The following is a 54,586-nucleotide window of genomic DNA, read 5'->3' on the forward strand; positions in this document are numbered from 1 at the left end:
CGATCCGAAGCTGGAGGCGATCTTCAAGGCGAAGAGCGTCAACGGCCGCATCGTCTCGACGCGCGCAATGGACGAGGTCTGGATGCGCGATGCAGGCGCCGCGCGCGAACTGCAGCTGCTCAAGGCCCGGATCGACCTGACGCTGAAACCGGACGGCGGCCTCTCCGGCTACATCGGCGGCTACCGGCCGTGGCGGCCCGTCTACGACGGCTACGTCCGCGCCCGCGGACCGGTGATCGAGGCGCTGACCTGGGTGAAGCTGCCGGACGTCTACTACGCGCTCCGCCGCAACGCCGACTACAGTCCGGCCGGAGCCAAGGGCGAGAAGACCCACATCTCCTTCGCCTACCGCCTCGACGCGATCCCGGCGTTCGTGGTGTCTCCCGACGCGACGCGGCTCGCGACGGCGACCTCCTACAAGGCGCTGGCGAAGTCCGGCGAGACGCAGATGGCCGACCGCGCGCCCTTCAACGTCGTGGATGGCATCGTCGTCGCCAAGGGCGCCAAGGCGGAGTCGCAGCCGGAAAGCGCCCTGCTGCCGCCGGCGTCCAGAACCGGAAGCGGGGCCGGAGGCGCGCCATGAACCTGCTGCGCGTCCTCTGGGCCGCCGCCGCCCTCCTCCTGCCGCCGACGGCCGCCTGGGCCGAGGGCCTCCCGGCCCTTCCCGAGCCTCTGAAGCTCACGCGCATGTCCGGCGTCGGCCTGGTCGTGTCCGATCTGGAGCGCTCCAGACAGTTCTACACCGAGGTCCTTGGCTTCAAGGTCGCAGCCAGGGTTCCCGCCCAGGGCCCGGCTCAGGAATACCTCCTGGGACTCTCGGGCGACGTTCGCGCCGACACTCTGGTGGTGATCCGGCAGGGCCAGGTCCCGGCGGGCGCGACGGGGTTCGGCCGGGTCATCGTCGTGGCGCCGAACGCCCGTGGTCTTGCGGAGCGCGCGGCTGCGGCGGGCTACAAGCCGGCGCGGATCGTCGACGGGACCAATGTCGTCCGCGACCCGGACGGCTACGCCATAGAGCTCTATCAGCGACCCGCGACCCGCTAGGCCCCTCTGGCGGCGAGCGACCCGCGCGTCTACCGTCGCTGGGATGCACGACGTTGCGCAGACGCAGACGACGACGCTGAGCCGGCGGGCCCTCTACGAGCGGGTCTGGAGCCGCCCCCTCAGCACGGTCGCGCAGGAGCTGTCGCTCAGCAGCAACGGCCTGTCGAAGATATGCGATCGCCTGATGATTCCCTATCCGGGTCGCGGCCATTGGTCGAAGGCCGCGGCGGGCCGCGCCCCGGAACGGCCGCCCCTTCCGCCCACGCCGGAGGGGGTCGAGGAGCAGATCGTCATCGGCGGCGCCCGCCCCGCGTCGCGGCGGCAGCGCACCCGCTTCTCGACGGAGCAGCGCCGGGAGCAATTGGTCGATGCGGCCGCCGAGATCATCACGGCGGAGGGCCTGCCGGCCTTGACGATGAAACGGGTCGCCCGCCACGTGGGCATCAGCGAGGCCCAGGCCCACAACTACTTCGCCCAGCGCAAGGACCTGCTCGTCGCCCTGGCGCGCCGGGAGTTGTCGGCCATGGAAGCCCGGCGGCGCTCCGAGATCGATCGCGGACACGACCGCTACACGAAGATCGCGTTGTCCACGATGGCCTACCTGCGCGAAGCGGCCGGCCGCGGTGCGCTGATCCAGGTGCTGACGCAGTCTCCGGAGGTGCGGGAAGCGCTCCGCCAGGAACGTGAGATCACACAGCAAGCCGACCGGCGTCAGGTGATGTCGAACCTCACCGACACCTACGGCGTGCCCTCGGACACGGCCCGGGTCATGACGAGCGTCCTCACCGCGGTCTGCCTCCGGGCCGGCCGCCTCGTGGCCCGCGGCAAGCTCGACCTCGCCGCCGCCGAGCGCCTGACCCTGGCGATCACCATGACGGGCAACCGGGATCTGATGCGAGCCTATCGCACGCGGCCGGCGCAGGACGGGGATTGATCGCGGCGCAGCCCTAGCGCGGCCGCAGCGCCGCCAGAGACGAATCGACGAGCCGGGCGGTCATCTCACGGGCGCGGTCGAGCTGCAGCTCCCCCTGCCACGCCAGCCGGCCCATCTCCTCCGGGATCGCCGCGACCATGAAGACCACGGCGACGGCTTCCGTCGCCGGCAGGCGAAGCTCCCGCCTCAGCAGGCGTGCGAAGCCGCGCAACAGGCGGTCCCGGAGCCGTGCGGCATCGGGTGCGATCCGCCCCGCCATGAAGCTGTCGCGCAGGATGTAGTGGACGAGCGGCCCCCGCGCGGCGACGTGCTGCAGATACAGGTCCGCGCAGCCCCGGGCCCGCGCCGACAGCTCCGGCGCCTCCGCCGCCTGGTCGAAGCCCGACGACCTGAGGACGTCCAGTTCCTCGAGGAGCACCGCATTGAAGAGGTCCCACTGGGTGGGGAAGTAGCCGTACACCAACCCCTTGGAGACGCCCGCCGCGGCCGCCAGCCCCTCCATCGGCAGCGGCAGATGGCCCCGCTCCAGAAGCAGTCCGGCGGCGGCCTCGACGATCTGCCGACGGCGCACTTCCGGTGTTAGGCGCTGCCTCGCGGCCACCCTCGTCCTCCTGTTCGAGGACCTTCTTAGTCGGCTTCGACGTACGGCGCGATGGTCGCCGAAAAGGCGGGCGGCGGCGCCGGCCGCCGCCCGAGGGGGGGAACGTCGTCAGAAGCCCTTGGTGATCGAGACCCCGTAGGTGCGGGGCTCGAGCAGGATGACATTGCGCAGCGCGCCGAGGTTCTCGTCGGCGATGTCGAAGCCCACGATGGTGTCGTCATCGAGCAGGTTCTTGGCGAACAGCTGAACCCTCAGGTTCGCCTCGGCGCGCTCGAAGTTGAGCGTCGCGTTGACGTTCTCCCAGGACCGGATGCGGTCGAAAGGATTGTTGTTGTAGCGCATGAAGCTCTCGGACTGACGGTAGTAGTCGCCGCGCAGCGTCGCGCCCCAGCCACCGGGCAACTCCCAGCTGTACTGGGGCCCAGGGCGACGGTCCATTTCGGCGCGCCGGGCAGCTTGTTGCCCTCCAGATCCTGGATCACACCCTCGCCCGCCCCGGTGGAATAGCGGGTCACGTTCGGATCGTAGGCGTAGACCCCGTTAGTCAATGCGCTGGCCGTGGCCGGCGCCACGCCCGCCGCCGTCAGCCGGGCCAGCATCGTCGCCGGGCCGCTGCAGGCCACGCCGGCCAGCACGGCCGCCCCGGCCGGATTGCGCAACAGGTTGGCCACGCCCTCGGCGTTGAGGATGCAGCCGCCGGTCGTGGCGTTGGCGTAGATGTACCGGGTGTCGCCGCGGGTCCGGTTGAAGGTGTCGACCACCCGGCCTTCGTCGATCCGGGTGTCGAGGTAGCCGATGTTGGCGTTCAGGCGCAGGTTTCTCACCGGCTCCCAGACGCTCTCCAGCTCGACGCCCTTGATCGTGGCGTCGATGTTCTCGTTGTAGATCGAGCGGTTCACGCTCCGGGCGATCTGATAGCCCTTGTAGTCATAGTAGAAGCCCGTGAGATTCAGGATCAGCGTTCCGTCCAGCAGGGTGTTCTTGGTGCCGATCTCGTAAGCGTTGACGAACTCCGGCTGGAAAGACTCGCGCAGTCCGAGCGCAACGACGCCGGGCGGGTTGAAGCCGCCGCCCTTGTAGCCCTTCGAATACGACGCATAGACGAGCGTGCTGTCGGTGAATGACAGGTCGGGCGACCAGTCGATGTTGAGCCGGCCGGTCGTCTCCTTGAAGCGCACGCGCTGCTCGGCTCCGAAGATCGGTCCTCGGCCGGGCGCCAGCAGCGTCGCGCCGGAGCCCCGGGTCTTCTTCTTGTCGTCCGTGTAGCGAAGGCCGCCGGTCACCCGCAGGGTCTCGGTGGCCTGCCAGTACAGTTCGCCGAACAGCGCCTTCGAGGTCAGGTCATACTCGGTGAGGCTGATGAAGTAGTTGTGGCCGGTGAAGTCGGGGTCGGCCAGCGGGTCGACGTAGGCGGTGGGGGCCAGAGTGCGGGCGGCGAGCGTCGTGACGTTCGACGCCGAATAGGTCGTGCTGCTTGAGCTGTAGTCGATATAGATGCCGCCCACGTTGAAGTTGATCGGGCCGTCGAAATCGGACTGCACCCGCAGTTCCTGGGTCCACTGCTCGTTGTGCCCGGCGCCGCCCGAGGCCGCTTCGAAGCGATCGGTGACGCCGAACTGCCCGTCGGTCAGGGTTCCGGTGGGCGTGAACCGCGTGACGCCGAACGGCGTCGGCGTGCGCAAGCCGCTTGAGTCGCCGCGCGAGTAGTTCTCGTTCTCCGTGTAGCTCGTGAGCGACGTCAGCGTCAGACCGGGCGTCGCGTCCCACGCGAGCTCCAGTTGGTAGATGTCGGTGCGGGGCCGATAGATCGGCCGGCCCGTCACCTCGACCTCACGAAGATTGCGCGACACCGACCCCCCGGCGTTGGGATCGGCGCTCCAGAGGCCGATCTGCCGGCCGAGGATGCCCGGGAAGGTCGCCAGCAGATTGGTCGCGTCATAGACGTCGTCGTCATAGACGGACGCCGGCAGGCAGCCCTGGCTGAGCGCCGCCTGGGCCACGCCTGTGGCGACGCCGCCAACGCTGGCCAGGCCGGGGTCACGCTTGCAGAGCGCCTTGCGCGCCCCGCGGGTGTCGTCCTCGGCGAACCCTTCCCACATCGCGGTGGCTCGGAAGGTCGAGCTCGGCTCGAAGGCGACCGTCGCTCGCCCGGCCCAGATCTGACGGCCATCCAGGCGCTGATCGTTGAGGGTGTTCTTCGTGTAGCCGGCGCGATCCAGGCCGAAGGCCGCCAGCCGCACGGCGAACATGTCGCCGATCGGGAGGTTGACGAAGCCCTGCGCGCGGATCGTGTCGTAGTTGGCCACCTCCGCGGTCACCGAAGCGGCGAAGTCATGGCCGGGCTTGTTGGTGATGACATTGACCACCCCGCCCGTCGCGTTGCGCCCGTACAGGGTCCCCTGCGGCCCGCGAAGCACCTCCACCCGCTGCACGTCGAAGAATTCCGCGTCTGCGATGCGGTTCGCCGTCAGTGGCGCGTTGTTCAGGTGCACGCCGACGCCATCGTCGCCGGTGCTCGCAATCAACTGGGCGCCGACCCCGCGGATCTGGAAGTTGGTCCGCAGCGATCGCCGCTGAAACGTCAGGTTCGGCACCGAATTCACCAGGTTGCCGACCCCGTCGATCCGCTGCGCCCGCAGCGCGTCCTCGCCGTAGGCCGAGACGGCGATCGGCACGTCCTGGATTGATTCCTCTCGCTTCTGGGCGGTGACGATCAGCTCGTCGACCAGACCGCCTGCCGCCTCCTGGGCGAAGGCCGGCGCGGCCAGCGCCAGAACGAAGAAAGACGCCGACGCCATGAGCGTGCGCTGCATTGAATCCCCCTATCGGTCCTTGTTGTTTCAGCGGCCGAAATGAGGTCATATTGGTTTGATCGTCAATACGGCTTGGCCAGAGCTCTCGTTCATATGGCGAGGCAGCCGACGTGCGATCCACTCAAGCTCCGGAAAATGGAGTGATTTCGGCTGGTGCTCATGTCAGCAACAATCCGGGAGGTCGAAATGCCATATGCCCACGGTCGGGTCGTCCACGACGCAGACAGCCACATCATGGAACCGCCAGGCTGGCTCACCCCCCCACGCCGATCCTCTGCTCGCCGAGCGCCTCACAGACCGGGCGACGCCGGAACGGATCCGTAGCCAGGTTGAGAAGGCCCGCGCGAGGCGGCTCGACCCCGACGCGGCGCGCGCGGCGGCCGAAGCGCCTATCGCCGGTCCGAAGGGATGGATCGCCTACGGGGCGTTCGATCCTGACGAACGGGCGGCCGTCCTCGACCAACTCGGATTCAACCGGCAACTGGTCTTCGCCACGAGCTCGCTCGGCGTCTTCCGCACCTCAAGCGACCCGGACGTCCTGTACGGGGGCGCACGCGCGCACAATCGCGCCATGGCCGCCTTCTGCCGCGACCCGCGTCTCGTGGGGGTCGCCTACACGCCGCTGGACGATCCGCAAAGGGCGCTGGAAACGGCGGCGGAGGCCATCGACCTGGGCTGCGGTGCGATCTGGGTGCCCTCCACCCCGGCGGGTCCACGCTCGCCCGGCCACCCCGACCTCGACCCCCTTCTGGCATCTGCTGGCCGACACCCGAACGCCTTTCATGTTGCACATCGGCCCGGGGTCCCGGGTGCTGCCGGCCGAGTACACGAACAACGGCAAGCCGCGCTCCCCCGACCTGCACGGGGGCGGCGAGAACCTCAGGTTCAAGGACTTCGTCGTGCTGCCGTTCTCCGCCCAGATGTTTCTCGCCGCCCTGATCTATGACGGCCTCTTCGACCGTGTTCCCGAACTGCGCGGCGGCGTCATCGAGTTCGGCGCGGCCTGGGTGCCCGGCTTCCTGCGCCAGCTCGATCACGGCCACCGCAGCTTCAGCCGCACCGACCCCCTGCTCCAGGCCATGGTCATGAAGCCGTCGGACTACATTCGCCGGCACGTGAAGTTCACACCGTTCCCGGGCGAGGACGCGGGCTGGCTGATACGCGAGGCAGGCAAGGAGCTGTTCCTGTTCTCCAGCGATTACCCGCACCCCGAGGGGACCAACGATCCGATCGGCCGGTTCGAGCGGACCTTCACAGGACTCGACGAGGACGCCAGGGACAGGTTCTATCGCCGCAACTTCGAAGAGATGATGGGCGCGCCGGCCGGCTGAGCCGCCCGCGCGGGGGATTGTTCAAGGGGGGAGCGGCGGGCGACCGGCAGGGGTCCGCCGCCAGTGTGTTCCATGCGTCAACGTCACGTCTTCGCCGCGCTTTCCGCGGTCCTTCTGGCCGCGTCCGCGGCCGCCTCGCAGGGCGTCGACGACCGTCGGCTCAGGGGCGCCGACCGAACCTCCGAATGGCTGGCCGCGGGCCGGACCTATTCCGAGCAGCGCTTCAGCCCGCTCGCGCAGGTCAACCGCGACACGGTGCAAGGGCTGGGCCTCGCCTGGTACGGCGACCTCGACACTGAGCGGGGCCAGGAGGCGACACCGATCGTCGTCGACGGCGTGCTCTATGTGACGACCGCCTGGAGCAAGGTGAAGGCCTTCGACGCGGCGACGGGCGAACCGCTCTGGACCTACGACCCCAAGGTGGACCCCCGCCGTAGCGCAGATCGCCTGCTGCGACGTGGTCAACCGGGGCGTCGCGGCCTGGAAGGGACGGCTCTACCTCGGCGCCCTCGACGGCCGTCTGATCGCCCTGGACGCCAGGACCGGGGCAGAGGTCTGGTCCGTTGCGACCGCGGACCCGACCAGGGCCTATACGATCACCGGCGCCCCCAGGATCGTGCGCGGCAAGGTGATCATCGGCAACGGCGGCGCCGAGTACGACGCCCGAGGCTATGTCACGGCCTACGACGCCGAGAGCGGCAAGCAGCTCTGGCGGTTCTATACGGTGCCGGGGAACCCTGCGGACGGCTTCGAGACACCCGAACTCGCGCGGGCGGCGAGGACCTGGAACGGAGAATGGTGGCGGCTGGGCGGCGGCGGCACCGTCTGGGACGGCATGGCCTACGACGTGGAAACCGGGCTCTTCTACATCGGCGTGGGAAACGGCACGCCCTGGAACCAGAGGTTCCGCAGCCCCGGCGGCGGCGACAACCTGTTCCTGTCCTCCATCGTGGCGCTTGATCCCGACACCGGCAGGTACCGCTGGCACTACCAGACCACGCCCGGCGAGACCTGGGACTACACGGCCGCCCAGCCGCTCATGGTGGCCACCATCCCCTGGCAGGGCCGCCCACGCCGGGTGGTCATGCAGGCGCCGAAGAACGGCTTCTTCTACGTCCTGGACGCCAGAACCGGGACGCTGCTCTCGGCGGAGAAGTTCGCGCCGGTCGACTGGGCCGAGCGGGTCGACATGAAGACCGGCCGGCCGGTCGAACGCGCGGCGGCGCGATACGACAAGACGGGCCAGCCCGTGATCATCTCGCCCGGGCCGCTCGGCGCCCATAACTGGCATCCGTGGTCCTACAGCCCGGTGACCGGCCTGGTCTATCTGCCGGTGACGGAGAACACCGGGCCCTACGGCAACACCACCGAACTCAAGGTCAACGCCCGCGGCTACAACACCGGCGTCGACGCCGCGGCCGCCCTGCCCCTTTACCGGGCGCCGGGCGCGCCCAAGGGGGCTATCACAAGCTATCTTCAGGCTTGGGACCCCGTGCGAGCCAAGGAAGCGTGGCGGGTCGAGAACGAGGTCTACGGCTCGAGCGGCCTGATGGCCACGGCGGGCGGGCTGGTCTTTTCCGGCGACCACGCCGGCGCCTTCTCCGCCTTCGACGCGGCGACTGGCCGGAAGCTGTGGTCGACGCCCGCGCAGGCGAAGATCGTCGCCGCGCCGATGTCGTACGAAGTCGCCGGAGAGCAGTACGTCGCGGTCCTGGCGGGCGCGCGCGGGCTGCCGGACGGCCAGGTCCGGACCAGCGCCCTCAGCGCCAACAACTCCCGCCTTCTCGTCTACAAGCTGGGCGCCCGCGCGCAGTTGCCGACGGCGCCGGTGACGGTGGCGCAGGAGAGCACCATCCTCAGCCGGCTCAATCCGCCGCTGCTGACCGGCACGAACGAGCAGGTGATCGACGGCCAGGCCAGCTACGCCCGCGTCTGCTCCGGCTGCCACGGCGCGGGCGGCGTCGCGGACAAGTCGATCCCCGACCTCCGCTATTCCACGACCTTGAACAGCCTGGCCGCCTGGAACGCAGTGGTGATCGATGGCGCGCGGGCGCCCCAGGGCATGGCGTCCTTCCGGAACGCGCTCGCGCCAGGCGAGGCGGAAAGCATCTGGCACTATGTGATCAGCGAAGCGAACAAGGCGAAGGCGGCGCAACGGCCGTGACGCGCGTCTGGAAAAGGACGCTGGTGGGCCCGGCAGGACTCGAACCTGCAACCAGACCGTTATGAGCGGCCGGCTCTAACCATTGAGCTACAGGCCCCAGCAGCGGAGGCGCCGGTTACCACGGGCTGCACGGACCTTAAAGCTTGCGTTCAGCTTCAGCTTGGGAGTTTCAGAGCCAAGGTCCGCTCCCCAGGACCAAGGAGACCCCGATGAAGACCCTGATGCGTGCGTCCGGCCTGGCTCTCGCGCTGGCCGCCTCGGCAGCGGCCCCCGCGGCCCTCGCCCAGACAGTCGCCCCCGCCGCGCCGCCGGCCGCCGACACCATGTTCCGCGCCACGACCCTCAACCTCTCCGCCTATGGCGAGACCAAGATCGCCCCCGACATGGCGATGATCACCCTGGGGGTCATGACCGAGGGCAAGACCGCCGCCGAGGCCATGCAGGCCAACGCCGCGCGGATGAACGCCGTCGTCGCCAGCCTCCGCAAGGCCGGCATTCCGGACCGTGACATCCAGACCTCGAACCTGAACCTGAGCCCGCAGTATCGCTATCAGGAGAACCAGCCCCCGCTGCTCATCGGCTACCAGGCGTCCAACAACGTCACCGTGACGGTCAACGACCTGAAGCGGCTCGGCCCCGCCGTCGACGCCACCGTCACCGCGGGCGCCAACCAGGTGCACGGCGTCAGCTTCGGGCTGAAGGATCCCACCACCGCCGAGAACGCCGCGCGTGAGGCGGCCGTGAAGGCGCTGGCCTCCAAGGCGGATCTCTACGCCCGGGCCACCGGTCATCGCGTGATGCGCCTCGTCAGCCTGAGCGAAGGCGGCGGCTACAGCGTTCCCCCGCCGATGCCGATGGCGGCCTATGCGGCCAAGCGCGAGATGGACGTCTCCGGCACCTCGATCTCGGGCGGCGAACTGAAGGTCCGCGTCGACATCAGTGGCCTCTACGAGCTTACTCGCTAGAGACCTTCGCGCGGCGGAAGGCGGCCTCCAGCCGATCGGCCATCATCCGGCCCGGGAAGCTGCGGTCGCCTTCCATCACCGCCGCATACACCTGGTCCTTGCCCGGGATCGGCGCTGCGGCCCAGCCGACGCCGCGAGATCGGTCGGCCAGGGTCGGACAGCTCAGGTAGCGGGGCCGCCCGTCCTTGCCGACGGCGTCGAGCAGGTCGCCGACGGTCATCTCGCCCGCGCCGTCGCAAGAGGTGTATCGCTTCGCGCACGTCGTGGCGGTGTTGTAGCGGTAAAGTGTGCGGCCGCCCGTCTCGGCGATCACCACGCAGGTGTTGGGATCGCCGATGGCCCGCGAGATGGCGGCGTCGAGCGCGTCCTTGTCCACGCCGGGCGGCGCGTCGGGCGCGCAACCGGAGAGAAGGCCGCCGACGAGCGCAGCGGCCGCGAGGGCCTTAAGCGGCTTTCTTGATCTCGTTGCCATCATCCAGGAGCACGACCGTCGGCGCATAGTTCCGAGCCTCCTCGGCCGGCAGCATGCCATAGGTCACGACGATGACCTTGTCGCCCTTCTGCACCAGGCGCGCGGCTGCGCCGTTCACGCCGATCACCTTGGACCCGCGCGGGGCCTCGATGGCGTAGGTGGTGAAGCGGGCGCCGGTCGTGATGTTCAGCACGTCGACCTGCTCGTGCGGGAGGATGCCCGAGGCGTCCAGCAGATCGCGGTCGATGGCGATGGAGCCTTCATAGTCCAGGTCGGCCTGGGTGACCGTGGCCCGGTGCAGCTTGGACTTCATCAAGGTGAGCAGCATGCGGTGATCGTCCTCGTCGAACGCTGTGAGCCGCGGGAGGCACACACAAAGCCCAAACCCGAACTGGGGCCCGCACTGAAGGCGACGCGCATATACGCACGAAGGCTCCGCCATTCAATGCCGCAATGCAGCGATAATGCCGCAGCGGAATGCAAGGACCGGAGCCCTTGCCCGGTAAGGCCTTGCCGGTAGCGCTCTCCTCGGCTGTTCGGCGTCGGCGCCGCGATTTCGGTGCGCTGCAGCACGGGCGCGGCCCTTCCGCAGGAGGCGCCCCCAGCGGTGCGCCTTGACGGACCCCGCGTCATCCGGGCGCTATGCCGGGTCGGCGAACAGGGAGGTCCGAATGGACGGCGCGCAGGTTCCGGGCGGCTTCGACCGCGAAGCTCTGGGGCAGGTCCCCACCGCCATGCAGGCGATGCTCGATCAGGGGGCGCTTTCGGGCATGGTCACCCTGGTGTGGCGTCGCGGCGAGGTCGTGCAGGTCAACGCGCTGGGGTATCGCGACCTGGCGGCCAAGGCGCCCATGCAGCGCGACACGCTCTTCCGCATCGCCTCCATGACCAAACCCGTCACCTCGGTGGCGACGATGATGCTGGTCGAAGAAGGCAAGCTGAAGCTCGACGATCCGATCACCCGCTGGATCCCCGAGTTGTCCCACATGCAGGTGCTGAAGGACGCCGCCGGTCCGCTGGACCAGACCTATCCCGCCCCGCGAGACATCACCGTCGAGGATCTTCTGACCCACCGCGCCGGGCTCGCCTACGCCTTCACGTCCGTCGGTCCGATCGCGCACGCTCACGAAAAGACCCTCGGTCCGCCGCTGGGCTATGGCGTCACCCCCGACTGGTGGCTGCAGAAGCTGGGCACGCTGCCGCTCAGCTACCCGCCGGGCGAGCGTTTCCACTACAGCCATGCCACGGAGGTGCTGGGCTTCCTCCTCGCCCGCCTCGAGGGCAAGACGCTTGGCGAGGTGCTGCGCGATCGCATCTTCGCCCCGCTGGGCATGCACGATACCGACTTCTGGATGCCGGCCGAGAAGGCCGACCGCATGGCCAAGCTGTACAAGGCGCCGGTCGACGGAGGCCCGCTGGAGGACGTGTCCTGGCCTGAGCCGCCTCAGCGGTTCGACTTCGAAGCCGGGGGCGGCGGCCTGATCTCCACCGCAGACGACTACCTCAAGTTCGCCCGCATGATGCTCGGCGGCGGCGAGGTCGACGGCGTGCGCCTGCTGAAGCCTGAGACCGTCGAACGGATGCGCGCGAACCGCCTTACCGAGGAACAGCGCAGCCACGGCTTCCTGGGCATGCCGTTCTGGCTCAGCCAGGGCTTCGGCCTTGGCGTGTCCATGATCCTGGACTCCGAGAAGCACCAGTGGATGGGCGCCGGCGGCGAAGGCGCTTTCGGCTGGCCCGGCGCCTTCGGCACCTGGTGGCAGGCGGATCCGACCGAGGACATGATCCTGATCTTCCTGATCCAGGATTCGATGCCGCTCGGTCCGGAGGCGGTCACCGCCATGCAGGGCCAGCGTCCCAGCGGCCGCCTGGCCCTGCCGGTGTTCCAGAAGGCGGTCTACGCGGCGCTGGGGAAGTAGAGCCTCAGGACCGGCGGGGCGCCACGCAGATCTGCCGCCCGGCCACCTTGTCGCCTTCGAGCGTGCCGTCGCGATAGCCATCCCGCCGCACGCGGTTCAGCGCGAGGTTCTCCGGCGGCGGCTTCTCGCCGGGGCCGCAGATCGGCACGCGCGTGCGCATGCCGCCCGCCGGGCAGCTGCAGATGAACTCGCTTTGGTCGACCCGGCTTGCCGGGACGTTGCAGCGGGCGGGGACCACGTCGCCGCTGACGTCGACGCACTGGATCGTCCAGCTGGGCTGGCGTTCGCTGGCGGGCTGGGCCTGTCCCGGCGCCTCCGCCGCGCCCCAAATGAGGACGGCCAGCGCGGCGATCGTGGGTACGCGCATGTCGGGGCTCCTTACCTATTCGGCGGATGATACGCGCAGCCGCCGCGTTCACCATGTCCTTCAGCAGGCGCTTAACGGCGTCTGCGGCAGTCTTGCGGCCATGGACGTGTTTTCCATCGCCAAGGGCGGTCTGGCCGCCGCGGAGCGCCGCTTCGAGACGGCGGCGTCCCGCGTCGCGCAGGCGGCGACCGACGAGCGCATCGACCTCGGCCATGAGATGGTCGAGATGATCCAGGCGAAACACCATGTCTCGGCCAACCTGAAGGTCATCCGGTTCGCCGACGAGATGTGGAAGTCGCTTCTCGAAATCCAGGTACGCTGAACCACGCCGGACGGTGGACGAACGGCCGCGCCGTGGCGCACAATGGCGCGTTCGCGCGGCGTCCAGGATCGCGCGCATCTCGGGGGAAATGCCGTGTTTCGTCTGTCCGCCATGGCCGCCGCGGCCCTGTTGCTCGCGGCCTGCCAGCCCAAGCCCGAGGCCCAGTACACTGGCCTCGACATGCAGGAGCTCATGGTTCACGTCGTGGATCCGGCGGCCTTCCAGTTCTGGCGCGGCTCGGGCTTCGAGCTCACGGAAGACGGCGAGCGCGACCTGTCGCCGACGACCGAGGAGGGCTGGAAGGTCGTCGAGGACGGCGCCGCCACCGTCGCCGAGGCCGGCAATCTGCTGATGCTCCCCCGGCCGCGCCCGCGAACCGCAGGCCGAGTGGAACAGGTACGCCAAGCTGATGACCCAGCGGGCGCTCGAGGCGAAGGCCGCCGCCGAGGCCAAGGACAGGCAGAAGGTGTTCGACACCGGCGGCCGCCTCTACGAGGTCTGCGTCGCCTGCCACGAAAAATACGTCATCGATCCGATGCTCGAAGCCGAGAAGAAGGCCGGCAAGTAGCCCGTACGAAAAAGGGGAGCCTCGCGGCTCCCCTCTCCGTATCCGGCCCAGATCGACGCCTAGCGCTCGCTGGCGTCGGCCCCGTCCTTCGGCGCGCCGGTGCCCGACGAGCCCATGAAGATCTTGCGGCCATCCGGGAAGGTCACGTCACGGCCATTGGCCTTGCACGCCGGCTTGCACAGCTTGTCCTTCGACTGATAGCCGCGGACCACGATCTCGGTGCCCGGCTTCAGCGAGTTGCGGTCAATGCCGGCGCGCAGCAGCGTGTTCGGCGTGCCGCCTTCCACCATCCAGGCGCCTTCGGCGTACTGGGCGTTGGTGTTGTTGATGTGCACCCAGGCGTGGGGATTGATCCACTCCACGCGGGTCACCTTGCCCCGCAGCAGGACGGGCGCCTTGCCGTCGAATTCCGCCGCGAAGGCGTGGTGCGCCACGGCCGCGCCGCCGGCGATCGCCCCGCCCATGACGGCGCCGACCACGGCCCCGATGATCCAGTTTTTCTTATCCATCTTGCGCCTCCAACGCCGGATGATCCTGTCGTCTCTTCCCTGACGGCTGCATGAACGGCCGCCCGGATATCTCTCTCGCCTACTTCAGCGGCTCTTTCCGCAGGTGGCCGTACATGAGCTCTTCCACGAACTCGACGCACTTGAACTGGTTCAGCCGCGCGTCCTCGCCGACCCGCTTGTAGAGGTTCATGCTCATCTTCCACGGACGGGTGAAAGTGTCCGGGTCGGTGATCGTCGCCTCGTAGCGCATGGTGTTCGGGCCGGTGGGCGTATAACGCTCAACCACCGTCATGTTGGCCGAGTGATGGTTGCCAGCGCGGTCGAACCATGTGCGGTCGTTCTGGCCGGTGACGGTGATGACGAGCGTGTCGCCTTCCCACTTGGCCACCGACTGGCCCATCCAGCTGTCCACCGGCGGCGGGCCCGGATCGTCGAACATCACGTTGCGCACCGCACCCGCATATTCGTAGGCGATCATCAGCGACTTGTCGGACTGGAAGATCTGGAACGGCAGGTGCATGTAGTTCGCCCGCGGCACGCCCGGCAGGTAGCACTTCACCTCGGGGTCGCGGTCCAGGTAGTTCGCGCGGTTCTCGTCCCGGATCTTCTTGGCGTCCGGCGTGTAGGGGATCTCGCCGCCTTCCACGACCCCCAGGCCGCCCGGCACGGCGCCGACGGCGCCGAGCGCCAGAACTTCCTTCGCCGGCACAGGGATGATCGGACCCGGCCGCATCTGCAGCGCGGCGCGGGCGGCATGCGGCTCGACGTCCCAGCCGGCCGAATTCATCACCTGCCACACGCCGTTCAGGTCCGGCAGCTTCGCGCCCGGCAGCCGCGGGGCCTTGTACGTGGCGGCCGCCTTCGCCTTCGGCTGGGCCATCGCGGCCGGGCCGCCCATCACCAGACCGGCCACTGCCAGCGCTGCTGCAATCCTGATCATGCTCTCGTTTCCCCCGTCGCCCGCTCGGTGACCCGGCGAAGCCTTCTTTGAATCAAGCCTAATCAACGTTCAGTCGCCGCGCCAGCTTACGCCTGCGCTTTGACACGATCGGCGGCGGCGAGTAGCGGACGGCATGGCCCTGCGAACGCTCTTCGTGACCCCGATCTACGAAGCCAGCCTTACAACAGACCGAAGCTTCGAAAATTTCAATGCCGAGATTTTCGACGCCTGTCAGATGCTGGCTCAAGAGGACGCCGCCGGGCGCGCCTGGTGCCGCGACCACGGCTATGGCGGCTACACGTCCTACGCCTCGCTCAACGATCTGCCCCAGCGTGTCAGCGCTTTCGCGGACCTGAAGACCAAGCTCGACCGCCACGCCAAGGCCTTCGCCCAGTCGCTGCACTTCGACCTCGGGAACGGCCGCCTGAAGCTCGACAGCCTGTGGGTCAATGTCCTGAAGCCGGGCGCCGCGCACAGCGGCCACATCCACCCGCACAGCGTGATTTCCGGCACCTACTATGTGGCGACCCCGCCGGGCGCGAGCGCGCTGAAGATCGAGGACCCCCGGCTGCCGCTGATGATGGCCGCGCCGCCTCGCCGGAGCGATGCGCCCGAGGGCGCGCAGCCCTTCGTCTATCTGCAGCCGGAGCCCGGCACGATCTACATGTGGGAGAGCTGGCTGCGGCACGAGGTGCCCGCCAACCGCGCGAAGAGCCCGCGGGTCTCGGTGAGTTTCAACTATGGTTGGCGCTGAGGTCACGCGGCCAGCTTAGCCGGCCGCCTCCCGCCTTCCATGTCCGCGGGCGCCAAAGCCATGACCGGCCGTCTCAGCGGTCGGCGACGTGGGTCCGTCCGCCGAACTTGCCGCCGAAAAAGTCGCCCCTGTTCCAGGCCGGACGCTCTGCGCCGTCGGACAGCTCGCGCGCGATCTCGTAGTTGATCTTGGCGAACTTGGCGCCTGCCGCATAGTCGATCGGCTGGCTGAGGTCGTCGCAGACCTTGTGGTAGCACTCCTTGAGGAAGCCGGTGAACTTGGCCTCTCCGCCGTTCTGGAAACCGGTCATCAGGAACACCGACGGCACGCCCACCTCGACGAACCGGTAGTGGTCCGAACGGGTGAACAGGCCCTCGTCCGGCAGCGGATCCCCGGACAAGGCGACGCCCACCCGCTCCGCCGCGCGCCGCACGGCCGGCCCGATGCTGGAGCGGTCCGCGCCGAACGCCACCACGTCGGTGAAGTCGTAGGTCAGGATCGGCATGTCGAGGTTGACGTTGGCCACGACGTTGCGGCCGCCCATGTTGCGGGCAAAGTATTCCGCGCCGACCAGCCCCTTCTCCTCCGCCGTCACGAGCAGGAACAGCACCGACCGCTTCGGACGTCGTCCGCTCTCAACGAAGGCGCGGGCCACCTCGAAGGTGGTCGCCACGCCGCCCGCATTGTCCAGCGCGCCGTTGTAGACGCGGTCTTCCCCGGGTTTGGCGTCCTCGCGCAGGCCCTCGTGGTCCAGGTGGGCCGACAGCACCACGGTCTCGGTCCGAAGCGTCGGGTCCGAGCCTTCCAGCAGCGCGGCGACGTTGCTGCTTTCACTATCGGTCATCTCCGTGCGCGCCCCGACGGCCAGGCGGCCAGGCAGGGCGAACCGTGGCGTCACGCCCTCGGGCTTGGCGGCGTCGGCGTAGATCTTGTCCAGCGGCGCCTTGGCGCCCTCGAACAGCTTCTGCGCGCCCTGCACGCTGAGCGTGCCCAGACCCGGCGTCTTCGGGGCCACCACGAACGGACCGCCGCCTGGCGCCCTCCAGGTCATGTTCCAGCTGCGCCAGTGCTTCGCCGACTCGGCGAACGGACGCATCTTCTCGGTTGTGGGCGTGTAGAGCGAGATGAACCCCACCGCCCCGCGCTTCTCGGCCTCCAGCCGCTTGGTTCGGGCGCTGCGATAGTAGGCGCGTTCCTCCGACTGGAACGCGCGTGGCGCGCCGTCCAGGACGACGACGATCTTGCCCTTCACGTTCAGGCCCTTGTAGTCGTCGCGCCCACGCTCCGGAGCGACCACCCCGTAGCCCACGAAGACCAGCGGCGCCGAGACGGCCAGCTCGGCCTGGGCAGGATTGCTGGCGACGATGAAGTCCTCGCCCGCCACCAGGGGCGTTTCCACGCCCTTGGCGTTCTGAAACACCATCCGGCCCTGGTCCGCCGAACGGTACGAGACCATCGGCGTCTTCTGGAAATAAGTGCCGTCGTCGCCGGCCGGCGTCAGGCCCAGTTGGGCGAACTGCGAGGCGGCGTAGAGGGCGGCCACATCGTAGCCTCGGGCGCCCGCCTCGCGGCCCTCTAGGAGATCGCTCGCCAGGAACGCCATGTGCGCCCGGATGCGCTCGGCCGAGCTCGCGCCGGCGGCCGGTTGTGCGAGCGCGGCCGAGCCGAGCGAGAGCACCGCCACAGCGGCGGCGACGAACATCTTGGAACGCATGGAGACCTCCCGGACTGTCGCGGCGGTTCTAGGCGGCGCGCAGTGGCGCCTGCAAGCTTGGCCCTTGCGCCGAAGCAGGTTGCCGGGCAGCTTCCGGCGGTGGCGAGCGCATCCGACACCTTGGCCGGGCTGATGCCGCGGATCGCCGCCGGCGACCGCGACGCCCTGCGACAATTGTACGACGCCACCTCGGCGAAACTCTTCGGCGTTTGCCTACGTATCCTTGCTGACCGCGAGGAGGCGGAAGACGTGCTGCAGGAGGTCTATGTCACGATCTGGCGACGCGCCGACCGCTTCGATGCGGCGCGGGCCTCCGTCATGACGTGGATCGCGACCATCGCCCGCAACCGCGCCATCGATCGCCTGAGGGCCCGCGGCCCCATGGCTCGCGCCGAGCCGGTCGAGGAGCTGGAGATCGCCGACGAGAACCAGGTCTCCGCCGAAACCTCGCTGTTCGCCGCCGACGACCGCGCCCAGTTGGCCGCCTGCATGGGCGAGCTCGACGAGCGGACGCGCGGCGTGATCCGGACCGCCTTCTTCGACGGCGTGACCTACGACGCCCTGGCGCAGCGCCTGGGCGCGCCGCTTGGCACGGTGAAGAGCTGGATCCGCCGGGGGCTCGCCAAGCTCCGGGGGTGCCTCGAGCGATGAGCGAGGGTCCCGAACTGGACGGGCTCGAAGCCCTGGCCGCCGAGCATGCGCTGGGCGTGCTCACCGGTCCCGAACGCGCCGAGGCCGAATCGCGCACGGCGCGCGATCCCGTATTCGCGGCGCAGGTCGACGCTTGGCGCATCCGGCTCGCGCCGCTGGTCGATGAGATCGCGTCCGTTGCGGCGCCGGCCGGGCTTTGGGCGCGGATCGCTGCCCGTCTGCCCGCCAACGACAACGGCGCGATCGGCCGGCGTCTGCGGTTCTGGCGGGGGGCGGCTGTGGGCGGCTTCGCCCTCGCCGCAGCCAGCCTCGGCGGCGTGCTTTTCCTGGCCAACCGCCCGGCGGTGGTCATCCAACCGCCGCCCGCACAGCCGGGCCCGCTGCTGAACGCCAGCCTGATGCCGAACGCCGGCGGGGTGCAGCCGCTGTTCGTCGCCGCCTACGATCCGCAGCGAAAGGCCCTGATCGTCACCTCGCTGGTCCCGCCCGGGACCGACCCGCTGCATGTGCACCAGCTCTGGCTGATCCCGCAGGACGGAAAGCCGCGGTCGCTCGGCATGGTCGAGCCGGGCCGCTCGGCGGCCATGCCCATGCCGCAGCCGATGGCGCAGCTGGTGGCGGAAGGCGCCGAACTGGCGGTGTCCGTCGAGCCGCCGGGCGGTTCCACCAATCCGGAGGGCCCGAGCGGCCCGATCGCAGCCCAGGGCCGCCTCGCGCCCATCTAACGCATCCGCGGAGGCGCTCGTCCCGTATCCCTCAGCGTCGCCGGGATTTCCTGCCGTAACGGTCCCGGGGCGATAGAGGGAGCCGGGCCTTCCACCCCCCGGTCCGCGCTCCCTCGACCCGCCGTCAGGCCTTGGCGCGGTCCATGTTCTCGGCGAAGCGCTCGAACAGGTAGAGGCTGTCGGTCGGTCCCGGAGACGCCTCCGGGTGGTGTTGCACCGAGAACACCGGCTTGTCCTTCAGCTGGATGCCCGCGTTGGTGCCGTCGAACAGGCTCACGTGGGTCTCGACCACCGGAGCCGGCAGGCTGTCGCGGTCGACGGTGAAGCCGTGGTTCATCGAAACGATCTCGACCTTGCCGGTCGTGAGGTCCTTCACCGGATGGTTCGCGCCGTGGTGGCCCTGCTCCATCTTCACCGTCTTGGCGCCCAGCGCCAGCGCCAGCATCTGGTGGCCGAGGCAGATGCCGAACACCGGCTTGCCGCTTTCCACCAGCTTGCGGATCTCGGGCACCGCGTACTCACCGGTGGCCGCCGGGTCGCCTGGGCCATTCGACAGCAGCACGCCGCCGGGATTGCGCTTCAGGATCTCTTCGGCCGGGGTGTCGGCCGGGACCACCGTCGCCCGCGCGCCCACCGACGTCAGCGCCCGAAGGATGTTCCGCTTCACCCCATAGTCGAGAACCACGACCTCGTACTTCGGCCTGTCCAGCGGCTTGGCGTAGCCGTCCTCCCAGCTCCACAGGCCCTCGTCATAGACGAACGGCTGCAGGGTCGTGGCGTCCTTGGCGAGGTCGAGACCCACCAGCCCGTTCCACTCGCGCGCCTTGGCCGTGAGGGCCTCGAGGTCGAACCTGCCCTCCGGGTGATGGGCGATCACCGCATGCGGCATGCCGTGCTCGCGGATCTTGCGGGTCAGCGCGCGCGTGTCGACGCCGGCCAGGCCCACCACGCCCCGGCGGCTCATCCAGGTCTCCAGGTCGCTGTCGGCGCGCCAGTTGGCCGGTTTGGTCGGCACGTCGCGGAAGATCGCGCCGCGCGCGGCCGTCTCCGCCGAGCCCGACATCTGTTCGATGTCCTCGACATTCGTGCCGACGTTGCCCACGTGCGGGAAGGTGAAGGCCACGATCTGGGCCATGTACGACGGGTCCGTCAGGATCTCCTGGTAGCCCGTCATGGCGGTGTTGAAGCAGACTTCGCCCACCGCCTCACCGACCGCGCCGACGCCGATCCCCTGCAGGACGGTCCCGTCGGCCAGGACCAGGACTCCGGTGACGCCAGGCAGCAGGTCGCGGGTCGTCATCGGCAGGCTCCTTTAGAGGGGCGGCTTGTGGGCAAACGGCCGCGTAGGTAGTGACTCGCGCTCACGCGGTCAATCAGCGGGGACCCTATGGCGCACATCGATCCCGAACGCGAGGCCTGGGAGGTGTTCAAGACCTTGCCGCGCGACCAACCGATCCACATGCTGAACCTGATCAGGCTGAAGCCCGCGGCCGAGTACCCCCCCCGGCCATCCGAACCACGGCGAGCCGCTGACGGGTCTCGACGCCTACCGGGCCTACGGCCGCACCACCGCCCACATCTTCAAGCGACTGGGCGGACGTCAGGTCTGGGCGGGCAAGCCTCAGGTGACGCTGACGGGCCCGGGCTCCGAGACTTGGGACCTCGCGTTCATCGCCGAATATCCGAACGCCGACGCCTTCATCGCCATGGTCCGCGACCCCGAGTACCGCGAACTGGTGCAGCACCGCACCGCCGGCGTCGCCGACAGCCGCCTGATCCGGATGAGTCCGGTCGAGCCCGGCGAGGGCTTCGGCGAATAGGCGGGAATGGTGGGAAGCTTGGCCTGTCGCCTCCCGCGCTTCTGCGGCACCTTGCGGCCATGCTGGCGCTCAGACCCAATTGCGAATGCTGCGACCGCGACCTCCCGCCTGAAGCGCAGGAGGCCCGCATCTGCACCTTCGAATGCACGTTTTGCGCGGATTGTGCGGACACCCGCCTCGGGGGCGTCTGTCCGAACTGCGGCGGCGAATTGGTCCGGCGCCCTGTTCGCCCCCCGGCGGCGCTTGCCCGCTTTCCCGCCGCGACCGAGCGCGTCCTGAAAGCCCACGAGGCCTGCGCAGCCTAGGCGGACTCACCGGGCTCGCTTAAGAGCCCGCCCATGCGCATCACCACGGTCGGCCTGGATGCCGACGACACGCTTTGGCACAACGAAGGCATCTTCCGCCTGACCCAGGACCGCTTCCTGGCGCTGATGGCCGACCATGCCGACAGCGAGGCCCTGCAGGCCCGCCTGCGCGAGGTCGAGAAGCGGAACCTCCGCCTCTACGGTTACGGCGTGAAAGGCTTCACGCTCTCGATGATCGAGACGGCGATGGAACTCACAGACAACAATGCGCCCGGCCGCCTGATCGCCGAGATCCTCGCCGCCGGTCGCGAGATGCTGGACCACCCGGTCGAGACCCTGCCGGGCGTGGACCAGGCGCTGGGCGAGCTCGCCGACGAGTACCGCCTCGTGCTCGTCACCAAGGGCGACCTGCTGCATCAGGAGACCAAGCTCGCCGCCTCGGGCCTGGGCGAGCTGTTCGTCGCCGCCGAGATCGTCTCCGAAAAGGACGCCTCCACCTACGAGCGCGTTTTCGCCCGCCACGGCACGGGCGCGGCCCAGGCCGTCATGTGCGGCAACTCCATGCGCTCGGACATTCTCCCGGCGCTCGAAGCCGGCGCCTACGCCGCCCACGTGCCCTATCCGTTGATCTGGGAGCACGAGATGGCCGACGCGCCTCAGAACCACCCGCGCTTCGCCGAACTCCCCGCCATCACCGACCTCCCGGCCTGGGTCCGCAGCCTCAGCTGAAAATTTCCGGCTGGCTGTCACAGCCGACCACCGCCGTCCGTCCTTGGGGCGAACGACGGAGGGCGACAGATGCTACGGACCTGGGATCGGTGGGCGGCGGCGCTTCTGGCGCTGGTGTTGGCCGGCAATGCGCTGGCCATGCTGTTCAACGGCCTGGCCTGGTACGGCGCCGTGCCGGGCGTCACCTCGACCGGTCCTTACAACGCCCACTTCGTCCGCGACATCGGCGCGGCCTATCTGGTCGCGGCCCTGGGCCTGGCGTGGTTCGGGTGGCGCCCGCGGGAAGGCTGGCCTGCGATGGCGGCCGGCGCGGCATTCCTGACCTTCCATGCGGCTATTCACGTCTACGACGCGACCTGCGGCGGCAGCAGCCCCTGGGCCGACGTGCGCCGTGACCTCGTGGGCGTCTACCTCTTCGCCGCCCTGCCCCTGACCCTCGCCCTCTTCCGGAAACCGGTGAATGACTGAGGAGAACACGCTCATGCTCCGCGCCTACCTGTCCCGCTGGATCGACGGCTTTGAGAAGCGCTACGGCTATGACGCGGGCTACATGCGGCACGTGCTGCGCGTCAGCCCGCCCAGCCTGATGAAGTTCGCCTTCGGCACGCGCGCCGCCGACGTGAACGCCGCCCCGCACGAGGCCCTGATCGCCGCGGGCCTCGTCGGAACGATGTCCGAGGACTGCGGTCCCTGCACCCAGGTCGCCTGTGACATCGCCCTGGAGAACGGCGTCGATCCCGCCGTCCTTCGGGCTGTCTTGGCCGGCGACGAGGCAGGCATGGGCGAGACGGCGGCGCTCGCCTACCGGTTCGCCCGCGCCAGCCTCGCTCGCGACATCGAGGCCTGCGATCCGCTGCGCGACGAGATCGTCCGACGCTGGGGCGACAAGGCGCTCGTCGCGGTCGGCCTCGCGATCACAGCCTCCCGCATGTACCCGACGCTCAAGTACGCCCTGGGCTACGGCAAAGCCTGCACGAAGGTGACGGTCGGCGGCGAAGCGGTCGCACCGCTTCGGCTGGCGGCGTAGGGTGACGCTCATGAACGCCGCCCTCGTCGACGCCTTCGAGGTCCAGCGGCCGCGGCTGCGCCGGCTGGCCTACCGGATGCTGGGCTCCGTCTCCGAAGCGGAGGACGCGGTGCAGGACGCCTGGCTCCGCTGGACCCGAGCCGCGGAGAAGGTCGACGATCCCGCCGCCTGGCTGGTGCGCGCCACGACCCGCCTCTGCATCGACCGCCTGCGTCGCGCCAAGGCCGAGCGCGAAGCCTACCGCGGGCCCTGGCTGCCCGAGCCGCTGATCGAGCCTCTGACCGACGACCCGGTCGAGAAGGCGGAGGAGGTGTCTGTGGCGTTCCTGCTCGCCCTGGAACGGCTGTCACCGCTGGAGCGCGCCGTCTTCCTGCTGCACGACGTCTTCGACCAGGATTACGCGCAGGTGGCCCAAACCCTGGATCGGACCGAGGCCGCCGTGCGCCAGCTGGCCAGCCGCGCCCGCGCCCATGTCCAGGACGCCCGCCCCCGCTTCACTGTCGACGAGCACCGCGCCAAGGAGCTGGCCGAGGCTTTCATGATCGCCGCCGCCGAGGCCGATTACGGCCGCCTCGCCTCGTTGCTCACCGAGGACGCCATCATGGTCACCGACGGCGGCGGCAAGCGGAAGGCGGCCCTGCGGGTCATGGTCGGCCGCGACGACATCATCGGCCTTTTCCAGGGCATTCGCTGGCGCGCCGGCTTCCCGGAGCAGGGATCGTTCGAGGCCGTGCGCGTCAACGGCTATCCGGGCCTGCTGCTGCACCTTCCGGACGGGCCGGAGACGATCGCCTTCGAGCCCGGAGAGGACGGCCGCATCGCCGCCATCTACGCCATGCGTAACCCGGAGAAGCTGGGACACGTGGTCTAGCTGCGTCCGAATCGGTCGTATTCTGCGCCGAAACTTATCCACACGTCGCCAACACCTCCGGCCGCTCACTCCACACGAGTCTGCAGGCTGCGGCGGAACGCCGGGTGTCCGCGACGGATGGTTGATGTGATGGCTGCCGGATGGTCGGGCGCTTCGACGAACGCTTCATCGACGAGTTGAAAGGTCGCCTTCGTCCCTCGGACGTGATCGGCAAGAGCGTGAAGCTGCGCAAGCAGGGCCGCGAGTACGTCGGCCTGTCGCCGTTCAACAAGGAGAAGACGCCCTCGTTCTACGTGAACGACGAGAAGGGCCAGTTCTTCGATTTCTCGTCGGGCAAGACCGGCGACATCATCAGCTTCGTCCAGGAGACCGAGCGGCTGACCTTCGCCGAGGCCGTCGAGAAGCTCGCGGCCGAGGCGGGCATGGCGCTGCCGTCCGTAGACCCGCGCGGCGCCGAGCAGGAGAAGAAGCGCCAGGGTCTGGCGGACTGGCTGGAGCTCGCCGCCCAGTGGTTCGAGGGCGAGCTGAAGCGCCCGCCGGGCCGCGACGCCCGCGCCTACCTCGAGAAGCGCGGGCTGCCCGAGAAGGAGTGGGCCCGTTTCCGCATCGGCTTCTCGCCGGCCGGTCGCACCGCGCTGAAGGACTACCTTGTCGCCAAGGGGGCCAAGCCCGGCGAGCTGATCGACGCCGGCCTGCTCATCGCGCCCGAGGACGGCGGCGCGCCGTACGACCGATTCCGTGACCGCATCATCTTCCCGATCCTCGATGTCCGCGGCCGGGTGGTTTCCTTCGGCGGCCGGGCGATGGACCCCGAGGCGCGGGCCAAGTACCTGAACGGCCCTGAGACTGTCGTCTTCCACAAGGGGAACAACCTCTATGGCCTCTCCGAGGCCCGGAAGATCCTCGCCGCCGCGCGCGGGGACGAAGCGCCGCCGCTTGTGGTGGTCGAGGGCTACATGGACGTCATCGCCTGCCAGCGGGCCGGCGTTCCGGCCGTGGGGCCCATGGGCACCGCGCTGACCGAGGAGCAGATGGAGGTGCTGTGGCGCCACCATCCCGAGCCCACCCTCTGCTTCGACGGAGACCGCGCGGGTCGCCAGGCCGCCGGCCGCGCCATCGACCGCGCCCTCCCGCTGCTCAAGCCGGGGAAGAGCTTCAAGTTCGCCATCGTCGAGGGCGGCAAGGATCCCGACGATGTCCTCCGGGAGCAGGGGCCGGCCGCCCTGAAGGCCCAACTCGAGAAGACTACGCCCTTCGCCGAGGCGTTGTTCATCCGCGAGCGTGACCTCGAGCCGCTCGACACGCCCGAGCGGAAGACCGCCTTCAAGGTGCGCCTGCGGAAGCTCGCCGCCACGATCGCCGACGCTGACCTCGCCCAGGCCTACAAGGACGATCTGCTGGGGCGCTTCGAGCAGCTCTGGCCACGCGGCGCCCCACCCGTCTATGAGCCCGGCGCCGCCGGCCGCGCGCTGGCCAAGCACGGCTGGTCCAAGCGCAAGGCGGCGGTCGCCGGCGCCAGCGACGAAGGCAAGCGGGCGGCCCACGCGATGCTGAGAAGCTCGCCTCGGCCGCTGGCCGCCGCCCTCGCCGTAGCCGCCCTCCACGATCCGTCGCTGATCGACGACTCGATCGAGCTGGTCGGCGCGCGGGGGTTCGGCGACGAGAAGCTGGACGCCATCGCCCGGGAGCTGGTCAGCCTGCGCTATGAGGCCGACGAGGCCGAGTTCGACACCGTCGTGCGTCGCCTCCGCAGCCGCGGCGTCCCCGACGAGGACCTCGCCCGGTTGGAACGGGACGCCCGTCTGGCCGGGGTCGCCGCTCCGTTCCTGGACGCAGGAGCCGCCCGCGACCGGGTCCGGGCCCTCTGGCGCGAGGCCTTCGACCTGCTGATGAAGCTGGAATCCCTCGAGCGCGCCGTGGAGTCGGCGGTGGGCGACATGGCCCGTGACCCGAGCGCCCACCAGGCCCTGGTCAACCTGAAGGCGGAGCGCGACCACCTCCGCCGGCTGGTCAACTCGGACTGGGCCAATGAGAGCGACAGCAAGCCCGTTCTGCCCCACTGACGCATGGGGTCACCACGGTCCGGCAGTAGGACTGTCGGAAATAGCCGAGCGAATTCATTCCCCTTGTGATGGTAGGGGCATCTTGACTTGGGCGAGTCAGCACGCCATCTGGCGGCGTGCGGATTTAGCGCGCTGTCGACAGGCATCCACCGGGCCGCTGCGACCTTCTCGGGCGCGCCCACTTTTGAAGCCGGTGCCTCCCTCGATGCGTGGTGATCCCAGGGCTTGCGCTGCGGGGGGCGACCTTCGCGGTCGCTCAGACGTGGCCAGGCCATGTCGGGTGGAGCAAGGCCCTGCACACGCACGATCAGAACGGAACGAATTGGACGGGAAGCGGGTCGTAACGTCGCGCCCCCTCAGTATTTTGACCGTCGCCCATTATCTGGGGCCCGCCTCTTGCACGACGCGGGACCCACGCCGGAGAACTCGATGAGCTCGAACACAGCTGAAGCCGAAACGCCCGAAACCACCACTGGCGACGGCCCGCTGCTCGACCTGACCGACGCCGCGGTCAAGAAGTTCATCAAGCAGGCCAAGGCCCGCGGCTACGTCACGATGGATGAGCTGAACAAGGTGATGCCTTCGGAAGAGGTCACCTCGGAAGCCATCGAAGACACCCTGGCGATGCTCAGCGAGATGGGCGTCAACGTCGTGGAGTCCGGAAGAGGACGCCGAAGGCGGCGAGGTCGCGGTCCGCGAGGAAAGCGCCGCCGTCGAGACGACCAAGGAGCCGGCCTACGATCGCACCGACGACCCGGTGCGGATGTACCTGCGCGAGATGGGCTCGGTGGAGCTGCTGTCTCGCGAGGGCGAAATCGCCATCGCCAAGCGCATCGAAGCCGGCCGCGACACGATGATCCGCGGCCTGTGCGAAAGCGCCCTGACCTTCGAAGCCATCATGGTGTGGCGCGAGGAGCTGGAGGGCGGCCGCATCCTGCTGCGCGAGGTCATCGACCTGGAGCAGACCTACGGGGGCCAGAACCCGCAGGCCGAGGCCACGCCGGCCGAGGCCGAGCCCGAGGAAGCCGAGGCCGAAGCCGGCGCCGAGGGCGAAGGCGAGAGCGACGACGACTTTGACGACGGCGCGGGCCCGACCATCAGCGCGATGGAAGCCGAGCTGCGCGAAGGCGTCATGGCGACGCTCGACCTGATCGCCGCCGAGTTCGAGAGCTTCCGCCTCCTGCAGGAGAAGCTGGTCGCCGCCCGCCTGAAGGGCCAGGACCTGTCGGACGCCGACCGCAAGGCCTACCAGGCCGCCAGCGGCGCCATCGTCCAGCAGCTCAAGACCCTGAAGCTGAACAACAACCGCATCGAGGCGCTCGTCGAGCAGCTCTATGCGATCAACAAGCGCCTGATGGTGCTGGAAGGCCGCCTGCTGCGTCTGGCGGACAGCTACGGCATCAGCCGCGCCGAGTTCCTGAAGGCCTACTTCGGCCAGGAGATGGCCCCCGACTGGTCCGATCAGGTCAAGCAGCTGGGCGTCCGCTGGACGAAGTTCGCCGAGAACGACGCCGGCCAGATCAGCGACATCCGCAGCGAGATCGCCGCCCTGGCGCAAGAGACCGGCGTGCCGATCGACGACTACCGTCGCATCGTCCAGACGGTGCAGAAGGGCGAGCGCGAAGCCCGCCAGGCCAAGAAGGAGATGGTCGAGGCCAACCTCCGCCTCGTGATCTCGATCGCCAAGAAGTACACCAACCGTGGCCTGCAGTTTCTGGACCTGATCCAGGAGGGCAACATCGGCCTGATGAAGGCGGTGGACAAGTTCGAGTACCGCCGCGGCTACAAGTTCTCGACCTACGCCACCTGGTGGATCCGGCAGGCGATCACCCGCTCGATCGCAGACCAGGCCCGCACGATCCGCATCCCGGTGCACATGATCGAGACGATCAACAAGATCGTCCGCACCAGCCGCCAGATGCTGCACGAGATCGGCCGTGAGCCGACCCCGGAAGAGCTGGCCGAAAAGCTGGCCATGCCGCTGGAGAAGGTGCGCAAGGTCCTGAAGATCGCCAAGGAGCCGATCTCGCTCGAAACCCCGATCGGGGACGAAGAGGACAGCCACCTGGGCGACTTCATCGAGGACAAGAACGCGGTCCTGCCGATCGATGCGGCCATCCAGTCGAACCTGCGCGAGACGACGACCCGCGTGCTGGCGTCGCTGACGCCGCGCGAGGAACGCGTGCTCCGCATGCGCTTCGGCATCGGCATGAACACCGACCACACCCTTGAAGAGGTCGGCCAGCAGTTCTCGGTCACCCGCGAACGGATCCGCCAGATCGAGGCCAAGGCGCTTCGCAAGCTGAAGCACCCGTCCCGTTCGCGGAAGCTGCGCAGCTTCCTCGACAGCTAGGCCCGAGCCTTACCGGGGGATGGTTACGGCCGCCCCCGGCGGCGCCTGGTCTATGGTCATCAGCCGCACGGGCTCGTCGCCCAGCACCACCGCCTCGTGCCACTGCTCGACGGCGTCGACCAGCCAGTCCCCGGGCTTCGGCTCCGACACGGTTCCGGTGTCGAGGTTCGTGACCCTGAGGCGTCCCGAGAGCACCTGCACCACCCGCGGATAGGGATGCTTGTGCGCGGCGAGTCGGCCGCCCGCCGGGATCGTGGTCTCGGACACCGTCACCCGAAGCGGGCCCGACGGCGCCGTGATCGGCTGGCCGGTGAGCGTCGCGTCGAGGCTCGCGAGCGGCCGGGTCACGGCCTGGGCCATCGCGGGCCCGGCGGCCAGGGTGAGTATCGAGATGAGGAGCGCGGTTCGCATCGGCGGACGATGGCGCACCGCGCGCCGGGCTGCAAACCCTCGCCGCAACGCAAAGGGCCCGCCGCTGGCGCGGCGGGCCCCTGCCCCGGAAGGCGTTGCTCCTAGAAGCTGGCCTTCACGCCCATGTAGAAGTAGCGGCCCAGCGGCCCAACGGGCGTCGCGCCCGAGGTGAAGGCCCCGGCGCCGGTCGAGCCCACGCCGGTCGTGCCGCGGTCCGGCAGCTGGTTGGTGAAGTTGTTCACCCCGCCATAGAGCGCATATCGATCCTGCAGAGTGTACTGCACCTGGATGTCGTGCGTGGCGCGCTCCGAGTAGTACCAGTACTTCTCCGGCACATAGTTCGGGTTCGAGGCGCGACGCTCGTCGGTGTAACGCTTCGTCTTGTCGAACCAGTTGAAGCCGTAGTTGACCGCCAGGTCGTTCCACATCCAGGTCAGATCGAAGTTGGCCTGCCACTTCGGCGCGCCGGCGTAGCCCAGCTCGCTCGACGGATCGGCGCCCTCCAGTTCGGTGAACTCCAGCTTCGTCGTGCGGTTGGCCGCCAGCGACAGCTGGAACTCGCCCAGGTCCCGCTCAAGCCCGAAGTCGGTCGGACGGAACCGGTACTGGGCCACGATGTCGAAGCCCTCGGTTTCGTACTTCGACACGTTCACCGAATACTCCTGGAAGGAGTCCACGAACCCGGCCCCGTTCCGGGTGAACAGGTCGCAGAAGGTGTTCGGCTGCTCGAGGTCGTAGCAGCTCTCGATGATGGTGTTGGCCGTGAACAGGTTCACGGCGTCCTTCAGGCGGATGCGGTAGTAGTCCACCGACAGCGACAGGCCCGGCGCGAAGCGCGGCGTGACCACCGCCCCGAGGGTCCAGGTGTCGCCCTTCTCCGGCCCGAGGTTCGGATTGCCGCCGATGACGCCTTCCACGGACGAGGACGTGGTGTTGATGAACTGGGCTGCGACGGGATCGAAGCCGAGCGCCGCCGTGCAGTTGGCGAGCCGGAATTGGCTGCCGGCGTTCACGTTCCGATAGTCGCAGGGGTCCGTGATCGTGCGGAAGGTCTGGCTCTGCGGCAGGAACAGCTCATTGATGTTCGGCGCCCGCACCGCCCGCGCGCGGCTGGCGCGGATCATGACGTCGTCGGTGACCCGCCACTGGCCGCCCACGTTCCACGTGTGGGTGGTGCTGATGGTCGAGTAGTCCGAGAAGCGATAGGCCAGGTTCACGTCCAGCGACTGGATGAACGGCAGGTCCCTGACGATCGGGGCCGCCAGTTCGCCGAACAGCTCGTAGACGTCGAAGGCGCCGGTGCTGATGGCGCCCTGGCCAAGCCAGGTGACGTCATAGCCGTACTGCGCCCCCAGCAGTTCGTCGTCCGACGGCGTGTAGCGGCTCTTCTCCTTGCGATACTCCGCGCCCAGCACGAAGCCGACGGGGCCGGCCGGCAGGCTGAAGAAGCCCTCCGTGTTCCCCGAGATGTACCCGTTCAGCACGTGCTGCTCGATCTTGGCCGACGACTGGGCCACGCCGTTGATCCAGGCGCGCGCCTCATCCGAGACGTTGTCGCCGAAGATGTTCACCGGCACGCAGCCCCGCGCGTTCGGGGCGTAGACGCTGGTCCAGGCGGCCGCGTCGATGCTGTTGCCGAAGAGGTCGCCGTACGGGATGGCGCTGGGATCCAGGCTGGACCGGCAGACGATGTTCCCCGTCGCCGGGTCGCGCACGGCGTCGATGGCGGCGAACCAGCGGAGGTTGTTCCGGTTGTTGAGCTCCCGGTTGGTCTCCTTGGTCTGGCCGTAGGTGTAGGACAGGTTGTAGGCGACGTTCGGCGACAGGTCGCCTTCCAGGCCCACCACCGAGCGGAACGTCTCCCGCTCCACCTTCCGCTGCACCTGGCCCAGGTCGAAGTTGTCGCGACCGACCAGCACGCCAGGCTCGGGAAGCCAGGTGTCGGCCGTCGCCCACCCGCCCGGGGCCAGGGCGCTGGCGCGGATGCTGGCTGGGATGAACGGATTGTCGATCGGGACGAAGATCCCGTAGTCGAACGTCGGCTGCGAGGTGAAGGCGGTCTTGGCGTTGTTGTACTTGAATTCGCCGAACAGTCGGTGGTTCGAGCTCAGCTCGAAGGTGCTGGCCACATAGCCGGTCCAGCGCTCGAGGCCCGGCAGCAGCTCGGTCTGGAACAGGTCTGTCGGCGTGCCCGAGCCGCCGATCATCGAGAAGCCGCCGGCGTAGAGGCCGTCGCGCCAGGGCTGGCCGTCGCCCTGGAAGTTGGCGCCCGAACGCGACGAGGCGTTGTCGTTCGAGAACACCGCGCCGCCGGTCGCCGTGTCGATGTAGCGGACGTCGCGCGCGAAGCTGAGGTCGTACGTCCCCCAGACCGACGCATCCAGCCCGCTATCGTAGCGCATCGGGTTGTTGATCAGCACCTCGCGCTGGCCGGGGCGCGAGAACTTGCGGTCCTGCGGCGCGAGCGCATCGGTGTTGGAGTATTCGCCCGCCACCATGATGTTCAGCCGGCCGCCGAGGAAATTCTTGCCCCCGACCGCACTGAGGAAGCTCGTCTCGCCGCCGCCCAGGTCCGACCAGCTGTACTGGGTGCGGATGTCCAGGCCCTCGAAGTTCTTCTTGGTGATGAAGTTCACCACCCCCGACACGCCGTCGGCGCCATAGACCGCCGAGGCGCCGCCCGTCTGGACCTCCACCCGGTCGATCAGGGCCACCGGGATGGCGTTGGTGTCCACCGAAGAGGAGCCGGGGTCGCCGGCCACGTGACGGCGGCCGTCCACCAGCACCAGGGTGCGCTTCTCCCCGAGGTTCCGGAGGTTCAGCAAGTTCAGGCCCACCGAGGCCCGGTTGCCGGCGTTCGCCAGATCCTGACTGTCGGTGGAGCCGACCAGGGCCGGATAGCTCTGCATCAGATCGGTGACGTTGGTGATGCCCGAGCGTGCGATCGCTTCGCTGGTGACGGTGCTCACCGGCGCCGGGGCGGTGAAGTCCTGCAGGCGCAGACGCGAGCCGGTGACGACCAGCTCTTCGACGGCCACGTCGCCAGGGGCGGCCGGCGAAGCGGCGTCCTGGGCGGCGGCAGGCGCGGCCATGACGAGCAGCGCGGAGACGCCGGCGAAGGCGGAGGACGATAGCAGACTGGACTTCAAGAACATGATGCAACCCTGGCGTGATCCCGAGGGACGCCTGTCGATCACACCACGCGGAAGCGTAGAAACATCAACACACGTCCGCCCGGCGACGGTGGTCACCGGGCGGTCTTACTGTGCAAACCTTGGACGACGATTGCTGCAGCAATTTCGTCACAACGGGGACATACTGTCGTTACTTATAATTTCGACGAACGACGTTCCCAATATAAGCTTGACTGTACTGTCAGGCCGCGACTTTCCGGGGCTTCCGCGCCGCGGCGCGCTTGGCCTTGGTGCGCTCCATACGCGCCTGGCGGCGCTTCTCGGCCTCGTCCTCGAGCGCCGGCAGCAGCTCGGCCGCAGCCGCCTGCTGCTTCTCGTCGCCCTGCTCGCTCAGCCGACGCGCATTGGTCAGGAGGTTCACCACTTCCTCGTCGCTGAGGGTGGGGATTCGATCGAGCAGGGTCATGGGCACTCCGATGGATTGCGGCGCGTAGGGCTGCGCGCTCTCGTCAAAAGAGGTCTTCAGCGCCCAGTTAGTTGCGTGATTCAAAAGATAAATTTGGGGGAACCCGGAGGATTCGACGTTCATGTCGCCGCAACCGGTCGCGGCGCGCTTGCACCGAGGAGCCATGCCCTCTAAATCGCCCGCTTAACCTGCAGTTCAAACCGGTGTCGGGCGCGCCAAACCGCGCGGCCGTCCTTGCGCGCGAGAAAAGATGCCCAAACGCACCGACATCTCCTCGATCCTGATCATCGGCGCCGGCCCGATCGTGATCGGCCAGGCGTGCGAGTTCGACTACTCGGGCGTGCAGGCGTGCAAGGCCCTGCGCGCCGAGGGCTACCGGATCGTGCTGGTGAACTCGAACCCGGCGACGATCATGACCGATCCCGACGTCGCCGACGCCACCTACATCGAGCCGATCACGCCCGAGATGGTCGAGAAGATCATCGCCAAGGAGCGGCCCGACGCGTTGCTGCCCACCATGGGCGGCCAGACGGCCCTGAATACCGCTCTCGCGCTGGAAGCCCGCGGGGTGCTCAAGACCTATGGCGTGGAGATGATCGGTGCGAAGGCCGACGTCATCGACAAGGCCGAGGATCGCCAGAAATTCCGCGACGCCATGGACAAGCTGGGTCTCGAAAGCCCGAGGTCCAAGGCGGCGCACACGATGGAAGAGGCCCTGGAGGGCCTGGAGTTCGTGGGCCTCCCCGCGATCATCCGCCCGAGCTTCACGCTGGCCGGCACCGGCGGCGGCATCGCCTACAATCGCGAGGAGTTCGAGGAGATCGTCGCCCGCGGCCTCGATCTGTCGCCGACCACCGAAGTGCTCATCGAAGAGAGCGTCCTCGGCTGGAAGGAGTATGAGATGGAGGTCGTCCGCGACAAGGCGGACAACTGCATCATCGTCTGCTCGATCGAGAACGTGGACCCGATGGGCGTCCACACCGGCGACAGCATCACTGTCGCCCCCGCCCTCACGCTAACCGACAAGGAATATCAGCGGATGCGTAAGGGCAGCATCGACGTGCTGCGCGAGATCGGCGTCGAGACGGGCGGCTCAAACGTCCAGTGGGCGATCAACCCCGCCGACGGTCGTATGGTGGTCATCGAGATGAACCCCCGGGTGTCGCGCTCCTCGGCGCTGGCGTCCAAAGCCACCGGCTTTCCGATCGCCAAGGTCGCCGCCCGCTTGGCCGTCGGCTACACGCTCGACGAGCTGGCCAACGACATCACCGGCGGCGCCATGCCCGCCTCGTTCGAGCCCAGCATCGACTACGTCGTCACCAAGATTCCCCGCTTCGCCTTCGAGAAGTTCCCCGGCTCCGAGCCCCACCTGACCACCTCGATGAAGTCCGTGGGCGAGGTGATGGCCATCGGCCGCACCTTCGCCGAGAGCCTGCAGAAGGCCCTGCGCGGCCTTGAGACCGGCCTCTCCGGCCTCGACGAGATCGCCATCGAGAGCGCCGACGACCCCGAGATGGGCCACGCGGCCATCGTCCGGGCGCTGGGCACGCCGACGCCCGATCGCCTGCGCGTGATCGCCCAGGCCTTCCGCGCCGGCCTCACCTGCGACGAGATCCACGCGGCCTGCAGCTACGAGCCGTGGTTCCTCCGCCAGATCGAGACCATCGTGAAGGAGGAGGCCCGCATCGCCGCCGAGGGCCTGCCGACGGACGCGGCCGGCTTCCGCCGGCTGAAGGCCCAGGGCTTCTCCGACGCCCGCCTCGCCAAGCTCTGCCATCTGACGGAGAAGGAAGTCCGCGAACAGCGCCGCGCGCTGGGCGTCCGGCCGGTGTTCAAGCGCATCGACACCTGCGCCGGCGAGTTCCGCGCCGACACGCCGTACATGTACTCGACCTACGAGATCGGCGCCCTGGGCCAGATCCCGGACTGCGAGAGCGAGCCCTCGGGGGCCAGGAAGGCGATCATCCTGGGCGGCGGTCCCAACCGCATCGGCCAGGGCATCGAGTTCGACTACTGCTGCTGCCACGCGGCCTTCGCTCTCGACGAGATCGGCGTGGAGTCGATCATGGTCAACTGCAACCCGGAGACGGTCTCCACCGACTACGACACCTCTGACCGCCTCTACTTCGAGCCGCTGACGGCGGAGGACGTGCTGGAGCTGATCGAGACCGAGCGCGCCAACGGCGAGCTGATCGGCGTCATCGTGCAGTTCGGCGGCCAGACGCCGCTGAAGCTGGCCAAGCCGCTGGAGGATGCGGGCATCCCGATCCTCGGCACCTCTCCCGACGCCATCGACCTCGCCGAGGACCGCGAGCGGTTCCAGCAGCTGCTGCACAAGCTGAAGATCGCCCAGCCGGTGAATGCTCTGGCCCGCAGCCGCGACGAGGCCTTCGCCGCCGCGCACAAGGTCGGCTACCCGGTCGTGATCCGTCCCTCCTACGTGCTGGGCGGCCGGGCGATGGAGATCGTCCGCGACGACGAACAGCTCGAGCGCTACATCACCACCGCCGTGCAGGTGTCGGGCGACAGCCCGGTGCTCATCGACCAGTACCTCTCCCGCGCCACCGAGGTGGACGTCGACGCGCTTTGCGACGATGCGGGCCAGGTTTTCGTCGCCGGGGTGATGGAGCACATCGAGGAGGCGGGCGTGCACTCGGGCGACAGCGCCTGCTCGCTCCCGCCCTACTCGCTGAAACCCGAGACCATCGCCGAGCTGAAGCGCCAGACCGAGGCCATGGCCAGGGCGCTGGAGGTCCGCGGCCTGATGAACGTCCAGTTCGCCATCGAGGAGCCGCAGGGCGACAACCCCCGGATCTACGTCCTGGAGGTCAATCCGCGCGCCAGCCGCACGGTGCCGTTCGTCGCCAAGACCATCGGGCGACCGATCGCCGCCATCGCCGCCAAGCTGATGGCCGGCAAGAAGCTCGCCGACTTCGACCTCGCCGTCAGCGACTACGACCACGTCGCCGTCAAGGAGGCGGTCTTCCCGTTCGCCCGGTTCGCCGGCGTCGACACCATCCTTGGCCCCGAGATGCGTTCGACGGGCGAGGTCATGGGCCTCGACTGGATCCGCGAAGGCGAAGGCCCCGGCCCCGCCTTCGCGCGCGCCTTCGCCAAGAGCCAGCTCGGCGGCGGCACGGTGCTGCCGAAGACCGGGTGCGTCTTCGTTTCGGTGAAGGACAGCGACAAGCCGTGGATCGTCGAGCCGGTGCGCCTGATGCTCGATCAGGGCTTCCGCGTGCTCGCCACCGCCGGCACCCAGACCTACCTCGCCGAGCAGGGGCTGAAGGTCGAGCTGGTGAAGAAGGTCCTCGAAGGCCGTCCGCACATCGTCGACGCCATGAAGAACGGCGACGTCCAGCTCGTCTTCAACACCACCGAGGGCAAGCAGTCGCTGCTCGACAGCTTCGAGATCCGCCGCACCGCGCTCATGGGCAAGATCCCCTACTTCACCACCGCCGCCGGCGCGTTGGCAGCGGCCCGGGCGATTGCGGCGACCGCGGAAGGCGCCCTCGAGGTGCGGCCGCTGCAGAGCTACGCCTGACACCGACCGCGGCGGCGCTCGCGTCGAGCGGGCCTCGGCGGCCATGACCTGGATCAAGGCGCGGCCTTGGCGGGCGTGCCCGATGGGGCGAAGCTGACGCGAACCGCGTCTTCGTGCTCGGAGCAGGACCTCGATGGCCCCACGCCACCTTGAACGGCATGCCGTTGATCGGATCGGCTGGCTTCGGGCGGCGGTCCTCGGCGCCAACGACGGCATCGTCTCGACCGCGGCCCTCGTCGTGGGCGTCGCCGCGGCGGCCCAGGGCCGGAGCGAGGTGCTTCTCGCCGGCGTGGCGGGGCTCGTCGCTGGCGCCTTCTCGATGGCCGCCGGCGAATATGTGTCGGTCAGCTCCCAGGCCGACACGGAAAACGCGGACCTTGCGCGTGAACGCGCCGAACTCGCGACCCAGCCCGAGTTCGAGCGTCAGGAACTCGCCGCCATCTACGTGGCCCGTGGCCTGGAACCCGCCCTGGCCGCCCAGGTGGCGGATCAGCTGATGGCCAAGGACGCGCTCGGCGCCCATGCCCGCGACGAGCTGGGGATTTCCTCGATCACGACCGCGCGCCCGATCCAGGCGGCCGTCACGTCGGCCCTGACCTTCGCGACGGGCGCAGCCATTCCGCTGATGGTCGCGATGCTGGCGCCGGAGACCCGCATCGCGCCGCTCGTCGCCATCGCTTCGATCCTGGCCCTCGCCGTGCTGGGGGCGCTCGGGGGCCGAACGGGCGGCGCGGCCGGCTGGCGGCCGGTGCTGCGCGTCACCTTCTGGGGCGCGCTCGCATTGGCGGCGACGGCGGGCGTCGGCGCCCTGTTCGGCGTCGCAGCCTGATCTCCGCCGTTCACAAACCCGTGTTCGCTCGTCGATTGACCCTTTTTCAGCGGAGGCGCAGATTCCGCTCATCGCCCGGTTGAGCCGGGCGTTGAGGGCTCGCCCCGGCGGCCCGAGCGTGAGTGCCTTCGGGGCGAACCAGCGGCGCCCGCCGCAGCCTGGCGTGGAGTGTGGAGCTCCATAACAGCTTGCGAGGAAGCGTCATGCATACCGAGCCGCATCATGGCGAAGTCCGCCATCATAAGCCGAAGCATCTGGCGGAACGTTTCGAAGGGCTGCTGGGCACGGCGATGATCGTCGTCGTCGTGTTGCTCGCCATCGGCCTGATCTACGGCATCATGAGCGGTAGCGGCGGAACGCCCAGCTACCTGCAGTGATCCCATGACGACCGCCCCGGCCTGACCGGGGCGGCGTTTCAGGCGTCCCGAGGCGCGTCCCGTCCCGACGGCGCGGGCGGGCCCTGGCTCGCCTTGCGCCCGAGGCGGTCGCCTGCCGCGCCCGGGCGGCGTTACCGCGCCCTTAGCGGACGTGGCGGAACCCGTGTTAGCCGTAGGGCAAACAGACACGGGAGGACGTCATGGCGGGACGGGTGGACGGCAAGGTGGCCCTGGTCACAGGCGGGGCCAGCGGAATCGGGCGCGGCTGCGCAGAGCGGCTGGCGCGAGAGGGCGCCAGGGTCGTCGTCACCGACATCCAGGATCACCTCGGCGAGGAAGTCGTCCGGAGTCTGGGGGGCGAAGCCGTCTATCTGCGCCACGACGTCACCGACGAGGACGCGTGGATCCGCGTCGTCGGGGAGGCCAAGGCGCGGTTCGGCCGGCTGGACGTCCTGGTGAACAATGCCGGCATTGGCCTGGGCTGCCCGATCACCGATATGACCCTGGCCGACTGGCGCAAGCAGACGGCGGTCAACCTCGATGGCGTCTTCCTCGGCGTGAAGCATTCGCTCCCGCTGATGCGTGCGGGCGGCGGCGGCAGCATCGTCAACATCTCTTCGGTGGCTGGCCTCAACGGCGCCCCGAACCTCGCCGGCTACTGCGCCACCAAGGGCGGCGTGCGGCTCTTCACCAAGGCCGTGGCGCTGGAGTGCGCCGCGCTCAAGGACGGGGTTCGCTGCAACTCGGTTCATCCCGGGGTCATCGAGACCCCCATCTGGACCACCGTCATGGGCGGCCAACCTGGGGTGAATGAGCCGCCGGACCTCGACGCCATGACCTCGATGTTCGTGCCGCTCGGGGTGAAGGGCTTCCCCGCCGACATCGCCGAGGGTGTCCTGTGGCTGGCCTCCGACGAGAGCCGATACGTCACCGGCGCGGAACTCGTCATCGACGGGGGCCTCACGGCGCGCTAGACGGCGCGCCCATGTCCGACGCCGCCACCCTGCACGTCCTCTTCGGTCCCTCGGGGGCCGGCAAGACCACCTACGCCAACGCCTTCGCCCGACGGGAGGGCGCGGTGCCGTTCATTCTCGACGAGTGGATGGCGCGCCTCTTCGCCCCCGACATGCCCGACCCCATCGAGTACGAGTGGATGATCGAGCGCGTGCAGCGCTGCGAGGCGCAGATCTGGTCGACGGCCGCGGGCGTGCTGGCCTCGGGACGGCCGGTGATCCTCGACATCGGCCTGATGCGGAAGGCCGACCGGGACCGCGTGCGGCAGATCGCCGAAGGCGCGGGACTGCCGCTGCAGTTCCACTATGTGACGGCGCCCACCGAGGTCCGTCGCGCCCGGGTCGCCGAACGCAACGTGGTCCGCGGCGAGAACTTTTCCATCGACGTGACTCCCGAGATGTTCGAGTTCGTCGAGGGCATCTTCGAGGTCCCCGAACCCGCCGAACTCCAGGGCGCGATCGTCAGCGAGAGCGCCTAGACGGACTGGAAGATGGCGGCGGGCCAGGCGGCGTCGGCGGCGCGGTGGTAGGCCTCCCGCGTCTGGAGCCGCGCGTTGTAGTCGACCAGGGCCGCATGCTCGGGCAGCACCCGCCGGTGCAGCAGGAACGAGACCGTCGCGCCCAGCACCACGTCGGCCGCGGTAAAGCGCTCGCCCAGCAGATACTTCCGCTCCATCAGCACCGCCGACAACACCTCGACCATATCGTCGAAGGTCCCGAAGCCCGCCGAGAAGCCGGAGACATCGACGTTCTGGCGATGCAGGAAGGCCACCGGGTCAACGACAGCGGTGGAATAGACCATCCACTTCAGATAGGCGCCGCGCTCCGGATCCTCGATCCTCGGCGCGAGATCGCCGTAGCTGTAGCGGTCGGCGAGGTAGATCGCGATCGCGGGGTTCTCGCTGACGACCACGTCGCCGTCGGTCAGGGTCGGCACCTTCCCCGCGGGATTGAGCTTCAGGTACTCGCGCGACTTCTGCTCGCCCTTGCGGATGTCCACCGTCTTGACGTCGAAGGCGACGCCCAGCTCCTCCAGCATCCAGTAGGCGGTGAACGCCCGGCTCGCCGGCGAGTGGTACAGCGTGATCCCGCGCTTGGCGGCCATGGGCGTCTCCTGGTTTGACCTTAGCTAAGCTTTCCGGGACCCTGGGGCCAGCCGGCCGGCTCGGATAGCGGCGCTCTTCACCCGGTCTTGAATTTTGCGGCGCACAATCCTAACCTCTCCGCCCCCGGACGCCTGCGCCCGCGGCCGGCTAACGGATCAAGATCACCAGGGCGAACTCGAGTCATCACCTCCATGGAAAAAGTCCCGATGACCGCCGAGGGCTACAAGGCCCTCGACGAAGAGCTGAAGCGTTTGAAGACGGTGGAGCGGCCAGCCGTGATCGCCGCCATCGCCGAGGCGCGCTCGCACGGCGACCTCTCGGAAAACGCCGAGTACCACGCGGCCAAGGAGCGCCAGGGCTGGATCGAGGGCCAGATCGCCGAGATCGAGGACAAGATGGCCCGCGCCCAGGTGATCGATGTCTCGAAGCTGTCGGGCACCCAGGTGAAGTTCGGCGCCACGGTCTCCCTCGTGGACGAGGACACCGAGGAAGAGGCCCGCTATCAGATCGTGGGCGAACACGAGGCCGACGTGAAGTCGGGCCGCGTGTCGGTCACCTCGCCGATCGCCCGCGCGATCATCGGCAAGGAGACCGGCGATGTCGTGGAGGTGAACACCCCCGGCGGCGTGAAGGCCTACGAGATCCTCAAGGTGGAGTGGGTCTGACCCGGCCCGCATGGGGGCGACCTCGCCACCCCTGACCATCTGGGCCGTCTCGGACGGCCGCGCGGGGATCGAGGCCCAGGCGCTCGGCCTTGCCGAGGCGGTCGCGCGCCTCCGGCCGGCCGAGATCTCGGTGAAGCGGATCGCCTGGCGCTGGGGCCTCGGCCGACTGCCGTGGCGGCTCATTCCGCCCGCGGCGCTCGCCGAACGGCTGCCGGACACCCTGCCCGACATCTGGATCGCCGCCGGACGGGCAACGCTGCCGCTGTCGACGCGCCTCAAGGGGCGCACGTTCGTGGTTCAGACCCAGGACCCGCGCGCGCCGCTCGAGCGCTTCAACCTGGTCGTCCCGCCCGAGCATGACCGCCTCGCCGGCGCCAACGTCTTCCCGATCCTGGGCGCGCCCAACCGTCTGACGCCGAAGAGGCTCGCCGACGAGCTCGCCGCATTCCCGGATCTCTCAACCCTGACGGCGCCGCGCGTCGCGGTGATCGTCGGCGGCAAGTCCAAGGCCCACGACCTGCCGCGGGCCCATGCCGCGGCGCTCGCCGACCGCATCGCCGCCGCCGTCCGCGCGGCCGGCGGTTCGCTGATGCTGTCCTTCACCCGCCGCACGCCCCCCGCCGCGCGCGCGGCCATGTCGGCGCGGCTCGGTGACCTCCCGGGCGTCATCTGGGACGAGCGGCCCCCGAACCCCTATTTCGCCTACCTCGCCGCCGCCGACGTGGTCCTGGTGACAGAGGACTCCACCAACCTGGCGACCGACGCCGCCGCGACCGGCAAACCGGTCTATGTCCTGCCCATGCCGGGCCACAGCGAGAAGCTCACCCGTTTCCACGCCGACCTGCGCGCACGCGGTCTTGCCCGGCCTTTCGAGGACCGGCTCGAGAGCTGGACCAGCGCGCCGCTGGCCGAGACGGATCGCGCGGCCGGCGAACTTATCCGGCGCTACGACGCCGCCCAGGCGCAGCGAGGCCGCAATTCCGCCTGAGGCCCTTTGCAATTCACCACGCGATGGCCTTTCCTCCGCGCCCATGAGTCTCCCCCAGCGGCCCCCGCATCCTGTTCGTGGTCGACGCCGGCCAGAAGGTCGGCGGCGGACACGTCATGCGCTCGCTGACGCTGGCCAAGGCGCTGGAGGCGCATGGCGCGAGCTTCGGCTTTCTCGGCCCGCCGGCCGCCAACGAGGTGCTCGAGGCCTTCGCACCCGAGATCCCCCGCCTCTCGGCCGCCTCGGCCGAACCGCGGGACCTCGCGGCCGCGGTGGGGCGCGAGCAGTTCGACGCCATCGTCTTCGACCACTATCAGCTGGGCGAGCGCGACCACCGGGCAATGGCCCAGGGCCGTCCGGTGCTGGTGATCGACGACCTGGCCAACCGCGCTCTGGGCGCCGATCTCGTGGTCGACTCAGGCCCCGAGCGCGCCGCGGCGGACTACGACGGCCTGATCCCCGAGGGCGCGCGCCTGCTGCTGGGCCCGGACCACGCCCCTGTCCGCCCGGAGTTCGCCGCCTTGCGCGAGCCGGCGCTGGCCTGGCGCGGCGAACCCGTCCAGCGCCTGCTGGTGGCGATGGGCCTCACCGACGTGGGCGGCATCACCGCGCGCGTCGTCGAACGGTTGCGGCCACGGATCGGCGACGCCGGCCTCGACATCGTCATCGGCGCGTCGGCGCCCAGCCTCCCGGGCCTCGCCAAGATCGCGCGACGCGACTCGCGCCTGATGCTGCACGTGGATACGCCGCACATGGCGCGCCTGACCGCTGAGGCGGACATCGGTGTCGGCGCGGCCGGCTCATCCACGTGGGAGCGCTGCACGCTGGGCCTGCCGTCGATCATGATCGTGCTGGCCGACAACCAGCGGGCCGCCGCCCAGGCCCTCGCGGAGCGCGGCGCAGCGATCATCATCGAGGCTGCACAGAGCGATTTCGACGAGGCGCTGGACCGCGCCATCATGCGGCTGCTGCGGGACGCGGACCTGCGTCGTCGTCTGGCGACCGCCAGCGCCGAAGTCTGCGACGGCCTGGGTGCGGGCCGTGTCGCCGAGGCCTTCCTCAAACTCATCGCCGCTCGCGCCGGCGGTTAACCATTCGGGGCGCGAACCTGTCTAGGCTCCGAGTCGCTGGGAGGCGTGTATGAGCGAAGCGGCGGCGAAGGGGGCGGGCGCTGAATTGGCGACGGGCGGCGTCCGCCTGGTCCAGCTTCAGACCATCCCCATGGAGAACGGCATCCTCGGGGTCGCCGAGGTCTCCAAGCACATCGGCTTCCCGGTTCATCGGGCCTACTACATCCGCGATGTTCCGGAGGGCTCGGGTCGCGGCGCGCACGGACACAAGACGCTGCGCCAGTGCTTCCTCTGCCTCCGGGGCAGCTTCACCCTCACCATCACCAGGCAGGGTCATACCGAGGCCGTGGTGCTCGACCGGCCCGACGTTGCCGCGGTGGTTGAGCCGGGCTGCTGGCGCGATCTGTCCGACTTCTCGGATGACCTCGGTGATCATCGTGCTGGCGTCCGACGAGTACGACGAGGCCGACTACATCCGCACCTATCACGAGTTCCTGCGGTGGGAGGCAGACGCCGCCGCAGTCACCGAGGTGCCGTATCTCGACCTTGCGCGCGGGGCCCGGGAGATCGCGCCCGAACTCGAACTCGTCGCCCGCCGCGTCCTGCGCTCGGGCTACTTCATCGGCGGACCCGAGACGCAACGGTTCGAGGATCACTTCGCCGACTACTGCGGGGCGGCCCAGATGGTCGGCGCCGGCAACGGCCTTGACGCCCTGGTGCTGGCGCTGCGCGCGTGGGGCGTCGGCCCAGGCGACGAAGTGATCATGCCCGCCCACACCTTCATCGCCACCGCGCTGGCGGTGGACGAGGTTGGCGCGACGCCCGTCCTCGTGGACGTCGAGCCTGACACAGGCCTCATGGACGTCGGCAAGGTCGAGGCGGCGCTGACCGACCGCACGCGGGTTGTCATGCCTGTCCACTTGTACGGGCTGCCGGTCGACATGGATACGCTGAAGGCGATCGTCGCCGGGCGCGACATCCGTATCTTGGAAGACGCCTGCCAAGCCCACGGCGCCCGTTACAGGGGCCGCCGCTGCGGCGCGTTAGGCGACGCCGCCGCCTTCAGCTTCTATCCGACCAAGAACCTCGGGGCGCTGGGTGACGCCGGCGGGCTCACCACCAACGACGCGGCGCTCGCCGAGCGCGTCCGCATGCTGGGCAACTATGGCTCCAAGGTGAAGTACGCCCACGAGCTACTCGGCCGCAACTCGCGCCTCGACCCTCTGCAGGCCGCAATCCTGGACGTGAAGCTCGACCTGCTCGACGGATGGAACGCGCGCCGCCGGGAGCTCGCGGCGCGCTATTCCCAAGGCCTTTCGGGACTGGCAGGGCTTCAGCTGCCGAAAGTGCGGCCCTATGTTGAGCCCGTCTGGCACGTCTTCCCGGTCCTTGCGCCAGGGCAGCGGGACAGCCTTCAGGCCTTTCTCCTCCACAACGGCGTCGGCACGAACATCCACTATCCCACGCCGGTGCACCGGCAGCCGTGCTACGCGGGGCGCTGGTCGAGTGGCTTCCCGGTCGCCGAGGCTTTCGCCGCCTCGGTGCTCAGCCTGCCGCTGGACCAGACGCACACCGATCGCGAGATCGACTACGTCATCGACAGGGTCCGGCAGTTCTTCAGCGCGTGAGCGCGGCTGCGCGGGCGATGCCCTCACGGACGTGTTCGATGTCTACGCTGAAGTCCCGGTGCAACGCCGCCGGGTTCCACGGCTCGGGATGGACATCCGCCTGCGGTCCGCTGACATGAACGACTGGGCCCGAGCCTGCAGCGGCGGCCATGTGGCGCCAGTACCAGTAGGCTGTATGCCGAAACCTGGGCATCAGCACCACGATCGGGCAGTCCTCCCGACAGAAGATCAGGTTCGTCATCGCCGCCCCTGTCGCGCCCACGACCATACGGGCGGTGGAGAACAGCGCGACCTGGTCCTCAAGGCTCAGCTGCTCCGGCTCCACGGGGACGAAGCCCTCCCCGGTCAGCGCCGCTTCGACCTCGGCCTCGTTGCGCAGGCTGCGGCTCGCGCTTTTCCGGCGGATGAAGACCTTGGGCCGTGCCCCGGTCGGCTTGTCCACGGCCTTGCGGAGCTGCCGCACGGCGTGTCGCAGCGCGCCAGCATTGAACGCCGACTGCGGCAGGCTGTCGAGCGGCTGACCCGCGCGCAGCTTGAACGGAACGTAACCAGTAGCTGAGACGTGATGCAGCCGGGCGACCCGCGCGACGTGCCCCGCTCGCAGCCGGTAAACGGTCCGGTCCGGCGCAATCAGCTCGACTGAGCGGCGGATGTTAGGGTGCAGTTGCAAATCCAGGATGAGTGAGGTCCGCGCATGAGCTGGATCCCGCGTGAGCGCGGCGATCCGCGGAAGCACTTCCGTCATCCAGTGGGCATAATTTGGGGCGGTCCAGTCCGTGAAGGCCGCCGCCTCCCCGACCGGGTGCTCGTTCGCCGGCTCGTGGGGCCGCCATCCCACCCGCTTAAAGTCGGTAGACCAGCCGAGATTGCCCGCCTTGTGGACCGCCTCGCCCGGCTCGTCGGTGGCGAGGTTCATCAGGTCGTGCGTGAGGACCGCGTCCCTCATCGTCAGCAGATTCGAACGGGCGCGAACGAGCACGTCGCGCAATTCCGTGAGCGTGACCGCCGGACTGTCGTAGGTGCGGGACGGCGAATAGTAGGCTTGATCCTCCTGCGGCACGACGTGCGCTTCGCCGCTGTTCACCCGCGAGGCTCCGAAGAGCCGCTGCTGTCGCAGCCCCTTTTCCGCCGCGTACGCCGTCACGGTCTTCAAGGGCAGTGGGATCGGGTCCGTCATGCTTCATCTGCCGTTGCGCCGGCTTCGGTCGCCGCGGATCGGAATAGCTACGATTCACGATGCGGCAAAGCCGGAGGTTGAGCAGCGACGTGCCGCGGCCGTGAAGCGCGACGGTCGTGCGCGCGCCGATCGGCGAGCGGCTCTACGCCCGCACCCGGTGCATCGCGATCTGCCCGGCGCTCTTGGCCTTCAGCGTCTCGTAGGCCTCAGGGAAGAACCAGAAGAACACGTCCTCTGCGTCTTCGCCGACGCGCTGCGCGCCAGCTCTGGTGTGGAACGCGATCACGCCCGTGTTGCCCAGGCGCACGTCGAAGTGCGATTGATCGAACTTCAGCGTTTCGAACCCGACTTCGTAGATCAGCAACGCGGAGTAGGTGGCTAGCCCCGGCGTCTTGGGGGGCGGGATGATCCAGCTCCCCCAACAGAACGAGCGGCGCCCCCTCGATCTCCCGGAAATCGTACATTCGGACCACGCCGCGATCTTCGCCATCGCAGACGATGACGAAGTAGAATTCCTGCCCCGCCGCTTCCCGATCCTTGTAGCTTTGCAGCCACGCGAGCTGCGCGGCCGCATCGGCGGACGACGCGTTCAGGTGCTGGTTCAGCCGCCCGTCGCCGCGCAGTGCGCAGATGAACGCCGCGTCCTTTTCGCTCGCATCCACGAGCCGCAGATGGGTCCTATAGGCGGGATCGAGGGCAGGCGACCGCAGGATCATCGGCGCTCCCCCAGGGCCGCCGGCCCCAACGTCGGCGCCTGGGCTCTTGCCAGCATCGCGCGGAACTCACCTTCGATCCGTCGAAGAAACGCCGCCTCGTCGCAGATGGCGCCTCCGTCGAAGCCGGGGCGCACTCGTCTCCGCAGGGCGTCCAGGGCATCGATGTCGCCGACGAGTTCCAGCGCCTTTTCGACGTACGCTTCCGGCGTCTGGACGACCAGTTCGTCGAGCCCGGCAGCGCGCAAGATCGTCCCTGCGTAGTAGCCTCCGACGTTCGGCGGATCGCCCGCCATCGTCAGCACGGGGACGCCGTTCGAGAGCGCTTCCATGGTTGTGGTCGAGCCGGGCGCGGGCCAGCAGTCGAGCATGAGATCGATATCGCGGAACGAGCCGTAATAGGCCTCGCCGCTCGTGTGCCCTTCGAACACGAGCCGGTCGGCGGCCACGCCGTTGGCTGCGAACCGCGCCGCCGTGACACTCTGCAGTACGGGATCGGCATAGTAACGGTATTTCAGCACCAGCCGGCTGTCCGGCGCGTTGCGGAGGATCGTCGCCCAGGCGGCAAGCGCCCCGTCGCTGAGCTTCGCGGGATGATTGTATGAGCCGAGCGTGACCTCTCCGCGGGCCTTGGCGGGCGTCGGAGCCGGCGGCAGGCGGCCTCCCGCGGGGCGATACGGCGTGAAGACAGGCCCGATCCGCCAGAGGCCCTCGCTGAACTGCCCCGGAAACGCCGGCCCGCCGTCCGCGTGAAGCACGTAGTCGATCTGGCTTAGCCCCGTGGTCTGGGCGAAATTGATCCACGCGACCTGCACGGGCGCTGGCTTGCGCGCGAAGACGCCGAGCCGTGAGCCGGTTGTATGCCCCCAGAGGTCGCTCAGGACGTCGACCCCGTCGCTGCGGATCAAGGCCGCCGCTGCGGCGTCGTCGAGCGCGCCGATAGGACGGACCTTCACCCACTCCGGCCAATCCGTCTCGGAGGACGCCTCTCTCGGATAGAGGAACACGTCCACAGCTCCAGGGTCATGCCCTTCGAAGAGCGGGGTCACGAACTGGCTGAGCTGCGAGCCGGCGAACCGGGGCGCGACGTAGCCCAGCTTCAGTTTGCGGCCGTCGATGGGCGGGTTCATGTGAAGCGTGGGTCCCGCGGGCGGCTTCGCCCAGCGCGCCGCCCAGGCCTGGGCCTCCGCGGCATGGCGCGCCTCGCCGTCGTCGCAGAACAACAGCGCGTAGACGAGGAAGTTGTGCAAACCCGCCGACGGGAAGTTCTCGACGGCGACGCGCAGATACTGGGCGGCCTCCTCGACGCGACCCTGGTGCTGGAGCATCAACGCATAGTTCAGAAGCCCCTGCGCATCGATCTGGCTGCGGCTCAAGGCCATGCTCCACGCCACGGAGGCGCAGGCGGGCATATGCTGCTGATCATAGAGATGGACCGCCACGCGGAAGCCGTAGTCGGCGTCGCTGCGCAACCGCCCCAGATCGACGCCGAGGGCGCGCATCACGGAAACGGCTTGCAGGGTCCGGGCGTCATCCAGGATCTCGAACGAGGCCTCGCCGGCTTGCATCACCGCCGCGGCCAATCCGTAGCGGGCGGCGTGGTCGTTCGGATCCGCGGCGACCGCCGCGCTGAACGCGTCGACCGCCGTCTGCGTGTCGGCGGCCTGCAGCGCCCGATAGCCGGCCTCGCTCATGAAGCCTACGCCTTGAGCACGGTGTTCTGCCGCAGGACGGCGGCGCCCCTGGGCGTCGAGGTCCTTGCGCGTGTCGACTAGGCTGAGCGGGCCCGTCAGCGTCGCATTGACCGAATCCATCCCGGACCGCTTCGCAGCCCCGCGCGCCACCAGGTAACGCAGCGAGATCCGCTCATGATCGGCGGCGTCCGGCTGGGTGCCGTGCAGGGTGCAGGCGTGCCAGATGGCCGCGAAGCCGGTATCGCCCGTCAGGATCCGCTGCTGCACGTTGGCCTCGCCATGCTCGCCGTCGCGGTAGAGCCAGCTGTCCTCGCCCGTGCGCGTCAGGTCGTGCGGGAAAACCGAGCCGCCCAGGCGGTGGCTGCCCTCCAGCACGTAGAGCGGCGCGTCGGCCTTCGTCACCGGATGCAGATAGACATAGAGCGTCAGGAAGTCCGCTTCGCGCTCCTTGTAGTCGATCAGGTCCTGGTGGAAGTCGATGCCATAGAAGTAGGTCACGTCCCGGTGCTCGGGCTTCACATAGGCCCCAAGGTTGTTCACCGGGTTGCCGTGGATCCGCCGGCGCAGCCACTCGGGCACGCTCTTGGCGGGCACGCCGCACACCACCTTCTTGTTCAGGATCTCGTAGCCCTCGCCCAGCAGGGCGTTGAGCGCCACTACGATGTGCGGCGCGCGCTCGACGAAGGACAGCGCCTCTTCGAAGCCCTCCAGCAGGTTGCGGCCCGGCTTCGGGTTGACGCCGGTGTACTGCGGATCGGCGTCGAACTCCGCCTCGCTGAGGAAAAGGTTGTGATCGAAGGCCCGCGTCGCGCGGATCGCGGCGAGCAGCTCGGCGGCGGCCGCTGCATCCACCTTGGCGTCGAACAGGTGCGCCCCGTGCCGGATGAAATCGGAGATCACCTGGTCCGACAGGCTCGACGGGGAAGGCTTGGCCATCGCGTTCATGGAGGCTCCGATCGCACGCGCTCGAGCCTGGAGGTCATACGAGTCGCGTTAACCCTAGCTTACCCTCCCCGGCCCAAAGTCCCGCTGCGACCCCATGACCCTCGCTGTCCTTCAGGCCCGCCTCAGTTCCACCCGCCTGCCCGGCAAGGTGATGAAGCCGCTGCTCGGCCGGCCGATGATCCTGCGCCAGATAGAGCGCGTCCGGCGCGCGGCCCGGGTCGATCGCCTCGTCGTAGCCACCAGCACGGACCCCAGCGACGATCCATTGGCGCAGGTCCTCGAGGCCGACGGCGTCGATGTCTTCCGCGGCCCCCTCGATGATGTGCTCGCCCGCTTCCTGGGCGCCCTGGACCGCTGGCCGGCCGACGTCGTCGTGCGCCTCACCGCCGACTGCCCGCTGATCGACCCGCTGGTGCTGGACGACACGATCGGCCTGCTGGCCGAGACTGGGGCCGACTACGCCCACTGTCGCACCCAGGACCTGGGCTTTCCCAAAGGCCAGGACGTCGAGGCCATGACGGCCGACACCCTCCGCCGCGCCGCAGAGCTGGCCGAGACCCGCGAGGAGCGCGAGCACGTCACCTGGGGGATCTGGAGCCGCCCCGATCGGTACCGCATCGTCCGGCTCATGCCGCCTGTCGAGTGGGGCCATGTCCGCTGGACCGTCGACCGTCCCGACGACTTCGAGTTCGTCACCGCGGTTTACGAGGCGCTTTACCCGCAGAAGCCAGGGTTCACCTCGGACGACATCCGGGCGCTGGTCGCCGGCCGCCCCGACCTCGCGAACTACGGCGGCGAACCGCGGATCTAGGGCGCGTCGGGAAGCGTCGCGGCGTCGACGCCCTTCTCCGCCAGGCGCGCCTCGATGGCGGGCTTGGCGGCCTCCCAGTCGGCCTTCAGCATCCCAAGGCCAACCACGTCCTGGAACCGGCCGCCCTTGCACACATGTTCGCGGTAGCAGGCCTCGCGCTTGAAGCCGAAGCTCTCGTGCAGCTTCCAGACCGCGTCGTTCTCCAGCAGCACCTCGCACCAGAGCTTGTGATAGCCCATCGTCTCGAAGACATGCCGCAGGACGATGTACTCCACCTGGGCGCCGACGCCGCGGCCGCGCGTGGAGGGCTCGGCCAGGTAGTAGGCCCAGTCGCAGCGCCGGACGATCGGATCGATCTTCGCCAGGTTCGCCAGGCCCACGGGCTCGCCGTCCAGCTCGATGATCCAGTAGCGGCGGTCCTCCGCCGTCAGCGCGCCGGCGAACCAGCGGTCGTGCTCGGCCTGGCTGATCTTGTGGTCGGTGTACATGTAGGCCGCGACCTCGGGCGAGTTGCGCCAGGCCAGCAAGCGTTCGCTGTCCGCCCGCTCCACCTCTCGCAGTCTGACGGTCATGTCGCCACCATGTCCCAGGCCAGCGGCTCGCCCCGCTTCAGGTCGCGCGCCGCAGCCTTGCCCAGTACGGCGTCCAGATCCGCCGGCGGCAGACCATCGCCCGGGCGGATCGACCGCACATTGGCTTTCGTCAAGGTTTCGCCGGCCGGCACGTCGGCCGAGACGTAGAGCGAGCGGCGGAACTGCACATTGCCGCGTTCCGAACCCACCAGATCGTACTGCGCCCGCCCCAGCGACCGCCAGGCGGCCTTGCAGTCGCCGACCAGCGCCTTGAACTCCGGGGGCTCCAGGCTGAAGGCGGCGTCCGGTCCGCCGTCGGCGCGCGCCAGGGTGAAGTGCTTCTCGATGACGCTGGCCCCCAGCGCGACGGCCGCCACCGAGGCCACCGTCCCCGGCGTGTGGTCCGATAGGCCGACCGGACAGCCGAAGCGCTCGGCCATGTCGGCCACCGTACGGACATTGGCGTCCTCGAGCGGCGCGGGATAGCTCGACACGCAGTGCAGCAGCACCACGCCCGGCGCGCCGCCCGAAAGCGCCGCATCGCGGGCGGCTTCGATCTCGGCGAGGTTGGCCATGCCGGTGGAGATGATCAGCGGCCTGCCCTTCCCCGCCGCATAGCGGATCAACGGAAGGTCCACGGCCTCGAACGAGGCGATCTTGAAAGCCGGCGCGCCCAGGTCGGCCAGCAGGTCCACCGCGGTTTCGTCGAAGGGGCTGGAGAACAGGATCACGCCCAAGTCGCGCGCCCGCTCGAAGAGGGCTGCGTGCCACTCGTAGGGGGTCTGGGCCTCCTGGTAGAGTTCGTAGAGGCTGCGCCCGTCCCACAGCCCGCCCCGGATGCGGAACGCGGGCGCGTCCACGTCCATGGTGATGGTGTCGGCGGTGTAGGTCTGGATCTTGATGGCGTCGCAGCCGGTCGCCGCCGCCGCGTCGATCATCGACAGCGCCCGCTCCAGGCTGCCGTTGTGGTTGCCCGACAGCTCGCAGATCACGAACGGCTCGTGCGCGGCGCCCACCTTGCGCCCGGCGATGGTGACCTCAGGCAGAGTCGACATGCGGCCATTCTACGCCGCAAGGGGCTGAAAGGCGCGTTAACCCTTCGACCGTTCCGGAATCGTCACTACATTGCAGCCATGTCCGAACCTCGCTCCGTCCGCTGCCTGATCGTGGGCTCCGGCCCCGCCGGCTACACCGCCGCCATCTACGCCGCCCGCGCCCTTCTGAAGCCGGTGCTCATCCAGGGCATCCAGCCCGGCGGCCAGCTCACCATCACGACCGACGTCGAGAACTATCCCGGCTTCGCCGACGTCATCCAGGGTCCCTGGCTGATGGAGCAGATGCAGGCCCAGGCCTTGCATGTGGGCACGGAAATCGTCAGCGACATCGTGCTGAAGGCCGATCTTTCCCAGCGCCCCTTCCGGCTCGAGACCGACAGCGGCCAGGTCTGGCTCGCCGAGACGCTGATCATCGCCACCGGAGCCCAGGCCAAGTGGCTGGGCCTGGAGTCCGAGCAGAAGTTCCAGGGCTTCGGCGTCTCGGCCTGCGCCACCTGCGACGGCTTCTTCTACCGCGGCAAGAACGTGGTCGTGGTGGGCGGCGGCAACACCGCTGTCGAGGAAGCTCTGTTCCTCACCAATTTCGCCGCCAAGGTCACCGTCGTGCATCGTCGCGACGAGTTCCGGGCCGAGAAGATCCTGCAGGAGCGCTTGTTCAACCACGAGAAGATCGAGGTGATTTGGGACAGCGCCATCGATGAGGTGCTGGGCGCCGCCGATCCCCTGGGCGTCACCGGCGTCCGCCTGAAGAACGTCAAGACCGGCGAGACCCGCGAAGTGGCCGCCGACGGCGTCTTCATCGCCATCGGCCACGCCCCCGCGTCCGAGCTGTTCAAGGGCCAGCTCGAGATGGATTTCTCGGGCTATCTGAAGGTGAAGCCGGGCACGGCCTCGACCGCGATCCAGGGCGTCTACGCTGCCGGCGACGTCACGGACGACGTCTATCGCCAGGCCGTCACCGCGGCCGGCATGGGCTGCATGGCCGCGCTGGAAGCGGTGCGGTTCCTGGCCGAAGAGGACCACAGGAAGGCGCATCATCCGATCAGCCATCAGGAAGCCCAGAAGATCGGAGCCTGGTAGGCTTTCAACTGCGAATTGAACGGCCACGCTGAAACCTGCCCTGCATTTGAAGTGTTGGGCGCGGGTGATGCGGAACAGCGAACGCTACGAAGAACAGGCCGAGGCGGTGATGCGCCTGGCGGCCAAGGCGGGAAGCGACGCCGAACGCGAAGTCTATCTCAACATCGCGGACGGCTGGCGGCGCCTGGCCGCCGAAGCCGTGCGCAACGAGCGTCACCGGTACAACGACGCCCGCTGGGCGCTGCGCGCCACCGAAGAACGAGACGAAGGCCAGGCTTAAGGCCTAAACTTGCGGCGTGATCCGTTACGCCCGCCCCGCCGACCATCCCGCCATCGACCGCCTGGTGACCGACGCCTTCGGGCGCGACGCCGAGTCACGGCTGGTCAGCCTCTTGCGGGCGGACGGCGACGTGCTCTTCGAGCTGGTCTCGCTTGGCGACGAGACGATCAACGGCCACATCCTGTTCAGCCGCATGTGGGCGGACCGGGAGGGCCTCTACGCGGCCCTCGGCCCGGTGGCGGTGCGCCCGGACGCCCAGCGCACCGGGATCGGCGCTTCGCTCATGCGCGCGGCCCTGCAGGTGGCGGGCGAGTTCGGCGTCCAGGGCGTGATCCTGCTGGGACACCCCACCTACTACCCACGTTTCGGCTTCTCGACGGAGGCGACGCGCCAGGTGCGAAGCTCCTACTCGGGCAACCCGGCCTTCATGGGCCTGGCGATCGAGCCCGGAGCGTTCGATGCGCCGATGACCGCGGCCTTCGCCGACGCCTTCGACCGGATCTAGGCCGGCGGGGCGGCCGCCGCAGCCGGTGCGCCGAGGCCCTTGTCGTAGGCCTCCAGCCTTTCATTGATCTGCTTGATCTCGTCGGCGGTGGCCTTGCGGCGCGTCGGCGTGATCACGCCCAGAACCCGCGTCCGCTCGCCGCCCGTCGCCGTCGGGTCGGCGACGGTATAGGTCCGCACCTCGCCCGCCACCGCCAAGGTGACCTTGCGCTCTGCCGGCAGACCCTGCTTCTCCGGCGACAGCAGGCCGCCCTGGGTGCGGCTGTCCACTCCCCCGAGGATCGCCTGCGAGAGGTAGGCCTCGCGGCCGGCGTAGCGGCCCGTGAAGGCGGCGGGTTCGCCCCAGGGGCCGGTCCAGCGGTAGAAGATATGCGCGCCCACCTGGGTCATCTTCACCAGGGTCGGCGCCCAGTAGGGCGCGACGTAGGCCGCGTGATAGTGGGTGGCGGACCCCACGTGCTTGGCCACATGGCCGTCCAGCGCCCGCTCCGCCACGCGCTGCGCCTGTCGCCACAGCGCGGGCTCCGGCGCCCAGCGCAGCGAGCCGTCGCAGGTGAACGTGAACTGGCAACCGGTGGCCCGGGCCGAGCCCTGGTACACCACGCCGCACACCGACTTCGGATAGGCCGGGTGGCGCACGCGATTCAGCACCACCTGCGCCACGGCCTCCTGGCCGAGGCCGGGCTCGCGCGCCGCCTCGTAGTAGACTGCCTCCGACAGGCACTGCAGCGCGCGCTTGCGGTCCTCGGTCCCCGTCTTCAGCACGAACGGCTTCATCGGCCGGATCGGCAGGTCCGAGAAGGGCCGGAGCTCGTTCAGCTCCTCGGCCGTCGCGCCCTCCTCCACGCCGAGACCCAGGTCGGGGACCTCGCGGATGTCGAGGCTGGCCCAACCCTCAGGCCGGTTCCACAGGTCCGCCTGCCGCAGGGCGGGGTCATGCCGCAGGGCCAGGGCGCGCGTGGCGGGGTCCATGTGGGAAACGAACTTCGCGAGGGTGGCGTCCGACAGGTCCTTCGCCGCCAATCCGACGGGCGTGCGACCGATCGGGTCGGCGTTCGGAGCGCACGCCGCCAAGGCCGCGCCGCAGGTGGCGAGGCCCAGTGCCAGCAGCCCGGCGCGGATATCGCGGCGCGTGTTCAGAGGATCCCCTCGCATCGAGGCGACGCATATAGGCCCCGACCGGCGTTCTTTGGACCCCTGCGGGGCGAAAAAGTGGTCGCGGGCGATTAAACTTTGGCCATGTGATCAGGGGTTGTAGCGGACTTGCGCCGCTCGCCGGGCCCCCGCATGGTGGTCGTGGTCCCACGGGGCGGGCCGCGTTCCCGAGTAATTTGCGATGCACCCTTCGGAGTGGCCGCTTCGCGTGATTCCCAGGCGGTCGCCGCCGTTCTGGCTGGCCATGGTCGTCACCGTGGCCGCGCTGGGCGCCGCCATGTCGCTGCGGGGCGTTCTGCTCGGCTTCCAGCATCTCGGCGGCCTGGGCTCCACCACCCTGCCGGCGCTGATCGTCATCTGCCTCTACGCCGGCCCGCGGTTCGGCTGGGCCGCGCTGGTCTTCGCCATCGCCTTCGGCAGCGGCCTGTTCCCCGTCATCCAGCCCGCCGGCGCCTCGCACGCCGCCGTCGTCTCGATGTTCGCCGCCTCCGGCGCCATCACCCTGGTCTTCTCGGCCACCCTGCGGGAGGCCCTTCTGCGGCTGGACGAGGCCAACGCCGCCCAGGAACACGCCCGAAAGGCCTCGGCCGAGTCCGAGGCCCGCTTCCGCGTGCTGGCCGACAGCGCGCCGATCCTGATGTGGGTGAGCCGCGCCGATGGCCGGCGTGAGTTCGTCAACCGCACCTATGTCGAATGGCTGGGCGAGCCCTACGACGAGGCGCTGAACTTCGACTGGCGCAAGATCCTGCACCCCGAAGACCTGCCGCGCATCCTCAAGGAGCAGGTGGCCGGCGAGAACTCGCGCAAGCTCTTCACCCTCGAGGCGCGCTACCGCGTGGCCTCGGGCGAATATCGCTGGGTCCGCTCGGTGTCGCAGCCGCGCTACACGCCCGAGGGCGCGTTCGGACGGCTTCGTCGGCGTCGGCTTCGACATCTCCGACGCCAAGCGCGCCGAGGCCGACCTCAAGCGCATCAACGACATCCTCGCCGAGCGTGTCGAGGCGGCGCTGTCCGAGCGCGACCGGGCCGAGGCCGCGCTGCGGCGCGCCCAGAAACTGGAGGCCGTGGGGCAGCTCACCGGCGGGGTCGCGCACGACTTCAACAATCTGCTCACCGTCGTCATCGGGGCCGTCGACATGATCCAGCGGCACCCGGACGACGCCGCGCGGCGCGAACGGATGATCGAGGCCGCACTGGGCGCGGCGCGCCGCGGCGAGCGCCTGACCCAGCAGCTGCTGGCCTTCTCCCGACGCCAGGCCCTGAAGCCCGAACCCGTCCGTGTCGACCGGCTCATCGCCGACGCCGAGCCGCTGCTGCGCCGGGCCGTCGGGGAAGCCGTCGCCCTGTCGGTGGCGCCGGGCTCCGACAGCGCCGTCGTCAACATCGACCCGGGCCAGTTCGAGGCCGC

The 54,586-nt window shown here is 69.1% G+C and carries 54 protein-coding genes, 1 tRNA gene and 4 pseudogenes (2 of these 59 only partly in view); 37 read left to right on the top strand and 22 right to left on the bottom strand.

Annotated features, from left to right (window positions below; genetic code table 11):
• The 3 genes in view from LRS10_RS00550 to LRS10_RS00560 are tightly spaced (at most 43 nt apart) and all read left to right on the top strand, a layout consistent with a single transcriptional unit that may run on beyond the window.
• Positions 1–583 carry the 3' portion of a hypothetical protein gene (locus LRS10_RS00550; protein WP_257835542.1) on the top strand. 500 nt of this gene lie to the left of the window's left edge, so only the last 583 of its 1,083 coding nucleotides appear in the window; its start codon lies beyond the left edge, outside the window; the stop codon is at positions 581–583.
• Entirely contained in the window at positions 580–1,044 is a 465-nt protein-coding gene (locus LRS10_RS00555) for a VOC family protein (RefSeq protein WP_257835543.1), read from the top strand. Before LRS10_RS00550 ends, LRS10_RS00555 begins: the two co-directional genes overlap by 4 nt.
• 43 nt (positions 1,045–1,087) lie before the next feature.
• On the top strand, positions 1,088–1,978 hold the full coding sequence (locus LRS10_RS00560; protein ID WP_257835544.1) for a TetR/AcrR family transcriptional regulator: 891 nt from the start codon (positions 1,088–1,090) through the stop codon (positions 1,976–1,978).
• Between the two features lie 13 nt (positions 1,979–1,991).
• Here LRS10_RS00560 and LRS10_RS00565 read toward each other — a convergent pair whose 3' ends face one another.
• The 3 genes from LRS10_RS00565 to LRS10_RS00575 form a co-directional block, all read right to left on the bottom strand.
• Complete coding sequence (locus LRS10_RS00565; RefSeq protein ID WP_257835545.1) at positions 1,992–2,579, bottom strand: TetR/AcrR family transcriptional regulator; 588 nt, start codon at positions 2,577–2,579, stop codon at positions 1,992–1,994.
• Positions 2,580–2,687: 108 nt separating this feature from the next.
• Positions 2,688–2,921 (bottom strand): hypothetical protein, encoded by a 234-nt coding sequence (locus tag LRS10_RS00570; protein ID WP_374569289.1) that lies wholly within the window; start codon positions 2,919–2,921, stop codon positions 2,688–2,690.
• On the bottom strand, positions 2,831–5,392 hold the full coding sequence (locus LRS10_RS00575; protein WP_374569291.1) for a TonB-dependent receptor: 2,562 nt from the start codon (positions 5,390–5,392) through the stop codon (positions 2,831–2,833). The genes LRS10_RS00570 and LRS10_RS00575 overlap by 91 nt, the downstream gene beginning before the upstream one ends.
• A 140-nt stretch (positions 5,393–5,532) precedes the next feature.
• Here LRS10_RS00575 and LRS10_RS00580 point away from each other — a divergent pair, with 140 nt between their 5' ends.
• From LRS10_RS00580 to LRS10_RS00585, 3 genes and pseudogenes are all read left to right on the top strand, one after another.
• Positions 5,533–6,723 carry an amidohydrolase family protein gene (locus LRS10_RS00580; RefSeq protein ID WP_257835547.1) on the top strand — a complete coding sequence of 397 codons (1,191 nt, stop codon included), beginning with the start codon at positions 5,533–5,535 and terminating at the stop codon, positions 6,721–6,723.
• A 72-nt stretch (positions 6,724–6,795) separates the two neighbouring features.
• A pseudogene (locus LRS10_RS24750) lies at positions 6,796–7,104 on the top strand (PQQ-dependent dehydrogenase, methanol/ethanol family); the annotation flags it as partial.
• A gap of 76 nt (positions 7,105–7,180) precedes the next feature.
• Positions 7,181–8,887 (top strand): PQQ-binding-like beta-propeller repeat protein, encoded by a 1,707-nt coding sequence (locus LRS10_RS00585; protein ID WP_374569294.1) that lies wholly within the window; start codon positions 7,181–7,183, stop codon positions 8,885–8,887.
• A 21-nt stretch (positions 8,888–8,908) separates the two neighbouring features.
• Here LRS10_RS00585 and LRS10_RS00595 read toward each other — a convergent pair.
• Positions 8,909–8,984: transfer RNA gene (locus tag LRS10_RS00595), tRNA-Ile, on the bottom strand.
• Between the two features lie 112 nt (positions 8,985–9,096).
• Here LRS10_RS00595 and LRS10_RS00600 point away from each other — a divergent pair.
• The gene (locus tag LRS10_RS00600) at positions 9,097–9,852 is read left to right on the top strand and encodes an SIMPL domain-containing protein (RefSeq protein WP_257835548.1); all 756 of its coding nucleotides are present in this window, start codon (positions 9,097–9,099) and stop codon (positions 9,850–9,852) included.
• Here LRS10_RS00600 and LRS10_RS00605 read toward each other — a convergent pair.
• Both LRS10_RS00605 and panD read right to left on the bottom strand, forming a co-directional pair.
• On the bottom strand, positions 9,842–10,228 hold the full coding sequence (locus LRS10_RS00605) for a hypothetical protein (protein ID WP_257835549.1): 387 nt from the start codon (positions 10,226–10,228) through the stop codon (positions 9,842–9,844). The genes LRS10_RS00600 and LRS10_RS00605 overlap by 11 nt on opposite strands.
• Positions 10,229–10,295: 67 nt before the next feature.
• On the bottom strand, positions 10,296–10,652 hold the full coding sequence (gene panD / locus LRS10_RS00610; protein ID WP_257835550.1) for an aspartate 1-decarboxylase: 357 nt from the start codon (positions 10,650–10,652) through the stop codon (positions 10,296–10,298).
• 343 nt (positions 10,653–10,995) lie between these two features.
• Here panD and LRS10_RS00615 point away from each other — a divergent pair, with 343 nt between their 5' ends.
• Positions 10,996–12,243: a serine hydrolase gene (locus LRS10_RS00615; protein ID WP_257835551.1), complete on the top strand. Its 1,248-nt coding sequence runs from the start codon at positions 10,996–10,998 to the stop codon at positions 12,241–12,243.
• 4 nt (positions 12,244–12,247) lie between these two features.
• Here the strand turns inward: LRS10_RS00615 and LRS10_RS00620 are convergent, their stop codons facing one another.
• Positions 12,248–12,610 (bottom strand): hypothetical protein, encoded by a 363-nt coding sequence (locus tag LRS10_RS00620; protein ID WP_257835552.1) that lies wholly within the window; start codon positions 12,608–12,610, stop codon positions 12,248–12,250.
• Between LRS10_RS00620 and LRS10_RS00625 the strand changes: the two genes are divergently transcribed.
• Together LRS10_RS00625 and LRS10_RS00630 are read left to right on the top strand one after the other, a co-directional pair.
• Entirely contained in the window at positions 12,609–12,932 is a 324-nt protein-coding gene (locus LRS10_RS00625) for a flagellar basal body rod C-terminal domain-containing protein (RefSeq protein WP_257835553.1), read from the top strand. The two genes, LRS10_RS00620 and LRS10_RS00625, sit on opposite strands and share 2 nt — an antisense overlap.
• A 409-nt stretch (positions 12,933–13,341) precedes the next feature.
• Positions 13,342–13,500 carry a hypothetical protein gene (locus tag LRS10_RS00630; RefSeq protein ID WP_257835554.1) on the top strand — a complete coding sequence of 53 codons (159 nt, stop codon included), beginning with the start codon at positions 13,342–13,344 and terminating at the stop codon, positions 13,498–13,500.
• 59 nt (positions 13,501–13,559) lie between these two features.
• Here the strand turns inward: LRS10_RS00630 and LRS10_RS00635 are convergent, their stop codons facing one another.
• Together LRS10_RS00635 and LRS10_RS00640 are read right to left on the bottom strand one after the other, a co-directional pair.
• Positions 13,560–14,009: a DUF6152 family protein gene (locus LRS10_RS00635; protein ID WP_257835555.1), complete on the bottom strand. Its 450-nt coding sequence runs from the start codon at positions 14,007–14,009 to the stop codon at positions 13,560–13,562.
• Between the two features lie 79 nt (positions 14,010–14,088).
• Entirely contained in the window at positions 14,089–14,949 is an 861-nt protein-coding gene (locus tag LRS10_RS00640) for a hypothetical protein (RefSeq protein ID WP_257835556.1), read from the bottom strand.
• A 133-nt stretch (positions 14,950–15,082) separates the two neighbouring features.
• Here LRS10_RS00640 and LRS10_RS00645 point away from each other — a divergent pair, with 133 nt between their 5' ends.
• Entirely contained in the window at positions 15,083–15,703 is a 621-nt protein-coding gene (locus LRS10_RS00645) for a TIGR02466 family protein (RefSeq protein ID WP_257835557.1), read from the top strand.
• Between the two features lie 73 nt (positions 15,704–15,776).
• Here LRS10_RS00645 and LRS10_RS00650 read toward each other — a convergent pair whose 3' ends face one another.
• On the bottom strand, positions 15,777–17,417 hold the full coding sequence (locus LRS10_RS00650; RefSeq protein WP_257835558.1) for a M28 family metallopeptidase: 1,641 nt from the start codon (positions 17,415–17,417) through the stop codon (positions 15,777–15,779).
• A gap of 99 nt (positions 17,418–17,516) precedes the next feature.
• On the opposite strand from LRS10_RS00650, the gene LRS10_RS00655 reads away from it, so the two are divergent.
• On the top strand, positions 17,517–18,068 hold the full coding sequence (locus tag LRS10_RS00655; RefSeq protein WP_257835559.1) for a sigma-70 family RNA polymerase sigma factor: 552 nt from the start codon (positions 17,517–17,519) through the stop codon (positions 18,066–18,068).
• Positions 18,065–18,793: an anti-sigma factor domain-containing protein gene (locus LRS10_RS00660; RefSeq protein ID WP_257835560.1), complete on the top strand. Its 729-nt coding sequence runs from the start codon at positions 18,065–18,067 to the stop codon at positions 18,791–18,793. Before LRS10_RS00655 ends, LRS10_RS00660 begins: the two co-directional genes overlap by 4 nt.
• 124 nt (positions 18,794–18,917) lie before the next feature.
• Here LRS10_RS00660 and carA read toward each other — a convergent pair whose 3' ends face one another.
• The gene (carA, locus tag LRS10_RS00665; RefSeq protein ID WP_257835561.1) at positions 18,918–20,093 is read right to left on the bottom strand and encodes a glutamine-hydrolyzing carbamoyl-phosphate synthase small subunit; all 1,176 of its coding nucleotides are present in this window, start codon (positions 20,091–20,093) and stop codon (positions 18,918–18,920) included.
• A gap of 289 nt (positions 20,094–20,382) precedes the next feature.
• Here carA and LRS10_RS00670 point away from each other — a divergent pair, with 289 nt between their 5' ends.
• From LRS10_RS00670 to rpoD, 8 genes and pseudogenes are all read left to right on the top strand, one after another.
• Positions 20,383–20,613 (top strand): DUF1330 domain-containing protein, encoded by a 231-nt coding sequence (locus tag LRS10_RS00670; protein WP_257839049.1) that lies wholly within the window; start codon positions 20,383–20,385, stop codon positions 20,611–20,613.
• A 59-nt stretch (positions 20,614–20,672) separates the two neighbouring features.
• Complete coding sequence (locus LRS10_RS00675) at positions 20,673–20,918, top strand: DUF1272 domain-containing protein (RefSeq protein ID WP_257835562.1); 246 nt, start codon at positions 20,673–20,675, stop codon at positions 20,916–20,918.
• 33 nt (positions 20,919–20,951) lie between these two features.
• Positions 20,952–21,647, top strand: a complete 696-nt coding sequence (locus LRS10_RS00680) for an HAD family hydrolase (RefSeq protein ID WP_257835563.1) — start codon at positions 20,952–20,954, stop codon at positions 21,645–21,647.
• A gap of 69 nt (positions 21,648–21,716) precedes the next feature.
• Positions 21,717–22,115 (top strand): hypothetical protein, encoded by a 399-nt coding sequence (locus LRS10_RS00685; RefSeq protein WP_257835564.1) that lies wholly within the window; start codon positions 21,717–21,719, stop codon positions 22,113–22,115.
• Positions 22,108–22,674, top strand: coding sequence for a hypothetical protein (locus LRS10_RS00690; RefSeq protein ID WP_257835565.1), 567 nt, complete (start codon positions 22,108–22,110; stop codon positions 22,672–22,674). The genes LRS10_RS00685 and LRS10_RS00690 overlap by 8 nt, the downstream gene beginning before the upstream one ends.
• A gap of 10 nt (positions 22,675–22,684) precedes the next feature.
• Complete coding sequence (sigJ, locus tag LRS10_RS00695; RefSeq protein WP_257835566.1) at positions 22,685–23,545, top strand: RNA polymerase sigma factor SigJ; 861 nt, start codon at positions 22,685–22,687, stop codon at positions 23,543–23,545.
• A gap of 140 nt (positions 23,546–23,685) precedes the next feature.
• Positions 23,686–25,608 carry a DNA primase gene (gene dnaG, locus LRS10_RS00700; protein WP_257835567.1) on the top strand — a complete coding sequence of 641 codons (1,923 nt, stop codon included), beginning with the start codon at positions 23,686–23,688 and terminating at the stop codon, positions 25,606–25,608.
• A gap of 429 nt (positions 25,609–26,037) precedes the next feature.
• Positions 26,038–27,961 (top strand): annotated as a pseudogene (rpoD, locus tag LRS10_RS00705) (RNA polymerase sigma factor RpoD).
• A gap of 9 nt (positions 27,962–27,970) precedes the next feature.
• On the opposite strand, the gene LRS10_RS00710 reads toward rpoD, so the two are convergent.
• The 3 genes from LRS10_RS00710 to LRS10_RS00720 form a co-directional block, all read right to left on the bottom strand.
• Complete coding sequence (locus tag LRS10_RS00710) at positions 27,971–28,372, bottom strand: cupin domain-containing protein (RefSeq protein ID WP_257835568.1); 402 nt, start codon at positions 28,370–28,372, stop codon at positions 27,971–27,973.
• 101 nt (positions 28,373–28,473) lie between these two features.
• Positions 28,474–31,527: a TonB-dependent receptor domain-containing protein gene (locus LRS10_RS00715; protein WP_257835569.1), complete on the bottom strand. Its 3,054-nt coding sequence runs from the start codon at positions 31,525–31,527 to the stop codon at positions 28,474–28,476.
• A gap of 220 nt (positions 31,528–31,747) precedes the next feature.
• Positions 31,748–32,095 (bottom strand): hypothetical protein, encoded by a 348-nt coding sequence (locus LRS10_RS00720; protein ID WP_257835570.1) that lies wholly within the window; start codon positions 32,093–32,095, stop codon positions 31,748–31,750.
• 127 nt (positions 32,096–32,222) lie between these two features.
• Here LRS10_RS00720 and carB point away from each other — a divergent pair, with 127 nt between their 5' ends.
• The 5 genes from carB to LRS10_RS00745 all read left to right on the top strand — a co-directional run bounded on the left by carB (position 32,223) and on the right by LRS10_RS00745 (position 38,214).
• On the top strand, positions 32,223–35,516 hold the full coding sequence (gene carB, locus LRS10_RS00725; protein WP_257835571.1) for a carbamoyl-phosphate synthase large subunit: 3,294 nt from the start codon (positions 32,223–32,225) through the stop codon (positions 35,514–35,516).
• 133 nt (positions 35,517–35,649) lie between these two features.
• The gene (locus tag LRS10_RS00730) at positions 35,650–36,345 is read left to right on the top strand and encodes a VIT family protein (protein WP_257835572.1); all 696 of its coding nucleotides are present in this window, start codon (positions 35,650–35,652) and stop codon (positions 36,343–36,345) included.
• A 203-nt stretch (positions 36,346–36,548) separates the two neighbouring features.
• Positions 36,549–36,722 carry a hypothetical protein gene (locus LRS10_RS00735; RefSeq protein ID WP_257835573.1) on the top strand — a complete coding sequence of 58 codons (174 nt, stop codon included), beginning with the start codon at positions 36,549–36,551 and terminating at the stop codon, positions 36,720–36,722.
• Between the two features lie 200 nt (positions 36,723–36,922).
• Positions 36,923–37,696 (top strand): glucose 1-dehydrogenase, encoded by a 774-nt coding sequence (locus LRS10_RS00740; protein ID WP_257835574.1) that lies wholly within the window; start codon positions 36,923–36,925, stop codon positions 37,694–37,696.
• 11 nt (positions 37,697–37,707) lie between these two features.
• Positions 37,708–38,214, top strand: coding sequence for an ATP-binding protein (locus tag LRS10_RS00745; protein ID WP_257835575.1), 507 nt, complete (start codon positions 37,708–37,710; stop codon positions 38,212–38,214).
• Here LRS10_RS00745 and LRS10_RS00750 read toward each other — a convergent pair.
• Positions 38,211–38,840 (bottom strand): glutathione S-transferase family protein, encoded by a 630-nt coding sequence (locus tag LRS10_RS00750; protein ID WP_257835576.1) that lies wholly within the window; start codon positions 38,838–38,840, stop codon positions 38,211–38,213. The two genes, LRS10_RS00745 and LRS10_RS00750, sit on opposite strands and share 4 nt — an antisense overlap.
• 192 nt (positions 38,841–39,032) lie before the next feature.
• On the opposite strand from LRS10_RS00750, the gene greA reads away from it, so the two are divergent.
• The 5 genes and pseudogenes from greA (at position 39,033) to LRS10_RS00770 (ending at position 43,192) form a co-directional block, all read left to right on the top strand.
• Positions 39,033–39,506, top strand: a complete 474-nt coding sequence (greA, locus tag LRS10_RS00755) for a transcription elongation factor GreA (protein ID WP_257835577.1) — start codon at positions 39,033–39,035, stop codon at positions 39,504–39,506.
• A 10-nt stretch (positions 39,507–39,516) separates the two neighbouring features.
• The gene (locus LRS10_RS00760; RefSeq protein WP_257835578.1) at positions 39,517–40,494 is read left to right on the top strand and encodes a mitochondrial fission ELM1 family protein; all 978 of its coding nucleotides are present in this window, start codon (positions 39,517–39,519) and stop codon (positions 40,492–40,494) included.
• Positions 40,495–40,571: 77 nt separating this feature from the next.
• A complete protein-coding gene (gene pseG / locus LRS10_RS00765; protein ID WP_257835579.1) occupies positions 40,572–41,585 on the top strand; it encodes a UDP-2,4-diacetamido-2,4,6-trideoxy-beta-L-altropyranose hydrolase in 1,014 nt (337 codons plus the stop codon).
• Between the two features lie 130 nt (positions 41,586–41,715).
• Positions 41,716–41,925: pseudogene (locus tag LRS10_RS24755) on the top strand (FdtA/QdtA family cupin domain-containing protein); the annotation flags it as partial.
• Between the two features lie 58 nt (positions 41,926–41,983).
• Positions 41,984–43,192 (top strand): DegT/DnrJ/EryC1/StrS aminotransferase family protein, encoded by a 1,209-nt coding sequence (locus LRS10_RS00770; RefSeq protein ID WP_257835580.1) that lies wholly within the window; start codon positions 41,984–41,986, stop codon positions 43,190–43,192.
• On the opposite strand, the gene LRS10_RS00775 is transcribed toward LRS10_RS00770, so the two are convergent.
• From LRS10_RS00775 to LRS10_RS00785, 3 genes are all read right to left on the bottom strand, one after another.
• Complete coding sequence (locus LRS10_RS00775; RefSeq protein WP_257835581.1) at positions 43,182–44,369, bottom strand: DUF563 domain-containing protein; 1,188 nt, start codon at positions 44,367–44,369, stop codon at positions 43,182–43,184. The genes LRS10_RS00770 and LRS10_RS00775 overlap by 11 nt on opposite strands.
• A 142-nt stretch (positions 44,370–44,511) precedes the next feature.
• On the bottom strand, positions 44,512–44,859 hold the full coding sequence (locus LRS10_RS00780; RefSeq protein ID WP_257835582.1) for a hypothetical protein: 348 nt from the start codon (positions 44,857–44,859) through the stop codon (positions 44,512–44,514).
• Between the two features lie 222 nt (positions 44,860–45,081).
• A complete protein-coding gene (locus LRS10_RS00785; RefSeq protein WP_257835583.1) occupies positions 45,082–47,721 on the bottom strand; it encodes a phytanoyl-CoA dioxygenase family protein in 2,640 nt (879 codons plus the stop codon).
• Positions 47,722–47,815: 94 nt separating this feature from the next.
• Here LRS10_RS00785 and LRS10_RS00790 point away from each other — a divergent pair, with 94 nt between their 5' ends.
• On the top strand, positions 47,816–48,532 hold the full coding sequence (locus LRS10_RS00790) for a glycosyltransferase family protein (RefSeq protein ID WP_257835584.1): 717 nt from the start codon (positions 47,816–47,818) through the stop codon (positions 48,530–48,532).
• Here the strand turns inward: LRS10_RS00790 and pseH are convergent.
• Together pseH and pseI are read right to left on the bottom strand one after the other, a co-directional pair.
• On the bottom strand, positions 48,529–49,104 hold the full coding sequence (gene pseH, locus LRS10_RS00795; protein WP_257835585.1) for a UDP-4-amino-4,6-dideoxy-N-acetyl-beta-L-altrosamine N-acetyltransferase: 576 nt from the start codon (positions 49,102–49,104) through the stop codon (positions 48,529–48,531). The genes LRS10_RS00790 and pseH overlap by 4 nt on opposite strands.
• A complete protein-coding gene (pseI, locus tag LRS10_RS00800) occupies positions 49,101–50,159 on the bottom strand; it encodes a pseudaminic acid synthase (protein WP_257835586.1) in 1,059 nt (352 codons plus the stop codon). The genes pseH and pseI overlap by 4 nt, the downstream gene beginning before the upstream one ends.
• 78 nt (positions 50,160–50,237) lie before the next feature.
• On the opposite strand from pseI, the gene trxB reads away from it, so the two are divergent.
• From trxB to LRS10_RS00815, 3 genes are all read left to right on the top strand, one after another.
• The gene (trxB, locus tag LRS10_RS00805; protein WP_257835587.1) at positions 50,238–51,239 is read left to right on the top strand and encodes a thioredoxin-disulfide reductase; all 1,002 of its coding nucleotides are present in this window, start codon (positions 50,238–50,240) and stop codon (positions 51,237–51,239) included.
• A gap of 67 nt (positions 51,240–51,306) precedes the next feature.
• A complete protein-coding gene (locus LRS10_RS00810) occupies positions 51,307–51,519 on the top strand; it encodes a hypothetical protein (protein ID WP_257835588.1) in 213 nt (70 codons plus the stop codon).
• Between the two features lie 16 nt (positions 51,520–51,535).
• Positions 51,536–52,024, top strand: coding sequence for a GNAT family N-acetyltransferase (locus LRS10_RS00815; RefSeq protein ID WP_257835589.1), 489 nt, complete (start codon positions 51,536–51,538; stop codon positions 52,022–52,024).
• On the opposite strand, the gene LRS10_RS00820 is transcribed toward LRS10_RS00815, so the two are convergent.
• The gene (locus LRS10_RS00820) at positions 52,021–53,178 is read right to left on the bottom strand and encodes a cell wall hydrolase (protein WP_257835590.1); all 1,158 of its coding nucleotides are present in this window, start codon (positions 53,176–53,178) and stop codon (positions 52,021–52,023) included. The genes LRS10_RS00815 and LRS10_RS00820 overlap by 4 nt on opposite strands.
• A gap of 363 nt (positions 53,179–53,541) precedes the next feature.
• A complete protein-coding gene (locus tag LRS10_RS00825; protein ID WP_257835591.1) occupies positions 53,542–53,697 on the bottom strand; it encodes a hypothetical protein in 156 nt (51 codons plus the stop codon).
• Positions 53,698–53,815: 118 nt separating this feature from the next.
• Between LRS10_RS00825 and LRS10_RS24760 the strand changes: the two are divergent.
• Together LRS10_RS24760 and LRS10_RS00830 are read left to right on the top strand one after the other, a co-directional pair.
• A pseudogene (locus LRS10_RS24760) lies at positions 53,816–54,019 on the top strand (PAS domain-containing protein); the annotation flags it as partial.
• A gap of 223 nt (positions 54,020–54,242) precedes the next feature.
• Positions 54,243–54,586 carry the start of an ATP-binding protein gene (locus LRS10_RS00830; protein WP_257835592.1) on the top strand. 766 nt of this gene lie beyond the right edge of the window, so 344 of the gene's 1,110 nt are visible here — the first part of the coding sequence; its start codon is at positions 54,243–54,245; its stop codon lies beyond the right edge, outside the window.

Origin of the sequence: Phenylobacterium sp. J426 (assembly GCF_024699945.1) — a bacterium.
Lineage (GTDB): Bacteria > Pseudomonadota > Alphaproteobacteria > Caulobacterales > Caulobacteraceae > Phenylobacterium.

What these genes read in the sequence shown, in the direction of transcription:
- LRS10_RS00555 (WP_257835543.1), top strand. Translation starts at nt 580, where the DNA reads ATGAACCTGCTGCGCGTCCTCTGGGCCGCCGCCGCCCTCCTCCTGCCG.
- LRS10_RS00560 (WP_257835544.1), top strand. Translation starts at nt 1,088, where the DNA reads ATGCACGACGTTGCGCAGACGCAGACGACGACGCTGAGCCGGCGGGCC.
- LRS10_RS00570 (WP_374569289.1), bottom strand. Translation starts at nt 2,921, where the DNA reads ATGCGCTACAACAACAATCCTTTCGACCGCATCCGGTCCTGGGAGAAC.
- LRS10_RS00575 (WP_374569291.1), bottom strand. Translation starts at nt 5,392, where the DNA reads ATGCAGCGCACGCTCATGGCGTCGGCGTCTTTCTTCGTTCTGGCGCTG.
- LRS10_RS00600 (WP_257835548.1), top strand. Translation starts at nt 9,097, where the DNA reads ATGAAGACCCTGATGCGTGCGTCCGGCCTGGCTCTCGCGCTGGCCGCC.
- panD (WP_257835550.1), bottom strand. Translation starts at nt 10,652, where the DNA reads ATGCTGCTCACCTTGATGAAGTCCAAGCTGCACCGGGCCACGGTCACC.
- LRS10_RS00615 (WP_257835551.1), top strand. Translation starts at nt 10,996, where the DNA reads ATGGACGGCGCGCAGGTTCCGGGCGGCTTCGACCGCGAAGCTCTGGGG.
- LRS10_RS00625 (WP_257835553.1), top strand. Translation starts at nt 12,609, where the DNA reads ATGTCGGGGCTCCTTACCTATTCGGCGGATGATACGCGCAGCCGCCGC.
- LRS10_RS00620 (WP_257835552.1), bottom strand. Translation starts at nt 12,610, where the DNA reads ATGCGCGTACCCACGATCGCCGCGCTGGCCGTCCTCATTTGGGGCGCG.
- LRS10_RS00630 (WP_257835554.1), top strand. Translation starts at nt 13,342, where the DNA reads ATGACCCAGCGGGCGCTCGAGGCGAAGGCCGCCGCCGAGGCCAAGGAC.
- LRS10_RS00635 (WP_257835555.1), bottom strand. Translation starts at nt 14,009, where the DNA reads ATGGATAAGAAAAACTGGATCATCGGGGCCGTGGTCGGCGCCGTCATG.
- LRS10_RS00640 (WP_257835556.1), bottom strand. Translation starts at nt 14,949, where the DNA reads ATGATCAGGATTGCAGCAGCGCTGGCAGTGGCCGGTCTGGTGATGGGC.
- LRS10_RS00645 (WP_257835557.1), top strand. Translation starts at nt 15,083, where the DNA reads ATGGCCCTGCGAACGCTCTTCGTGACCCCGATCTACGAAGCCAGCCTT.
- LRS10_RS00650 (WP_257835558.1), bottom strand. Translation starts at nt 17,417, where the DNA reads ATGCGTTCCAAGATGTTCGTCGCCGCCGCTGTGGCGGTGCTCTCGCTC.
- LRS10_RS00660 (WP_257835560.1), top strand. Translation starts at nt 18,065, where the DNA reads ATGAGCGAGGGTCCCGAACTGGACGGGCTCGAAGCCCTGGCCGCCGAG.
- carA (WP_257835561.1), bottom strand. Translation starts at nt 20,093, where the DNA reads ATGACGACCCGCGACCTGCTGCCTGGCGTCACCGGAGTCCTGGTCCTG.
- LRS10_RS00675 (WP_257835562.1), top strand. Translation starts at nt 20,673, where the DNA reads ATGCTGGCGCTCAGACCCAATTGCGAATGCTGCGACCGCGACCTCCCG.
- LRS10_RS00680 (WP_257835563.1), top strand. Translation starts at nt 20,952, where the DNA reads ATGCGCATCACCACGGTCGGCCTGGATGCCGACGACACGCTTTGGCAC.
- LRS10_RS00685 (WP_257835564.1), top strand. Translation starts at nt 21,717, where the DNA reads ATGCTACGGACCTGGGATCGGTGGGCGGCGGCGCTTCTGGCGCTGGTG.
- LRS10_RS00690 (WP_257835565.1), top strand. Translation starts at nt 22,108, where the DNA reads ATGACTGAGGAGAACACGCTCATGCTCCGCGCCTACCTGTCCCGCTGG.
- sigJ (WP_257835566.1), top strand. Translation starts at nt 22,685, where the DNA reads ATGAACGCCGCCCTCGTCGACGCCTTCGAGGTCCAGCGGCCGCGGCTG.
- dnaG (WP_257835567.1), top strand. Translation starts at nt 23,686, where the DNA reads ATGGTCGGGCGCTTCGACGAACGCTTCATCGACGAGTTGAAAGGTCGC.
- LRS10_RS00710 (WP_257835568.1), bottom strand. Translation starts at nt 28,372, where the DNA reads ATGCGAACCGCGCTCCTCATCTCGATACTCACCCTGGCCGCCGGGCCC.
- LRS10_RS00715 (WP_257835569.1), bottom strand. Translation starts at nt 31,527, where the DNA reads ATGTTCTTGAAGTCCAGTCTGCTATCGTCCTCCGCCTTCGCCGGCGTC.
- LRS10_RS00720 (WP_257835570.1), bottom strand. Translation starts at nt 32,095, where the DNA reads ATGAACGTCGAATCCTCCGGGTTCCCCCAAATTTATCTTTTGAATCAC.
- carB (WP_257835571.1), top strand. Translation starts at nt 32,223, where the DNA reads ATGCCCAAACGCACCGACATCTCCTCGATCCTGATCATCGGCGCCGGC.
- LRS10_RS00730 (WP_257835572.1), top strand. Translation starts at nt 35,650, where the DNA reads ATGGCCCCACGCCACCTTGAACGGCATGCCGTTGATCGGATCGGCTGG.
- LRS10_RS00735 (WP_257835573.1), top strand. Translation starts at nt 36,549, where the DNA reads ATGCATACCGAGCCGCATCATGGCGAAGTCCGCCATCATAAGCCGAAG.
- LRS10_RS00740 (WP_257835574.1), top strand. Translation starts at nt 36,923, where the DNA reads ATGGCGGGACGGGTGGACGGCAAGGTGGCCCTGGTCACAGGCGGGGCC.
- LRS10_RS00745 (WP_257835575.1), top strand. Translation starts at nt 37,708, where the DNA reads ATGTCCGACGCCGCCACCCTGCACGTCCTCTTCGGTCCCTCGGGGGCC.
- LRS10_RS00750 (WP_257835576.1), bottom strand. Translation starts at nt 38,840, where the DNA reads ATGGCCGCCAAGCGCGGGATCACGCTGTACCACTCGCCGGCGAGCCGG.
- greA (WP_257835577.1), top strand. Translation starts at nt 39,033, where the DNA reads ATGGAAAAAGTCCCGATGACCGCCGAGGGCTACAAGGCCCTCGACGAA.
- LRS10_RS00760 (WP_257835578.1), top strand. Translation starts at nt 39,517, where the DNA reads ATGGGGGCGACCTCGCCACCCCTGACCATCTGGGCCGTCTCGGACGGC.
- LRS10_RS00770 (WP_257835580.1), top strand. Translation starts at nt 41,984, where the DNA reads ATGACCTCGGTGATCATCGTGCTGGCGTCCGACGAGTACGACGAGGCC.
- LRS10_RS00775 (WP_257835581.1), bottom strand. Translation starts at nt 44,369, where the DNA reads ATGACGGACCCGATCCCACTGCCCTTGAAGACCGTGACGGCGTACGCG.
- LRS10_RS00780 (WP_257835582.1), bottom strand. Translation starts at nt 44,859, where the DNA reads ATGGCGAAGATCGCGGCGTGGTCCGAATGTACGATTTCCGGGAGATCG.
- LRS10_RS00785 (WP_257835583.1), bottom strand. Translation starts at nt 47,721, where the DNA reads ATGAACGCGATGGCCAAGCCTTCCCCGTCGAGCCTGTCGGACCAGGTG.
- LRS10_RS00790 (WP_257835584.1), top strand. Translation starts at nt 47,816, where the DNA reads ATGACCCTCGCTGTCCTTCAGGCCCGCCTCAGTTCCACCCGCCTGCCC.
- pseH (WP_257835585.1), bottom strand. Translation starts at nt 49,104, where the DNA reads ATGACCGTCAGACTGCGAGAGGTGGAGCGGGCGGACAGCGAACGCTTG.
- pseI (WP_257835586.1), bottom strand. Translation starts at nt 50,159, where the DNA reads ATGTCGACTCTGCCTGAGGTCACCATCGCCGGGCGCAAGGTGGGCGCC.
- trxB (WP_257835587.1), top strand. Translation starts at nt 50,238, where the DNA reads ATGTCCGAACCTCGCTCCGTCCGCTGCCTGATCGTGGGCTCCGGCCCC.
- LRS10_RS00810 (WP_257835588.1), top strand. Translation starts at nt 51,307, where the DNA reads ATGCGGAACAGCGAACGCTACGAAGAACAGGCCGAGGCGGTGATGCGC.
- LRS10_RS00820 (WP_257835590.1), bottom strand. Translation starts at nt 53,178, where the DNA reads ATGCGAGGGGATCCTCTGAACACGCGCCGCGATATCCGCGCCGGGCTG.